52 protein-coding genes, 5 tRNA genes, 1 other RNA gene and 1 pseudogene (1 of these 59 running past the window's edge) are annotated in these 57,671 nt (G+C 41.2%); 34 read left to right on the top strand and 25 right to left on the bottom strand.

The genetic code is table 11. The annotated features are described in order from the left end of the window. Positions 1–839, top strand: partial view of a M15 family metallopeptidase gene (locus HYG89_RS05690; protein WP_004972687.1) — the 3' portion only. The gene continues 112 nt to the left of window position 1, outside the view; the window shows 839 of its 951 coding nt (coding positions 113–951); the start codon falls outside the window, past its left edge; it ends in the stop codon at positions 837–839. A gap of 142 nt (positions 840–981) precedes the next feature. On the opposite strand, the gene HYG89_RS05685 is transcribed toward HYG89_RS05690, so the two are convergent. Both HYG89_RS05685 and HYG89_RS05680 read right to left on the bottom strand, forming a co-directional pair. Further along, a tRNA-Ser gene (locus tag HYG89_RS05685) sits at positions 982–1,071 on the bottom strand. Between the two features lie 129 nt (positions 1,072–1,200). Further along, positions 1,201–3,234, bottom strand: a complete 2,034-nt coding sequence (locus HYG89_RS05680; protein WP_004972684.1) for an NADPH-dependent 2,4-dienoyl-CoA reductase — start codon at positions 3,232–3,234, stop codon at positions 1,201–1,203. Between the two features lie 611 nt (positions 3,235–3,845). Between HYG89_RS05680 and argG the strand changes: the two genes are divergently transcribed. Next, positions 3,846–5,189: an argininosuccinate synthase gene (argG, locus tag HYG89_RS05675; protein ID WP_004972682.1), complete on the top strand. Its 1,344-nt coding sequence runs from the start codon at positions 3,846–3,848 to the stop codon at positions 5,187–5,189. Between the two features lie 116 nt (positions 5,190–5,305). Here the strand turns inward: argG and HYG89_RS05670 are convergent, their stop codons facing one another. Further along, a complete protein-coding gene (locus HYG89_RS05670; protein ID WP_178866563.1) occupies positions 5,306–6,565 on the bottom strand; it encodes a GGDEF domain-containing protein in 1,260 nt (419 codons plus the stop codon). Positions 6,566–6,762: 197 nt separating this feature from the next. Between HYG89_RS05670 and pyrC the strand changes: the two genes are divergently transcribed. The 17 genes from pyrC (at position 6,763) to HYG89_RS05585 (ending at position 18,432) form a co-directional block, all read left to right on the top strand. Beyond that, a complete protein-coding gene (gene pyrC / locus HYG89_RS05665) occupies positions 6,763–7,797 on the top strand; it encodes a dihydroorotase (protein ID WP_004972678.1) in 1,035 nt (344 codons plus the stop codon). After that, positions 7,782–8,444: a ribonuclease T gene (gene rnt / locus HYG89_RS05660; protein WP_096902181.1), complete on the top strand. Its 663-nt coding sequence runs from the start codon at positions 7,782–7,784 to the stop codon at positions 8,442–8,444. Before pyrC ends, rnt begins: the two co-directional genes overlap by 16 nt. Positions 8,445–8,659: 215 nt before the next feature. Beyond that, positions 8,660–8,818, top strand: coding sequence for a hypothetical protein (locus HYG89_RS05655; RefSeq protein ID WP_004972674.1), 159 nt, complete (start codon positions 8,660–8,662; stop codon positions 8,816–8,818). Positions 8,819–8,967: 149 nt separating this feature from the next. Further along, positions 8,968–9,043, top strand: a tRNA-Glu gene (locus HYG89_RS05650). Positions 9,044–9,153: 110 nt separating this feature from the next. Beyond that, positions 9,154–10,572, top strand: coding sequence for an amino acid permease (locus HYG89_RS05645; protein ID WP_026438458.1), 1,419 nt, complete (start codon positions 9,154–9,156; stop codon positions 10,570–10,572). Between the two features lie 288 nt (positions 10,573–10,860). Beyond that, positions 10,861–10,936 (top strand) — tRNA-Glu (locus HYG89_RS05640). 25 nt (positions 10,937–10,961) lie between these two features. Beyond that, a tRNA-Glu gene (locus HYG89_RS05635) sits at positions 10,962–11,037 on the top strand. A gap of 55 nt (positions 11,038–11,092) precedes the next feature. Next, positions 11,093–11,168: transfer RNA gene (locus HYG89_RS05630), tRNA-Glu, on the top strand. Positions 11,169–11,515: 347 nt separating this feature from the next. After that, a complete protein-coding gene (locus tag HYG89_RS05625; protein WP_070076102.1) occupies positions 11,516–11,764 on the top strand; it encodes a hypothetical protein in 249 nt (82 codons plus the stop codon). Between the two features lie 9 nt (positions 11,765–11,773). After that, the gene (locus HYG89_RS05620; RefSeq protein WP_178866561.1) at positions 11,774–12,007 is read left to right on the top strand and encodes a hypothetical protein; all 234 of its coding nucleotides are present in this window, start codon (positions 11,774–11,776) and stop codon (positions 12,005–12,007) included. Beyond that, on the top strand, positions 11,997–13,169 hold the full coding sequence (locus HYG89_RS05615; protein WP_256733938.1) for a replication initiation factor domain-containing protein: 1,173 nt from the start codon (positions 11,997–11,999) through the stop codon (positions 13,167–13,169). Before HYG89_RS05620 ends, HYG89_RS05615 begins: the two co-directional genes overlap by 11 nt. A gap of 38 nt (positions 13,170–13,207) precedes the next feature. Next, positions 13,208–13,489, top strand: a complete 282-nt coding sequence (locus HYG89_RS05610) for a hypothetical protein (RefSeq protein WP_178866559.1) — start codon at positions 13,208–13,210, stop codon at positions 13,487–13,489. A gap of 300 nt (positions 13,490–13,789) precedes the next feature. Beyond that, complete coding sequence (locus tag HYG89_RS05605) at positions 13,790–14,029, top strand: hypothetical protein (RefSeq protein WP_178866557.1); 240 nt, start codon at positions 13,790–13,792, stop codon at positions 14,027–14,029. A gap of 111 nt (positions 14,030–14,140) precedes the next feature. Next, positions 14,141–15,520, top strand: a complete 1,380-nt coding sequence (locus tag HYG89_RS05600; protein WP_178866523.1) for an apolipoprotein A1/A4/E family protein — start codon at positions 14,141–14,143, stop codon at positions 15,518–15,520. Then, the gene (locus HYG89_RS05595; RefSeq protein WP_178866555.1) at positions 15,520–15,798 is read left to right on the top strand and encodes a DUF2523 family protein; all 279 of its coding nucleotides are present in this window, start codon (positions 15,520–15,522) and stop codon (positions 15,796–15,798) included. The genes HYG89_RS05600 and HYG89_RS05595 overlap by 1 nt, the downstream gene beginning before the upstream one ends. A 59-nt stretch (positions 15,799–15,857) precedes the next feature. Then, a complete protein-coding gene (locus tag HYG89_RS05590; RefSeq protein WP_178866553.1) occupies positions 15,858–17,159 on the top strand; it encodes a zonular occludens toxin domain-containing protein in 1,302 nt (433 codons plus the stop codon). Between the two features lie 448 nt (positions 17,160–17,607). Further along, positions 17,608–18,432, top strand: coding sequence for a site-specific integrase (locus HYG89_RS05585; RefSeq protein ID WP_178866551.1), 825 nt, complete (start codon positions 17,608–17,610; stop codon positions 18,430–18,432). A 244-nt stretch (positions 18,433–18,676) separates the two neighbouring features. Here the strand turns inward: HYG89_RS05585 and HYG89_RS05580 are convergent, their stop codons facing one another. From HYG89_RS05580 to HYG89_RS05555, 6 genes are all read right to left on the bottom strand, one after another. Further along, positions 18,677–19,921 (bottom strand): NADH:flavin oxidoreductase/NADH oxidase family protein, encoded by a 1,245-nt coding sequence (locus tag HYG89_RS05580; RefSeq protein ID WP_004972669.1) that lies wholly within the window; start codon positions 19,919–19,921, stop codon positions 18,677–18,679. Positions 19,922–20,063: 142 nt separating this feature from the next. Continuing rightward, a complete protein-coding gene (locus HYG89_RS05575; protein ID WP_178866619.1) occupies positions 20,064–21,665 on the bottom strand; it encodes an ABC transporter ATP-binding protein in 1,602 nt (533 codons plus the stop codon). Continuing rightward, complete coding sequence (locus tag HYG89_RS05570) at positions 21,643–22,653, bottom strand: ABC transporter permease (RefSeq protein ID WP_178866549.1); 1,011 nt, start codon at positions 22,651–22,653, stop codon at positions 21,643–21,645. The genes HYG89_RS05575 and HYG89_RS05570 overlap by 23 nt, the downstream gene beginning before the upstream one ends. Further along, positions 22,653–23,723 carry a microcin C ABC transporter permease YejB gene (locus HYG89_RS05565; protein ID WP_096902176.1) on the bottom strand — a complete coding sequence of 357 codons (1,071 nt, stop codon included), beginning with the start codon at positions 23,721–23,723 and terminating at the stop codon, positions 22,653–22,655. Before HYG89_RS05565 ends, HYG89_RS05570 begins: the two co-directional genes overlap by 1 nt. A gap of 64 nt (positions 23,724–23,787) precedes the next feature. Further along, positions 23,788–25,635 (bottom strand): extracellular solute-binding protein, encoded by a 1,848-nt coding sequence (locus HYG89_RS05560; protein ID WP_178866547.1) that lies wholly within the window; start codon positions 25,633–25,635, stop codon positions 23,788–23,790. A 66-nt stretch (positions 25,636–25,701) separates the two neighbouring features. Further along, positions 25,702–28,971 carry a LysM peptidoglycan-binding domain-containing protein gene (locus HYG89_RS05555; RefSeq protein ID WP_178866545.1) on the bottom strand — a complete coding sequence of 1,090 codons (3,270 nt, stop codon included), beginning with the start codon at positions 28,969–28,971 and terminating at the stop codon, positions 25,702–25,704. Between the two features lie 212 nt (positions 28,972–29,183). Between HYG89_RS05555 and dnaQ the strand changes: the two genes are divergently transcribed. The 3 genes from dnaQ (at position 29,184) to nudC (ending at position 33,225) form a co-directional block, all read left to right on the top strand. After that, positions 29,184–30,680, top strand: coding sequence for a DNA polymerase III subunit epsilon (gene dnaQ / locus HYG89_RS05550; protein ID WP_178866543.1), 1,497 nt, complete (start codon positions 29,184–29,186; stop codon positions 30,678–30,680). 128 nt (positions 30,681–30,808) lie between these two features. Beyond that, positions 30,809–32,452, top strand: a complete 1,644-nt coding sequence (locus tag HYG89_RS05545) for a chemotaxis protein (protein ID WP_178866541.1) — start codon at positions 30,809–30,811, stop codon at positions 32,450–32,452. Next, entirely contained in the window at positions 32,452–33,225 is a 774-nt protein-coding gene (gene nudC / locus HYG89_RS05540; RefSeq protein WP_096902169.1) for an NAD(+) diphosphatase, read from the top strand. The genes HYG89_RS05545 and nudC overlap by 1 nt, the downstream gene beginning before the upstream one ends. 94 nt (positions 33,226–33,319) lie before the next feature. Here nudC and HYG89_RS05535 read toward each other — a convergent pair whose 3' ends face one another. From HYG89_RS05535 to HYG89_RS05525, 3 genes are all read right to left on the bottom strand, one after another. Then, the gene (locus tag HYG89_RS05535; RefSeq protein ID WP_104852296.1) at positions 33,320–34,207 is read right to left on the bottom strand and encodes an alpha/beta hydrolase; all 888 of its coding nucleotides are present in this window, start codon (positions 34,205–34,207) and stop codon (positions 33,320–33,322) included. Next, on the bottom strand, positions 34,197–34,874 hold the full coding sequence (locus HYG89_RS05530; protein ID WP_004972649.1) for a BON domain-containing protein: 678 nt from the start codon (positions 34,872–34,874) through the stop codon (positions 34,197–34,199). Before HYG89_RS05530 ends, HYG89_RS05535 begins: the two co-directional genes overlap by 11 nt. A gap of 110 nt (positions 34,875–34,984) precedes the next feature. After that, complete coding sequence (locus tag HYG89_RS05525) at positions 34,985–35,413, bottom strand: YraN family protein (RefSeq protein ID WP_004972647.1); 429 nt, start codon at positions 35,411–35,413, stop codon at positions 34,985–34,987. A 203-nt stretch (positions 35,414–35,616) separates the two neighbouring features. On the opposite strand from HYG89_RS05525, the gene rsmI reads away from it, so the two are divergent. Beyond that, entirely contained in the window at positions 35,617–36,459 is an 843-nt protein-coding gene (rsmI, locus tag HYG89_RS05520) for a 16S rRNA (cytidine(1402)-2'-O)-methyltransferase (RefSeq protein ID WP_178319212.1), read from the top strand. Between the two features lie 191 nt (positions 36,460–36,650). Here rsmI and HYG89_RS05515 read toward each other — a convergent pair whose 3' ends face one another. From HYG89_RS05515 to ubiH, 3 genes are all read right to left on the bottom strand, one after another. Then, the gene (locus tag HYG89_RS05515) at positions 36,651–36,899 is read right to left on the bottom strand and encodes a hypothetical protein (RefSeq protein ID WP_004972644.1); all 249 of its coding nucleotides are present in this window, start codon (positions 36,897–36,899) and stop codon (positions 36,651–36,653) included. A 176-nt stretch (positions 36,900–37,075) separates the two neighbouring features. Next, positions 37,076–38,326, bottom strand: coding sequence for an FAD-dependent monooxygenase (locus HYG89_RS05510; RefSeq protein WP_178866539.1), 1,251 nt, complete (start codon positions 38,324–38,326; stop codon positions 37,076–37,078). Further along, positions 38,323–39,531 carry a 2-octaprenyl-6-methoxyphenyl hydroxylase gene (gene ubiH / locus HYG89_RS05505; RefSeq protein ID WP_104852300.1) on the bottom strand — a complete coding sequence of 403 codons (1,209 nt, stop codon included), beginning with the start codon at positions 39,529–39,531 and terminating at the stop codon, positions 38,323–38,325. Before ubiH ends, HYG89_RS05510 begins: the two co-directional genes overlap by 4 nt. Positions 39,532–39,903: 372 nt before the next feature. Between ubiH and HYG89_RS05500 the strand changes: the two genes are divergently transcribed. Beyond that, on the top strand, positions 39,904–40,149 hold the full coding sequence (locus HYG89_RS05500; protein WP_104852301.1) for a type II toxin-antitoxin system RelB/DinJ family antitoxin: 246 nt from the start codon (positions 39,904–39,906) through the stop codon (positions 40,147–40,149). Next, a complete protein-coding gene (locus tag HYG89_RS05495) occupies positions 40,139–40,432 on the top strand; it encodes a type II toxin-antitoxin system RelE/ParE family toxin (protein ID WP_004970510.1) in 294 nt (97 codons plus the stop codon). The genes HYG89_RS05500 and HYG89_RS05495 overlap by 11 nt, the downstream gene beginning before the upstream one ends. A gap of 79 nt (positions 40,433–40,511) precedes the next feature. Here HYG89_RS05495 and pepP read toward each other — a convergent pair whose 3' ends face one another. Together pepP and HYG89_RS05485 are read right to left on the bottom strand one after the other, a co-directional pair. After that, positions 40,512–41,846, bottom strand: coding sequence for a Xaa-Pro aminopeptidase (pepP, locus tag HYG89_RS05490; RefSeq protein WP_154320488.1), 1,335 nt, complete (start codon positions 41,844–41,846; stop codon positions 40,512–40,514). A 93-nt stretch (positions 41,847–41,939) separates the two neighbouring features. Then, positions 41,940–42,578: a UPF0149 family protein gene (locus HYG89_RS05485; protein ID WP_004970514.1), complete on the bottom strand. Its 639-nt coding sequence runs from the start codon at positions 42,576–42,578 to the stop codon at positions 41,940–41,942. Between the two features lie 64 nt (positions 42,579–42,642). Between HYG89_RS05485 and HYG89_RS05480 the strand changes: the two genes are divergently transcribed. From HYG89_RS05480 to ssrS, 3 genes are all read left to right on the top strand, one after another. Continuing rightward, entirely contained in the window at positions 42,643–43,194 is a 552-nt protein-coding gene (locus HYG89_RS05480) for a hypothetical protein (RefSeq protein WP_178866537.1), read from the top strand. A 1-nt stretch (position 43,195) separates the two neighbouring features. Then, complete coding sequence (locus HYG89_RS05475; RefSeq protein WP_004970518.1) at positions 43,196–43,480, top strand: cell division protein ZapA; 285 nt, start codon at positions 43,196–43,198, stop codon at positions 43,478–43,480. 110 nt (positions 43,481–43,590) lie between these two features. After that, positions 43,591–43,773: non-coding RNA, 6S RNA (gene ssrS, locus HYG89_RS05470), on the top strand. A 47-nt stretch (positions 43,774–43,820) separates the two neighbouring features. Here ssrS and HYG89_RS05465 read toward each other — a convergent pair. The 6 genes from HYG89_RS05465 to HYG89_RS05440 all read right to left on the bottom strand — a co-directional run bounded on the left by HYG89_RS05465 (position 43,821) and on the right by HYG89_RS05440 (position 47,958). Next, positions 43,821–44,222 carry a type II toxin-antitoxin system HigA family antitoxin gene (locus HYG89_RS05465; RefSeq protein ID WP_004970519.1) on the bottom strand — a complete coding sequence of 134 codons (402 nt, stop codon included), beginning with the start codon at positions 44,220–44,222 and terminating at the stop codon, positions 43,821–43,823. Position 44,223: 1 nt separating this feature from the next. Further along, on the bottom strand, positions 44,224–44,514 hold the full coding sequence (locus tag HYG89_RS05460) for a type II toxin-antitoxin system HigB family toxin (protein WP_178866535.1): 291 nt from the start codon (positions 44,512–44,514) through the stop codon (positions 44,224–44,226). A gap of 71 nt (positions 44,515–44,585) precedes the next feature. Beyond that, positions 44,586–45,080, bottom strand: a complete 495-nt coding sequence (locus tag HYG89_RS05455) for a flavin reductase (protein WP_004970523.1) — start codon at positions 45,078–45,080, stop codon at positions 44,586–44,588. 122 nt (positions 45,081–45,202) lie between these two features. Beyond that, positions 45,203–46,231: a methionine synthase gene (locus HYG89_RS05450; RefSeq protein ID WP_004970525.1), complete on the bottom strand. Its 1,029-nt coding sequence runs from the start codon at positions 46,229–46,231 to the stop codon at positions 45,203–45,205. A 26-nt stretch (positions 46,232–46,257) separates the two neighbouring features. Continuing rightward, positions 46,258–47,259, bottom strand: a complete 1,002-nt coding sequence (locus tag HYG89_RS05445; protein WP_004970527.1) for a putative oxygenase MesX — start codon at positions 47,257–47,259, stop codon at positions 46,258–46,260. A 504-nt stretch (positions 47,260–47,763) separates the two neighbouring features. Then, complete coding sequence (locus tag HYG89_RS05440) at positions 47,764–47,958, bottom strand: heavy-metal-associated domain-containing protein (RefSeq protein WP_004970528.1); 195 nt, start codon at positions 47,956–47,958, stop codon at positions 47,764–47,766. 149 nt (positions 47,959–48,107) lie between these two features. On the opposite strand from HYG89_RS05440, the gene HYG89_RS05435 reads away from it, so the two are divergent. From HYG89_RS05435 to HYG89_RS05410, 6 genes are all read left to right on the top strand, one after another. Continuing rightward, positions 48,108–50,579 (top strand): heavy metal translocating P-type ATPase, encoded by a 2,472-nt coding sequence (locus HYG89_RS05435; protein WP_178866533.1) that lies wholly within the window; start codon positions 48,108–48,110, stop codon positions 50,577–50,579. 59 nt (positions 50,580–50,638) lie between these two features. Next, positions 50,639–51,031, top strand: coding sequence for a Cu(I)-responsive transcriptional regulator (cueR, locus tag HYG89_RS05430; RefSeq protein ID WP_004970532.1), 393 nt, complete (start codon positions 50,639–50,641; stop codon positions 51,029–51,031). A gap of 857 nt (positions 51,032–51,888) precedes the next feature. Beyond that, a complete protein-coding gene (locus HYG89_RS05425; protein WP_096902719.1) occupies positions 51,889–52,590 on the top strand; it encodes a VIT family protein in 702 nt (233 codons plus the stop codon). Between the two features lie 240 nt (positions 52,591–52,830). Beyond that, the gene (locus HYG89_RS05420) at positions 52,831–54,552 is read left to right on the top strand and encodes a phosphoethanolamine transferase (protein ID WP_178866531.1); all 1,722 of its coding nucleotides are present in this window, start codon (positions 52,831–52,833) and stop codon (positions 54,550–54,552) included. Next, a complete protein-coding gene (locus tag HYG89_RS05415; RefSeq protein WP_178866529.1) occupies positions 54,545–55,222 on the top strand; it encodes a response regulator transcription factor in 678 nt (225 codons plus the stop codon). Before HYG89_RS05420 ends, HYG89_RS05415 begins: the two co-directional genes overlap by 8 nt. Beyond that, positions 55,222–56,532 (top strand): HAMP domain-containing sensor histidine kinase, encoded by a 1,311-nt coding sequence (locus HYG89_RS05410; RefSeq protein ID WP_178866527.1) that lies wholly within the window; start codon positions 55,222–55,224, stop codon positions 56,530–56,532. The genes HYG89_RS05415 and HYG89_RS05410 overlap by 1 nt, the downstream gene beginning before the upstream one ends. Here the strand turns inward: HYG89_RS05410 and HYG89_RS05405 are convergent. Together HYG89_RS05405 and HYG89_RS05400 are read right to left on the bottom strand one after the other, a co-directional pair. Next, positions 56,513–57,226 carry a phosphatase PAP2 family protein gene (locus HYG89_RS05405; protein WP_178866525.1) on the bottom strand — a complete coding sequence of 238 codons (714 nt, stop codon included), beginning with the start codon at positions 57,224–57,226 and terminating at the stop codon, positions 56,513–56,515. The two genes, HYG89_RS05410 and HYG89_RS05405, sit on opposite strands and share 20 nt — an antisense overlap. Before the next feature lie 56 nt (positions 57,227–57,282). Further along, positions 57,283–57,543: pseudogene (locus HYG89_RS05400) on the bottom strand (diacylglycerol kinase); the annotation flags it as partial. Positions 57,544–57,671: the final 128 nt, after the last annotated feature.

Here is a 57,671-nt window from a genome sequence, read left to right as displayed (position 1 = left end):
AAAGTAAAACTAAAATAATCAATTTTTTGCACGTTATTCATCATTTATATCAGGCTGCTTCACCCAACAAACTACAATCACATTGGTATGTGCAGCAATGGTGGATTTTAATTGCGGGGCTAATTTTATTGACCAGTGTTCTGACTTTTGCTTTTACCCAACCCATTCATTCCACACGAATTGAAGCTGAATATTTAAAAGAAACTGACCCACAAATTTATGCCTTACTTCAGGGAGAAATGCTCAGTCCTCCCCCAGAAGAAGATGCTATTTTGATTCAAGATGCAATCATAGAAACGACTCAGCTTGAACAAAGCTATCAAGCACAACATTCCGCCGAGGGCAGCGTGGATGCTGCTCGTATTGAAACGCCCGTTTTTCATAGCCATGCACATTTAGATTCTGCTTTACTGGATCGTAAATGGGACAAAATCAACCCACGCTATAAGCAACGTCTGCTGATGGTATTTAAAATTATGCGAGAACAACACGGTTATGAACTGGTCTTACTTGAAGGTTATCGTAGTCCAAGTCGTCAGAATATGTTGTCGACTAATCCAAATACTACACGCGCCAAAGGCTATCAGAGTTATCATCAGTTTGGTTTAGCTGCCGATATTGCTTTTAAACGTAATGGTAAAATTGTTATTTCGGAACGTGATCCTTGGGCAATGCGTGGCTATCAACTGTATGGTGAGGTGGCTGAATCGGTAGGTTTGACTTGGGGTGGTCGCTGGAAATCAATCCAAGATTATGGTCATACTGAATACCGTATGCCTGGTTTAAAAAAGACCAAAGAAATGGCTGAACAGTTAATTGCAGAGGGTCAATTGCGATAGTTGAGGGGTTGTAAAAACAAAAGCAACTCAATTTTCAGCCTCTATACCAAGTTAATCATATTTAACTTTTTCAGATATAGGTCATAAGTGAAATAACAAGACATAAAAAAGACCCTTGAAAATCAAGGGTCTTTTAAAAATTTGGCGGAAGCGGTGAGATTCGAACTCACGGAGGACTCGCGCCCTCGTCGGTTTTCAAGACCGGTGCATTAAACCGCTCTGCCACGCTTCCATGTGGGCCATGATACGAAGCTTTTGATTTGATGACAAGTAAAAAATACCACTCAAGCACTCAAGTGAATATTGTTTCACCAAATCAGCGCTAAAGTTCATCAAAACAACAGCATAGCCACCTCACTTTTTAAAGTTTAGCAGCCAATTCAGCCCCTTCACGAATCGCACGTTTTGCATCTAACTCTGCAGCAAGCTTCGCCCCACCAATAATATGATAGTTAGCCAAAGTATTTTCATCTGCCGCAGGCATTAAATCTTTAACCGATTCCTGCCCTGCACAGACTACAATGCTATCTACACGTAACAATTGGTCTTGACCTGCCATTTCAATCCACAAGCCTTCATTGCTGATGGCTTTATATTGCACACCACGTAGCATACGCACCGCATGTTTTTTCAACTGTGCACGATGTACCCATCCTGAAGTTTTACCCAAACCTGCACCTAAAGCTGTCGTCTTACGTTGCAATAAATAAATTTCACGGACTGGGGGATGAACTTCTGGAGCAAGCATACCACCTTCAGTCACATAGTTAGGATTCGGATCGACTCCCCACTCACGCTGCCAATCTGCCAAAGGCTGCGGTTGTGGCTGATGTTCAGGTTTCAGTAAAAACTCCGACACATCAAAACCGATACCGCCTGCACCAATCACAGCGACTTTTTGTCCAACAGGTGCACCACGTAATACTTCTGCATAAGACAATACTTGCGGTGCATCGCTGCCTTCAATTTTTAAAGCACGTGGTACTACACCTGTTGCAATGACCACTTCATCAAAACCTTCACGTTCGAGTTGCTCGCGGTTGACTTTGGTATTTAAACGCAAATCGACCCCAGTTTTTTCAATTTGCACTTTAAAGTAGCGAATGGTTTCGTGAAATTCTTCTTTGCCCGGCACGACTTTTGCCAAGTTGAATTGACCGCCCACTTCGTTGCTGGCTTCAAATAAAGTCACATGGTGCCCACGACTAGCAGCAACTGTAGCAGCAGACATTCCCGCAACACCACCACCGACAACTGCAATACGCTTCGGTTGCTTGGTTTTTTCATAGACCAATTCAGTTTCATAGGCTGCACGCGGATTGACCAAACAAGTCGCACGCTGATTTTTAAAGGTATGATCTAAACACGCTTGGTTACAGGCAATACAGGTGTTAATTTCATTGACACGATTGGTCGCAGTTTTATTGACCCAAAACGCATCTGCCAACAATGGTCGTGCCATTTGAATCATATCAGCTTTACCCGCTGCCAATATTTCTTCTGCAGTATCAGGCATATTAATACGGTTGGATGCAATTACAGGAATCTCAACGTGTTTTTTCACTTCTGCGGTGTAATCAACAAAAGCTGCGCGTGGCACAGAAGTCACGATGGTTGGAATGCGCGCTTCATGCCAGCCAATCCCTGTATTGAGCAAGTTCACACCCGCATGCTCTAAGGCTTTGGCAACGGTAATCACTTCGTGCATGGTATTGCCATCGTGGACTAAATCCAGCATCGACAAGCGGAAGCAGATAATAAATTTTTCACCCACTTCGGCGCGAATGGCTTTGACTACTTCTAAAGCAAAACGCATACGGTTTTCAATCGTACCGCCCCATTGGTCTTCACGCTGATTCACATGACGGCTTAAAAACTGATTCAGTAAATAGCCTTCCGAACCCATAATTTCGACACCATCGTAGCCTGCCATTTTGGCTAAACTAGCTGTTTTCGCATAATCTTCAATGGTATTTAAAATTTGTCTTTCACTCATTTTACGTGGTTTAAATGGTGAAATTGGAGATTTAATCGGACTTGCAGACACCACAAATGGTTGATAACCATAGCGTCCTGAATGCAGAATTTGCATTAAAATTTTCGCACCATGCTTATGTACGGCATGTGTCACTAATCGATGTGGTGCAACATCGCCCAATGTATTCATAGTACCGCCCGCAGGCAATAACCAGCCTTGACGGTTAGGTGAAATACCACCTGTAATAATTAAACCCACGCCACCTTTGGCACGTTCGCCAAAATAAGCAGCCAGTTTTGGATAATTATAAAAACGATCTTCCAAACCCGTGTGCATTGAACCCATCACGACACGGTTTTTAATGGTGGTAAATCCTAAATGTAATGGTTTTAGAATATTTGCATAGCGAGTTGTCATGATGAGTCCTTATATAATGAGCTTTGCAACTTGTTGCATGAATACTTTAACCGATTTTTATAAACTGTTTATGACTCTAAAGTTCGACTGTGTGGCGCAAACGTCAATTTATAGGGTCTGTTGACACTTCTTCTATGTTTGCGACGTGAGAGATATATCTCGCAAAGTTTTTTAGCTGATATAAGGCATGAGGCAGGAAATTTAGTCATTCTAAATGACTGACTCATAACGCAATAGCAGCAAAAAATATGCTTGTCCCCTTGCGCAGCAAACAAAGCAGTGCTTTGTTCTTGCTCATGTGGCTAAAACTTTCTCAGATTGCGTTATGAAACTTGGCAATAGACCCTAACTATTCTTGATATAAACTTGATATAAAACCGCCCAAAAGTAAAAGTGATTTTATTCTGCACCATCCCAATTGCAGGTTTTGATCTTCAACATCTATACCAAGTTTGCCATTTCTAAATGAAAATTTAAGCCTGAACCTGATTTTTTTATCAAATGCGCTTTTTTAACGAAAACAAGCATTTTAAAGAGTGCTATAATTTGCAGTTTAGAATTCTCCTTGGCCACCAAATGTGGTGCCTATTTTAAAAAAGTTAGGACTAGCAATGACTGATAATGCAACTATCTTGCAGAATGTACCAGTAGGCAAAAAAGTCGGTATCGCCTTTTCTGGTGGTCTAGATACTTCAGCTGCTTTATTGTGGATGAAGCAAAAAGGCGCTGAACCATATGCGTATACCGCAAACTTGGGTCAGCCAGATGAAGATGACTATGATGCCATTCCAAAGAAAGCCGAAGAATACGGTGCGGTAAAAGCAGTCTTGGTTGACTGCCGTATGCAGTTGGCTTTGGAAGGTATTGCTGCCATTCAATGTGGTGCATTCCATATCAGCACAGGCGGTATACCTTACTTTAACACCACCCCGCTTGGTCGTGCAGTAACAGGTACAATGCTAGTGACTGCCATGAAAGAAGATGACGTAAACATCTGGGGTGATGGTTCAACCTATAAAGGTAACGATATTGAGCGTTTCTATCGTTATGGTTTATTGACTAATCCTGCGCTTAAAATTTATAAGCCGTGGTTAGACCAAACCTTTATTGATGAATTAGGCGGTCGTGCGGAAATGTCACAATTCCTTATCGACAATGGTTTTGACTATAAAATGTCAAAAGAAAAAGCTTATTCAACTGACTCAAACATGCTAGGTGCAACACACGAAGCGAAAGACCTTGAGTACCTAGATGCTGGCATCAAAATCGTTGATCCAATCATGGGCGTGGCGTTCTGGAAAGATGACGTTGAAGTTAAAGCCGAAGAAGTGTCGGTTACCTTTGAAGAAGGTATGCCAGTTGCATTAAACGGTCAGCGTTTTGAAAACCCTGTTGAGTTGATTCTTGAAGCGAACCGTATTGGTGGTCGTCATGGTTTGGGGATGTCTGACCAAATCGAAAACCGTATTATTGAAGCAAAATCTCGCGGTATTTATGAAGCACCAGGCATGGCGTTATTGCACATTGCTTATGAGCGTTTGGTTACGGGTATTCACAACGAAGATACGATTGAACAATACCGCATTAACGGTTTACGTTTAGGTCGTTTATTGTATCAAGGTCGTTGGTTCGATTCTCAAGCGTTAATGTTACGTGAAACTGCGCAGCGTTGGGTGGCTAAAGCAATTACTGGTACAGTGACTTTAGAATTACGTCGTGGTAATGACTATACCATTATGAACACTGAATCTCCGAACCTCACTTATGAAGCTGAGCGTTTAACTATGGAGAAAGGTGATTCAATGTTTACGCCAATGGATCGTATTGGTCAGTTAACTATGCGTAACCTAGACATTACCGATACACGCGCTAAATTGGGTCTTTATACCAATTCTGGCTTATTGTCGATTGGTTCAGGTTCTGCAGTGCCACAATTGAAAGACAAAAACAAATAATCACTTGGTGATGATTTTGTGAAATCGAAAGCCGCTCAAATTGAGCGGCTTTTTTATGTTTGTTTAAACATGAGGACTAAACAATTCATACTAAATGAAAGCTGCAATAGAAAAATTTACAGCACTTCTTCCACCTGCAAAGTGTGGTAATAAATTTGATTACGTCCCAACTGTTTCGCACGGTACAAGGCTTGGTCTGCACGTTGTAAGAAATCGCTTTTAAAAATGTCCGCCTCACCTTTATAGACGGTAAAGCCCAAACTGATGGTGACATTACTGTCAACCAAAGATTGACTATGTGGAATCGCTAAACGCTCAACCGCTTTAAAAATATTGGAAGCCACAGCATACGCACCATGCGCATCGGTTTCTGGCAATAACACCACAAATTCTTCACCACCATAACGCGCAACAAAATCCATGTGACGAATTGAGTCTTTAATGGATTTGGCAATCGCTGAAATGACTTCATCTCCCTTTTGATGCCCATAATGATCGTTATATTTTTTAAAAAAATCGACATCGATAAAGAGTAAAGACAATGGCACTTCATCATGCCGTGCCTGTTCGAAATAGCTGTCCAGCATTTCATCAAAAGTACGTCTGTTGGATACTTTAGTCAGCGCGTCATGCTGACTTAAATGCAACAATTCTTCAGCATGAATACGGTTAATTTTTTCACTAAGTCGGGCTTGGTGCATGACCAAAAAAATCATCCGCTCACGGGTACACAGCATTTTACTGATTAAAAAACCCACTACCGTACTGCCAACCAACACCCGCCCCATCACCATCACATCAATTGGAATATACAAGGTTAATAGCATAATCATGGCAACCACAGCCGCCATTAATCCAGTCAGCAGCATGTGAAACGGCTTCACCCCCGTCAGTACAAAACCCATAATATAAATCATGCTGATGATCATCATGGCTTGGTGTCTAAACACTTCGGTATGCACCGTCATGGTCAGCCAGGTCATCGACATAATGGCCCAAAAAATCATAGCCATGGCGGCATAGGCATAATACGGGCGCAAAATTTTATAATGGGCAAAAAAGAACAGGGTCAGTAAGCAAAACGCGCCATTGACCAAGCCTAGTAAAGAGTGGATAAAATCGTGTTTAAAAAAATTACGATCAATAATCCAATAATCCCCAGTAATCATCAGCACGGTGATAATAAAGTAGATGAGTACGCCCGACCAAAAATATTGGTTAATGTTGTGCCGAGCTTGTTCAAGATGCTGTTGCCAAAACTCAACTTCCAGTTGTTTCGGAAAAACCTGCCCCGCACGTTTACGTTGACGTTTAATCAACTCTTCATTTTTTTCTTTGTCGTACTGTAGCTTGGCTAACTTATATTTGTATTCCATGGATGCTTTAAATTCCATTTAATCACGATTGTTGCACAGCAAAACTGTAACAACCTGAATATAATTTTTTTAGTGGTTTAAAAATAACACAATGTCGAAACAATTAATTCAGGCATTTCTATTTTTTATGGCTTTCGACGTTACCATTTTAACATTTATAGATTATCATCTGTTTTATTTTTCAGACTGGCAGCGCCTTGAATACGATTACTCTTATCCAGCCAGATGACTGGCATGCTCATTTACGTGATGGTTTAGCACTACAACGTACTGTTCCCGATCTTGCCAAGCAATTTTCACGCGCAATTTGTATGCCTAACCTTGTTCCACCAGTAAAAACGGTAGAAGAAGCGGAAGCGTATCGTGAACGCATCATGGCACACGTCCCTGAAGGTGTAAATTTTGATCCGCGTATGGTGTTGTATTTTACCGATCAAACCTCTCCCGAAGAAGTCAAGAAAATTAAAGCCTCTGCGCATGTGAATGCCATTAAACTTTACCCTGCTGGCGCGACCACCAATTCAGACAATGGGGTGAGCGACATTCGTAAAGTATATGCGGTGATTGAGCAACTTGAAGAACAACAAGTGCCATTATTACTGCACGGCGAAGTCACGCACAATCATGTCGATATTTTTGACCGTGAAAAACGTTTCTTAGATGAAGTGCTTTCACCATTATTACAACAATTTCCAAACTTAAAATTGGTGCTTGAACACATTACGACCTCTGAAGCAGCGCAATTTGTTTTAGAACAAGGCCGTAATGTCGCAGCAACCATTACCCCACAACATTTATTATTTAACCGTAATGATATGTTAGTAGGTGGCGTAAAACCGCATTTCTATTGTTTGCCTATTTTAAAGCGTCAAACCCATCAACAAACCTTATTAGAAGTCGCAACTAGCGGAAATCCTAAATTTTTCTTAGGGACAGATAGCGCACCGCACTCAAAAAATGCCAAAGAAAATGCATGTGGCTGTGCAGGCTGCTATAGTGCGCCTACGGCAATTGAGCTTTATGCACAAGCTTTTGATCAAGTTGGACGTATTGACCGCTTAGAAGGCTTTGCAAGCTTCTTTGGTGCAGATTTTTATGGTTTGCCGCGTAATACCAACACCATTACTTTGGTGAAAGAAGAGCAAATCATTCCAACCAGTTTAGACTACTTGGATGGTGAACAAATTATTCCGTTATATGCGGGTAAAACCATTCAATGGAGAAAAGTGTGACAGATACAACTTTGCCCGTGATGGGGCAACGTTTTCGTGGTTTTTTGCCTGTGGTGGTTGATGTGGAAACCGCAGGCTTTAATGCCCAAACCGATGCTTTGTTGGAAATTGCTGCCATTCCAATTATTTATGATGCGGATGGCAAATTTGTACCAGGTGAAGCGTATCATGCGCATATCAACCCGTTTGAAGGGGCAAATTTAGACCGTCGTTCGTTGGACTTTATTGGGATTGATCCTTTCAACCCTATGCGTATGGCTATGGCTGAAGATGAAAAAACCGCATTAAAACGGATTTTCAAATCAGTCAATGAAGTGCGTCGCCAACAGAATTGTACCCATGCCATTTTGGTCGGTCACAATGCGCATTTCGATTTAGGCTTTGTACAAGCAGCCATTGCCCGCACAGGCACGAAAAACCAAAACCCATTCCACAGCTTTTCAGTGTTTGATACAGTGACTTTAAGTGCGGTGATGTTTGGTCAAACGGTGCTGGCAAAATCATGCATTCAGGCAGGTATTGAGTTTGATGGCAAAGAAGCTCATTCAGCTTTATACGATACGCAAAAAACTGCAGAGCTGTTTTGTTTTATTCTAAATAAACTTGCGCCGCACATGGTAGAGAACTTACTCAACACAGATCAATAATACGATTTGTACTCGAACATTGAGATGTTTACAGGATGACAGACTGCGTTTGTCGTCCTGTTTTCTTTTTAGTGTTGTGGTTTTGATTCGTGCTTTTCAACCACAAGACTGAGCATCAAAATGATTTTTACTGCGAATCAGCTTTTATGCATGCAGTCTTTTGAGCTGGCTTTGGTTATAATGGCAATATTCCAATTTGTGTTATTGATTCTGCCATGTTGAAAAAAATTGTCTTGGTTTTGGTCATTCTCGCGCCTTCTGCGTTGTATCTTTATATTGTGAATCGTGAGCCTGCTCAACCTAAACCAAGCACTCAACCCGCAGCCACACAAACAACAACCACTGAAAAGCAATATCAAACCCCTGATCATTAAAATGATGCACCGTATTCAAATTTACATGCACTGATTTATTTTTAAAGATGTATTATTTTTTAAGCAAATAACAAATAGTCCGGCAGTTTTTTTAGATTCAGGTTTGACACTGTCGCTAAAAATTCATAATATACGCATCACCTCGCAACGTCCCTATCGTCTAGAGGCCTAGGACATCGCCCTTTCACGGCGGTAACCGGGGTTCGAATCCCCGTAGGGACGCCATTTATCGTGCTATACGATCATTTCTAATCCAAATTTATTATTTCAAGATTGCAGATTTGTAGTTTTTCTCTACAATACTTCGCTTCATTTCATTTTTTCTCCTATCACTTATGCCGTCATCGAATCATCAAAATGATGCTGTGCATCAAGGTAATACTATGCCTTTAAAACGTGCGATGAGCACTCGACATTTGGTTATGATTTCACTGGGCGGTGCTATTGGCACAGGTCTATTTTTAGGCTCAGGTGAAGTCATTGCACAAACAGGCCCCGTTGGCGCCATCATCGCTTATATTTTTGGTGGTTTAATTGCCTATATGGTGATGCTGTGTTTGGGCGAGCTTGCCGTACACATGCCTGTTTCAGGTTCATTTGGGGCATACGCCAAACAATATATTGGACCTGGCACGGGCTATACCATCACTTGGTTATATTGGCTCACGTGGTCGGTCACTTTAGGCACAGAATTTACCGCCGCTGCGTTGCTAATGCAGGAATGGTTCCCGCATATTTCCATGTGGATTTGGACACTGATTTTTGGTGGCGTTGTATTTGGTTTGAATATGATTTCCACGCGCTTGTTTGCAGAATCTGAGTTTTGGCTATCTTTGGTCAAAGTCGTGACTGTCATTGCCTTTATCGTTTTGGGTTTAATGGCAATTTTAGGTGCTGTGTCTTATCAAGGTTATACCTCTGCACCTTTATTTAGCAATTTAACCGCACAAGGTTGGTTTCCTGAAGGGCTATTCCCTATTTTTGCAACCATGTTAATTGTTAATTTCGCCTTTTCAGGTACAGAGTTGATTGGTGTTGCCGCAGGTGAAACCAAAGACCCTGCCAAAAACGTGCCTAAAGCAATCAATACCGCAATTTTCCGTCTGTTGATTTTCTTTGTAGGTACCATTGTGGTGATTAGTGCCTTGCTACCACATCAGGCTGCAGGTTTGGCTGCAGAAGGTGTAAGCAGCAGTCCTTTTGTAACGGTGTTTAATCAGATTGGTATTCCTTATGCGGAAGATATTATTCGTTTTGTGATTATCACAGCGTTACTCTCTGCAGCGAACTCAGGTTTATTTGCAGCTTCACGAATGATGTGGTCGCTCTCACACCAAAAGCAATTACCACAGATTTTTTCTAAGGTGAATGCGCGTGGTATTCCTTATATTGCAGTCATGGTCACCATGCTCGGTGCAATGCCAGGTTTATTGTCTGAACAATTTGCGCCTGAAACCATCTTTAAAAACCTCTTGGGTGTGGCTGCATTTACCATGGTCGTGGTCTGGATGAGCATTTGTTTAAGCCAGTTTAACTTCCGTCGCCAATGGTATAAACAAGGTAAAACCGTGCAGGACTTAGGTTTTGCTGCACCGCTATTTCCAATAGTGCCTATTTTAGGTTTTGTGTTCTGTTTTATTACTTGCTTAAGTATGGTGTTTGACCCTGAAATGCTGGCAGGTTTTATTGGCTGTATGATTTTTATTGTGTTGTGCTATCTCAGTTATTACATGATTTATCACAAAAAATCATAATGCTTTTTTAGCGATGATGTAAAACAATAGGGGCGATCTTCGGATTGCCTTGTTTTTTGAGTTGTGTTGATTAGCAATGAATACTGCAAAATACAAAGAAAATCATGCTGCTCTAATAAATGTGTCCATTTAAAAATAACTTGAAAAGCATGATTTTTACCGCTTCAAACGTATCACGACAGCAGAATAGTTTTAATTTTATTCAGTTGAACATTTTTTTCAGAATTATTGCAGAAAAGCGTTTGACACCCCCCCTTATACGCCCTATTATACGCCCACCTCTGAAACGTCCCTATCGTCTAGAGGCCTAGGACATCGCCCTTTCACGGCGGTAACCGGGGTTCGAATCCCCGTAGGGACGCCAATTTCAGAAGTAGATATTTTTTTAAGTCCCTATCGTCTAGAGGCCTAGGACATCGCCCTTTCACGGCGGTAACCGGGGTTCGAATCCCCGTAGGGACGCCATATTCTCAACAACTGCATTGGTTGTTACATGGTTTAAAAATATAAACTTCTATTTGTCCCTATCGTCTAGAGGCCTAGGACATCGCCCTTTCACGGCGGTAACCGGGGTTCGAATCCCCGTAGGGACGCCATATTTCCCAAGATTTAGCATGTTCTTTGTCTAACTCTTGCATAACAATAAATAGTGTTTCAGCTACATTTAACCTTGCAATTTCAGCCATTTGGCATACGTGGTAAGGCGTTGGCTTTCTTCTTCCTGCTTTCCAATCTGATATAACTGTCGGTGCAATATCTAATCTACTAGATAGATTTTCATAGCTTCCTATTCTGTCTTTACACATTTCGATCAAGTCTTTAAGCATTTATGCCCCCTTGTCTTTTACATATTTGTGAACTAGATTGACTTCACATAATTGTATAGTTTTTTTTGTTCAGAACTTTACAAATTTGTGAAGTACACAAAATAAAGGGGCAACACATGAGCGATTACAACAATAACCCTGCTGGGGCTAAGCAGTACGTTTTAGATCAGATTGCACAGATTGAAAACTACGAAGGCCCGCATTTTGCCATTATTGATTTAATTCAAGATCAAGTTTATGGAGCAATCAAAGCCTATTCTGCTCTCGGTCTTTTCGATTACTTTGAAGTTGATGAACTCGCTGCAAAACTTTCAAAAGCTCATTGGTCTGCTACTTCAAACATTATTAACAATAATTTTAATTGAGTATAAAAAATGACTGAATTAGAAGCATTTGAAACTATCGCTCGCAAAGTCCACTCGGACGGACAAGCTTCAATCATGGATGGGATTCCTTGCCCTCATTCTGTTTCAGTCCTTTTTTATATTGAAAACTTTTTAAATGATCTAGGTCAATGCTCTCCAGTAGTGTCTGCATTAACTCATGACCTAGACATACATAACCGTGAATGCATCGAGTTCAACGGGAGCTATGGCTATGATGACTAATTACAAGGCTAATCAAACACTTAACCCTTTATCCACATCTCCACTGTGGGTATCACTTTTTAGCGATGTTTCCCCCCGTAGTAACACGGGGGAAAAGTCCCGCAGTGAATCCATGCACAGCCTAGAAAAAGCCTATAAAGATTACCCGTTACAGCACACCGTTACGGTACTTACCGAAGATGGCCCAAAACCCGTATTAATCCGTCGTCCTGCTGCTGGAGAAGTTGCCGTTATAGATTGGTTAAACATAACCATGCATAAAGACACGTTCTTAAATTCAGTTACCACAAAATTAACCGAAAACCCTGATACTTATTGTGTATATGCCCTAGAAGCTGTCCTTAAAGATATTTTCGGTTTTGGTATCGAAAAGAAGATGGTTAAGGGCATCAATTACTATGATGAAGCCTATCAACTCGAAAATGAGTGCGGTTTCATCTGTGTAGGCGGTCAAAACAATACAATTATGCTTTCTATCTCTGGTCAAGGTTGTACGGCTGGACGTTACGGTTGGGAAGAAGACTTACATGCTTGGCTCTCGCTTTATGCTCATCGTCCTAAGATTACTCGTATTGACTACGCTTTTGATGATCTTGAAGGAGTTCTTGTTTCGCCTGATTGGGCTGATCAACAAGATTCTATCGGGGGATTTACTTCTGGGGGAAGACCTCCTGCCTTTCGCACTGACGGCTGTTGGAAGCGCCCTGACGGTACTGGTCGTACCGCTTATTTGGGGAAACGAACAAGTTCAAAGTTCTGCCGTGTCTACGAAAAAGGAAAACAACTAGGCGACCCAAACAGCCTTTGGACACGTGTAGAGGTTGAGTTTAAATCTCGCTCTTATCACATCCCTTTAGATGCCTTGCTTAATGCATCTGAACACTTTCTCGCAGCTTATCCGTGCTTTCACGTCTTTGATGATCAATCTAAGGCGATCAAGTTTGAAATGCTCGAGAAAAAAGCCGAAATCACTTGGGAAAAAGCTATCGAAATTACCAAGCATCAATTTGGCAAATACTTAAACGCTTTCCGTAAATTCTATGAAGATGATTCAAAAGTCTTGGATATCTTGATGCCTGAAAAGGATGAGTTTCCTAAACGGCTAAAACCCTTACTCGTAGATTTTACATCGTCACTTCCCCCTACTGCGTTGCCTGCATAGGTTAGGAATATCACTTAGGCTATTTAGGAATATTAACCATGCGCTTTACTACTACTGCCGTTATTACTGGTGCGAAATGCTACAACAATACTGTTGATGGTGTTCTTCATAACTTCACAAAAATTTATGTGATGACTGATCTAGGTGATTCAGGTTTTGGATCTGCCACTGTCGAATACAAGTGGGGCACGGCTGACAACATTAAAAAGATTCAGGATTTGCCTTTCCCTGTTAATGCAAATATTTCAATGGAAATCGTCACGAATGGTAATAAACAAATGACCATTGTTCATGACGTTTCTCCAGTAGCTCAAAAATGATTGTAGCCATTTACGGCTCTTGGGAATGTTCTAAATGCTACTGCATATTTTTCTATGTACAGCAAAAAGATTTACACGAAAAAACCTGTAAAGGCTAAGGATTTATAAGAATGTCATACGAGTGCAAAACGCTAGATGAATCAGGCTCACTGCCCGTATGTACGGAATGGCAAGAAGCTAGCTTTTTGCCTGAATTAACTGGAGCAGATCGGGACATGATTCTCCAGTGGGCGATAGGGATATTTGCGCTGGTCTTTGTCGTTAAAAAAATAATGCGCTTTTTTTAACTGGAGAAATGTCATGAAAAAGACAACTCAAAACCGCTTAGCGGTAATTAACCGTAAAAACATTGCAACGTATGGTTTAGGTGCTGTTGCTTCAACTGCACTTATGTCGGGTAATGCTCATGCTCTTGATGTATCTACTGCCTTAACTGGTGCAGATGCAGAAGCGAATATTGAAACAGGTGCGCTTTGGGCATTGGGTATCGTAGTTGTAATTTACGGTGCTAAAAAAGTTATCGGCTTCTTCGGTCGCTAATTTTGGAGCCAAGAAAATGACAGAATCTGATCTTAACTGGATTATTTTAGCTGTTGTTTTCTTGGCTTTTTATCGTCTGCTTAAATAAGAAATTAAATATTTGGGGGTTTTATGAAAGCGTTTAAATATTTAGTTTTTTTCTTTTTATTTTTTTTTAGTTCTTTTACTTTTGCAGGTTGGTCTGCTATAAACGGTTCACAGACTGCTACAGGTTCAACTAAAGATTCTGCATGTCAAAACTATTTGAATAAGTATTTAACTTTGTGGTCTTATGTTGTTCAAGATTCAACTTGTCGTTTTTATAGAAGTGGATCAACTAATCAATATGCTTCTTTAATTGAAAATTCAGCTTCCTGTACTGCTGGTGAAACTTCATTTTTAGATGGTTATATCACTTCAAGTACTGGATTCGCTCCCACATCTGTTTGCTTTCAAGGTTGTACGTGGACAAATACATCAGGTGGCACAGCTTTTGATACACCTAACGGCAATCTTGATTGGGGATTCGATGCAGAAAATACAGGTAATTCATGCACAACTGAAACACCAAAAGGCGAAGATACGCCTAATGGTGATCCTCAAGATGGCTCTAATGGTAATGATGGTTCATCAGGTTCAAATGGGGGCTGTACAGAGGGAAGCACATCAATAGAATGTCAAGGCGGTACTGGTGGTGATGGTGGTCAAGGCGGTACTGGCGGTGATGGTGGTTCAGGTACAGGCGGACAAGGTGGCAAAGGTGGAAATGGCGGTCAAGGTGGTAAAGGCGGTGATGGTGGCAAGGTAACCGTAGAAATGACGCCAGTAGTTAATGCAATTAATACAATGTCTGCTGCTATTATTAATAAATTAAATACTGTTGCAACTGATATTAAAAACTCAATTTCTCAAATGTCTGCTGCTATTACAGATAAAATTGGTATTACTAATAACAAATTAGATCAAGTCAAAGCAGAGATAGCCAATCAAGCGCAAGCTACTCAAAACGCAATTAATCAAAATACTCAAGCTGTAAACGCACAAGGCAAAGCAACTCAAGATGCTATCAACTCAAATACCGATGCTGTAAACGCACAAGGAAAAGCAACTCAAGACGCTATTAATGCAAACGGTGACAAAATCAAAGGTGCTATTGATGGAAATACTGACGCTATTAATGCAAATGGTGAAATGCTTGGTGAAAAGATAGATAAAACAAACTCATTACTTGATGAGATAAAACAATGGTTATTTGAAGAGCCTGATTTATCAGAATTTGAAGCTGAAACACCACATCGAGAATTAAATCCCCAAAGTTTTTCTACAAATATTTTTGGTTCATCTGCTGCATGCCCTGCTAGTAGAACATTATCAATGACAATGTTTACAGGTCGTTCATTTTCTAAAACTTTTAGTTTTGAAATGTGGTGTGAAAAACTATCTATATTTGGCACTTTAATTTTATTAGTAGCTTATGTTTTCGCTGCTTATATTGTTGTGAGTAAATCCTAATGCCACAAATATTAATAGTTATCTTAACTGCCTTTGCTTCTTCACTTGTTGCAAAATTAATGCTTGGAGCAGGCTTAGCTTTTCTTTCTTATACATTTATTAATGACTTAGTTTTACAAGCTCAAGGTGCAATGTCGGGTTTATTAAATAATATTCCATCTGATATTTTGGGCATTTTAGGAATATTAAAAATCCCGCAAGCATTGTCAATAATCATGTCTGCTATTGGTACAGCAGCATTTATTAAGTCGTCCAAAATTGCGCTTGGAAAAGCCTAATAAACGAGTGAGGAGGAGGAACGACGACCGACACGAGTGTTTAGGCGTTCCAAAGCGATATGGCAATATTAATTACAGCACCTTTAGGCACTGGCAAAACCCTATATACAATCGAGCTGATTTTTGAATATTTAAACCAGGGTCGCCCTGTTTACTCTAATATTGTTGGTTTAAAAATACCTGGTGTCATCAATGTTGAGTCTACTTCTCAAAGTCCTTTCGACTGGCGAGATCTGCCTAATGATGCTGTCTTAGTTTATGATGAAGCGCACGAACACCCTGCATATTCTGAACGTGACTTATTAAAAAATTTAACTATTGAGGAATATGAAAAACGATTAAAAGAAGCAGAAAATTTAGATTTGCCTGACACCAAAAAGAAGTCTTTGATCTCAACTATTGAAAGGGAATATTCCAAAGCACTAAGACGCAAAAAAGAACAAATACTTGATATTGGGCTTTCAATGTCAATGCACAGGCATTTCGGTCAAGAAATATTATTAATTACTCAAAATCCCACTAAATTAAATAAAGATGTTTTAGGCAACGTCACAATTCATTATGTTATGCGTAGAAAATTTGGTTTTGAAGCTGCAAACATTTGGACATTTGGCGAAGCTATGACTACTTGGGGCAAGTCTGTTGCTGATTCTGCTTTAGAAAAAAAGTATTGGCGTTTTCCAAAGCATTTATACAAATTTTATGTTTCATCTGAAAAACATAATATGAAAAAATACTTTCCTAAAAAGTATTACGCTTTTGCTTGTATTCCATTACTGATTTTTTATCTTGGATATTCAAAAGCATCTGATACAGGTTTTTTTGGATTAATACCAAAAAAAGAACAAGAAACGCAATTAACTCATAATGTTGTTAAGCCTGTTGAGGGCAAGACTAAACAAGATTTACATGACGAAATACAGGCTGAAAAGTTGGGTTTAACATTAGATCAATATAGAGATTTAAAAAACCCACAAGCGAACAATGAACAAAATTTAGAACTTACTCAAAATTCATTACATCAGATCACAGCACAATACAAAGCAAGTGACCCATTTGATTATTCATATATGCAAGCTCCTCCAGTGACAGCCTACCAAGTCTTTTCGGGTTGCTTTAATGGTGTCGCATACGATACGCAAGGCACAATTTTACATGATGCGCCAAAAGACCTTTGCAAGCGTGTTATGGCTGGAGATCGCCCATTCAATCCATATAGGAATACCAATAATGCAATGGTTACTCAAGACAGTATTACGCAAGATTATTCACAAGCTGCTGAACAAACTGTTCAACAGGTTCAATTAACGCCCGATGAATTGGCGAAGTTCCAACAAGCTAAAGAGATGGGGCTTATTTAGAGTTTTGGCTCTTTTCTTTCTTGTTTTTCATCTTTCTTTTTCAGAAGCTTAAACATTTCTTTTCCTGCAATTAAGTATTGCACGTATGTCGTTATGCTTGTAAATATGAAACCACCAATAAGGAAACCCATCCAAAAAACATATTTATTTATAGAGCAATCAAACATGCTGAAATCCAAGATTATTTTTTCTCATGATATATCTTATTTTCAAACAATCCCAGTAGTCTATTTTGTACTGTACTGTATCGTATTTTAGTACAGTACAGTACAGTACAGTACATATCAGAGCAGGCGGAGTGCCTGCGAACTGACGCTATTTAAATTTCAAAACCTTCCTTTCCCTGATTACAAGCTCCCTTTTGCCTGCAAACGGGGATAATTAGAGCGTCCCGCATGGGCGCGAACTGATATATTTTAACTCCCGATACAAATAAGTAGTTGTATTTATGAATGTTAGAGAAATAGTTGAGTTTTACGCTCGCAATGGGCTTTTTGATTCTAAATATACTTATTCAGATAAAATCATGCACCTAGAATGGTTTTATCAATTTGATGAAGTCACAATAGAATTGATCAATGAATATTGTGCATATAGAAAATTACAGGGAGTGAAAAACAGCACAATTAACCGTGAATTAAATCTTATTAAGTCTGCTTTTAATTATTACCTGAAACATAAAAACGTCACTTTTAAAAATGTATTTAATGGCTTTCGCTTATTTGAAGAAGATTATATCCCAAAGTTTTTAAATGCGACTGAATGCCAGAAGCTATTATTTGCTGCAAAGCGTTACAACAATTATCTATTACATGATTTTATCTTGCTTGCGCTCAATACTGGTTGCCGTGCTTCTGAATTGACAACACTTACATGGGATAACGTGTCTATCAATGACCGTTTTCTTATTATCCGTAATTCCCTGTCTAAGAATAAAAAGACTGTTTACAAGCCTATCAATGATACTTCTTTCGATGCGCTCATTCGGCTTAAAACACATCGGAAGTTTGTTTTTTACAATCCTAAAACCAACAACCATATAAAAAGTTTCAGGCGTGGTTTTCAATGTGCTGCACAACGTGCTGACTTAGGGCATTTAAGAATCCACGATTTACGTCATACATTTGCAAGTTTTTTGGTAAAGCAAGGCGTTCCGATCTATCACGTTTCAACATTATTGGGTCACTCTGACACCCGCATCACCCAGCGTTACGCCCATTTAGCACCTGAAAATTTACATGAGGTCTTAAAATGTTTACCTTCTTTGGTATAAATTTACAAATATTTACAATTAATTTGATAAATAAGATACTCGCCCTTTCACGGCGGTAACCGGGGTTCGAATCCCCGTAGGGACGCCATATTCGAGATGTTTACATCTCAACAAAAAGCCCAATCAATATGACTTGGGCTTTTTGCTATCTAACGCATTAGTTTTATATTTCAATCTGTGCGGACTGATTCAAAAACCATAGTTTAAGCTTTGAATCCGTCCACTGAGGTTTGAAAAATACGAATCAAGCTGATTTACGTGAGTTGACCTGTCCTTTAATCACCGCAGTTAAATTGCCTTTTAAATATTTGAAAAAGACTTTTAAAGGCGAGAGTTTCGGGTTTGGACGCTTGCCTTGTGCAATTGCTTTGAACTGCGCGGCATACCAAATAATTTCCATAATTGCCATTTTATCAATCATCGGGATACCAGTTTTAATTTTATCGACCCCGTAACGTACATCTTGACCCGCCAACAAACGGTTGGCTAAATCGGTTTCTACCGCAAATGGTCGGGCGATCCCAATAAAGTCACATGCACCACTGTCCAAAGCAGCATTCATGGCAACTACCGTTCTAAAACCACCTGTCACCATTAAGTGGCATTTCACCTGACTGCGAATCAATTCCGCAAAAGATAAAAAATAGGCTTCACGGGCAATGGTACTTGGTTTACGTTTATCAGCTTTAGAGCCTGCCATCGCGGGTGCTTCATAAGTACCACCTGAAATTTCAATCATATCTATACCTGCTTCATCCATGGCTTTAAACACGCTAATCACTTCTTCTTCAGTGATGCCGCCACGTTGAAAATCTGCAGAGTTTAGTTTGACTGATACAATAAAATTGTCTGAGGTCGCTGCACGTACCGCTTGATAAATTTGCATCAAAAAGCGCATACGGTTTTCAATATTGCCGCCCCATTGGTCTTGGCGTTTATTGGTCAGTGGCGATAAAAACTGGCTGATCAAATAGCCATGCGCACCATGCAGTTGAATCCCTTCAAAGCCCGCTTGCTCACAAATCTGTGCAGCTTTGGCAAAACGCTGAATAATATCGAGGATTTCATCTTCATGTAGTTCACGTGGTGTACCAAAACTCAAAGCTAAACTTGGACTAAAAGGCACAGCCGAAGGTGCAACCGTTTCTTTATTCAAACCTTTCGGACATTGCCGCCCAGGATGTGACAACTGTACCAATTGCACCATGCCATAACGTTTACCAACTTCTGCCCACTGTTTGAGCTTTTCTATATCTCGGTCTGATTCAATTCCCACAACACCCGGTTCATTTTTGGCACGTAAATCGACCATTACGTTGCCAGTGATGGCACAGCCCAAACCACCTTTTGCCCATGCTTCATATAGACCTAAATGCAGGCTATTCGGCTGCCCTGCCGTGTTGGCAAGCGCCTCACTCATCGCGCCTTTAATGATGCGATTTTTAAACATGGTATTACGAATCTGAATTGTTTCGGCAAGATGGCTCATACACTGTTCCGTATTGTGTTTTATTGGTCTTTTTTACTCTAAAGATTTTTCGGAACAGGTCAATGCCATTTTGACAAATCTTATTGTCAAAATGGTAAAACAAGTCAGCCAGCCGAAATAGCTGTTTAAAAATATTGAAGGTTTAATACTCACTGGCAGCAATCAATTGACGGGTATATTCTGTTTGCGGATGGCTAAATAACTGTACAGTATCTTGAAATTCCATGACTTTCGCTTGATGCAGCACCAACACTTTTTGACACAGTGCTTTCACCACTTGCAAATCGTGGCTAATAAACAAATAGCTCATCTGTTCTTGCTGCTGCAAACGACGTAACAGCTGCACGACAGCACGTTGCGTGGTACGGTCTAAGGCAGAAGTCGGCTCATCCATAATTAACAGTTTAGGACGCAGCACCAACGCGCGTGCTAATGCAATCCGTTGACGTTGCCCACCCGACAATTCATGCGGATAGCGTTGTTTAAAACTCACAGGCAATTCCACTTTGCTTAGAGCTTCATCAATGCGCTGGATGATTTCAGGCTTGGACAATTGTTGCAATGCCAAACCCTCACCAATGGTTTGCTCCACATTTAAACGTGGATTTAAGCTGCTAAACGGGTCTTGAAATACAATTTGAAACTGCTGACGTAAGGGACGCAATTGGCGTTCATTCAGTTGATTCAGATCTTGCCCAAGTAGTTCAATTTTTCCCTCACTTTCAATCAATCGTGCAATTGCAAGTGCCAATGAACTTTTACCCGAACCACTTTCACCGACAATACCAATAGATTGACCTTGCGGAAGTTGCAAGCTTAACGGCTCAACCGCAACCACATAATCTTTAACCCGATTCAGCAAGCCTTGTTTAATCGGGAATTTCACAGCAACCTGCTCCAACTCCAAAATGGTCGGCAACTCATCAACCTGCAAAGCTTCACCAAAATCATGATTCAACAAGTTTTGGGTATAGGCTTGCTGCGGTCTATTAAAAATATCTGCCACACTGCCCTGTTCTTCGACCCGTCCATGATTCATGACAATGACCTGATCTGCATATTGTTTGACCAAGTTCAAATCGTGGCTGATCAAAATCATGGCCATATTATGACGCACTTGCAGGCTTTTTAATAAATCCAAAATCTGCGCCTGCAAAGTGACATCTAAAGCAGTGGTTGGTTCATCGGCAATTAAAATATCGGGATCAAGTGCCAACGCCATTGCGATCATCACTCGCTGACGTTGCCCCCCAGATAATTCATGTGGGTAACGCTTTAGTTTTTCTTCAGGCTGAGGAATGCCAACATCCTCAAGTAATTGCAATACCCGAGCACGCGTTTTTTCCTTGCTCCAACCTTGGAGCAACAAACTTTCACCAATAATTTTTTCCACGCGATGCAACGGATTTAAAGCCGTCATCGGTTCCTGAAAAATCATGGCAATTTTTTGACCACGAACTTGCCGCAATTGTTGCGGTTTAAGGCGAAGTAAATCCTGTTCTGCAAAGATTGCCTGACCTTGCACCTGTAAATGTTCGGGCAATAAACCTAGCAACGCCAAACTGCTAATAGATTTTCCAGAACCACTTTCACCGACTAACGCAATAGTTTCGCCTGCATGCAGCTCAAAGTTTAAATCGTGCAGCAAAACCTGTTCCTGCTGCCGAATATGCAGATGACTGACTGTTAGCAATACTGCAGGCTGTGACGCATTTGAAGGTTTAACGTCTTGGATCGAATGCATCACGGGTCGCTTCTCCAATATAAATCAACAAGGACAGCACAATCGCTAAGGTAAAAAAGCCTGACAACGCTAACCACGGTGCATTTAAATTATTTTTGCCTTGTAACAGCAACTCACCTAAAGATGCTGCATCGGGCGGTAAGCCATAACCTAAAAAATCCAGTGCAGTTAAAGCTGTAATATTGGCGGTTAGCATAAATGGCAACTGCGACAAACTCGAACTCATGGCATTGGGTAAAATATACCGAAACATAATGGTACGATCGGTTACGCCTAAACTTCGCGCTGCACGGACATAGTCAAAATTTCGGGCGCGTAAAAATTCTGCTCGAACCAAGCCGACCAGTGTCGTCCAGCCAAATAACAGCATAATCACAAATAGCCAATACACACTTGGGGTAAACATGCTGACCAAAATCATCACCATGAACAGCATCGGTAAACCGCCCCACACCTCTAAAACGCGCTGACCAATTAAATCGACCCAGCCGCCATAGTAGCCCTGAATTGCCCCGACCAAAATGCCCAAAGCTGCCGATGCAAAAGTCAATGCAAAGCCAAATAACAGCGATACACGCAAGCCATATAAAATTCGCGCCAACACATCGCGCCCTTGGTCATCTGTACCTAGCCAATTTTGTGCAGTTGGTGCAGAAGGTACAGGAACGGCCAAATCTAAATTCGGGGTCTGGTAAGAAAACTCAATGAGCGGCCAAACTGCCCATCCTCGGTCTGCAATCAGTTGTTGCACCACTGGGTCTTTATAATCTGCTTCGGTTTCAAATACACCGCCAAAGGTCGTTTCAGGATAAGCCTTGAACACTGGCAGATATAAAGATTGCTCATATTTGACCAATAACGGTTTATCATTGGCAATCAGTTCTGCCGCCAAAGACAACACAAAAATAATGATAAAGACAATGAAACAACCAAAACCCAATTTATTCTGTTTAAAACGCTGCACACGCGCCTGCATGATCGGTGACATTATTTTGCCCCTCGCGATTCAAAACTAATACGTGGGTCAATCACCTGATATAACACATCGCTGATTAAGCGCAGAATTAAGCCCAATAAGGTAAAAATAAACAAAGTACCAAAAATTACAGGATAATCACGCTGCACAATCGCCTCAAAACCAAGCAGGCCTAATCCATCCAAATTAAAAATAATTTCGATGAACAAGTTCCCGACAAAGAAAATACCCACCAACGCTTCGGGCAAACCTGCAATTACAATTAGCATGGCATTACGAAACACATGCCCATATAACACACGCGATTCGGTTAGACCTTTAGAACGTGCCGCCAACACATACTGCTTGTTTAATTCTTCCATAAATGAATATTTGGTCAGATAGGTCAGCCCTGCAAAACCACCAATCACCATCGCCAATAAAGGCAAAGTTATGTGCCAAAAATAATCGGTAATTTTTCCCCACAGACTTAATTGTGCAAAGTTCTCAGACACCAAACCCTGTAAGGGGAACCACTGAAAATATGAACCACCCGCAAAAAATACAATCAGCAAAATAGCAAAGGCAAACGCAGGAATGGCATAACCGACTGCCAACAAAATAGAAGTGGCTTTATCAAACAACAAGCCATGCTGACGGGCTTTTTTAATGCCTAAAGGAATAGAAATTAAATAAATCAGCAAGGTGCTCCATAAACCTAAAGATAGCGATACAGGTAATTTTTCCCATAACAATTGGGTCACAGGTTTATCTTTAAAAAAGCTGGTGCCAAAATCGAACTGCACATAGCTGGTGAGCATTTGCCAAAAGCGTTCATGTGCAGGTTTATCGAATCCATATTGCGCTTCGATTTTTGCGACCATTTCATCACTTAAACCTTTAGCACCTTGATAATTGCTGCTATTGGAGGTTGCAGCAGTTTCCCCGCCTGTCGCCCCCATGCCCTGAAAGGCTTCGGCTTGCTGAATCGCCTGTTCGACTGGACCGCCCGGTGCAATTTGAATCACCACAAAGTTAATCAATAAAATGAAAAACAAGGTTGGAATAATCAGGAGCAATCTTTTGAGTATGTATGTGCCCATGTACTTACCTTTTGGCAATGTTCTGGTTTATCGCAAACACTGTCATGCTTGAGTTTTAAAATCGTTATTGTTGACGTAAATAATGTGCAACTTTCTTGGCTTGGGCAGCATCACTCCACCAATAATCAATTCCTGCCGATAGTTTAGGTTTGATGGCGGGCTGACGATACATATTCCAATAGGCATACCAGTTTTCACCTTTGCCATAGGTTGGAATTTGATAATACCCCGCACGCAATAAACGATCCAAAACTTTGGTACGCACAATCAATTGTTCACGATTAGGCGCACGAATCAACTGTTGTACCACTTCATCAATTACTGGGTTTTTAATGCCTGCGTAATTATAGTTTCCTGGTTGATCTGCGGCAGCACTACTCCAAAGCTGTGCTTGCTCATTGCCTGGACTTAAAGATTGCGGCATGACACTGGTGGTCATATCAAAATCGGCACGGCGCATGCGTTCAATATATTGCGGCACATCGACATGCCGAATATTTACCGTAACGCCCAGACGTTTCATATTGCGCACAAAAGGCACTAATGTGCGTTGCAAACCATCCTGATGAATTAAAAATTCAATTTGAATGGCTTTGCCTTTGGCATCGACCAATTTACCTTGCTGAAAACGATAACCCGCTTTCAAAAGCAATTCACGGGCTTTAAGCAAGCCGTTACGGTTAAAGCCACTGGCATCAGTCACAGGATACTGCCAATTTTGCAATACGCCTTGGCGTTGAATAGGATGCAGCTTGGCCAAATAGGGTTTTAAAACAGACAATTCTGCGGCTGAAGGTGTGCCTTTGGCTTCTAATTCACTGTTAGAAAAATAACTTTGCAAACGGCGATATTGCCCATAAAACAAGGCTTTGTTTTGCCATTCAAAATCATAAGCGTAGGTTAAAGCCTGCCTAAAACGAATATCCTGAAACGCATGTCTGCGGGTATTAAAAACAAAACTTTGGGTCGGAATTGGGTTTTGGTGCTGAAATTTATGCTTGACCACCATGCCCGCATTCACAGCAGGAAAACGATATTCAGTGACCCATTTTCGTGCGGTATATTCTTCATGCAACGTGTATTGCCCCGACTTAAACCCTTCGAAGGCAATATCCAGATTGCGATAATAAACATACTTCAGGCGGTCAAAATTATAGCGCCCTTTATTTACGGGTAAATCTTTGCCCCAATAATTTGGATTACGCTTATAAGTAATGCTGCGCCCTGCATCAATCCGCTCAATAAGATACGGCCCTGAACCTAAAATCGGTTCTAGTGTGATGCGGGTAAAGTCACGCTTTTGCCAGTCTTTTTTAGAATAGATTGGCATTTGCGACAAAATCAGCGGCATTTCTGCATTGTTAGTGGATTTAAAACTGACTTTAACCTGATGCTTAGACAAGACCGTGGTTTTATCTAAATCGGATAAATACATTTGCAAACCTGGATTAGACTTGGTCTGAAAAGCATCAAAACTGAATTTCACATCATCTGCTGTAACTGGGCTGCCATCACTAAATTTAGCTTTAGGATTTAAATGAAAAATGACAAATGCAGTTTGCTTGGGGTCATAGCTGACTTTTTCTGCCAATAAGGGATACATCACCCCCGGCTCATCTAAAGAACTGCTCATGAGTGAATCGAATATAAAACTCACCCCATCGGTTGAGCTGCCCTTGCCATTCATGTCATTTAAATTATCAAAAGTGCCATTACTGGCACGAATTAAATCGCCACCTTTGGGCGCTTGCGGGTTGGCATAAGGCATAGCCGAGCGCCCCACATACTGAGGCTGGCTATGTACGGCAATATAGGGCGTGGTGTGTAACGCAGCCCATCCAAACTGCGGCAAGACCACACAACCTAAAATACAGCCCAGATATTGATGTGTCTTTTTTATGGCAAATGACATGCACACAGCTCCTTGTGCAGTATTCCTGAGGATGCCGTCAAAACATGACATCCTCAGGATTAAACTTTACAGATTCGGGACTTTAATCACATCGCCAATACGCAATTGAGTATTTGGCTGCATATCATTTAAATCTGCCAATGCTTTGGTGTCGATGCCATAACGACTGGATAAGCCAATCAGCGTATCCCCACGTTTCACTTTATATTCAGTTACGGTTTTGGGAACTTGAATATTTTGTCCAATGCGTAAACCTGAACGTGGCGTTAAGTTATTTAAACTCGCCAATTCTGCAACCGACACACCCACACGGCTGGCAATCGAATTTAAAGACTCACCACTTTTAACGGTATAAGTTTCGGTGGCTTTACTACTGCTGCTTTTCGCAGCACTTACGACCTCTGTTTTTACTTCATTTTTTGCAGCGCTGGCATCGACTTTTAAGCGTTGTCCAATGCGGACATTGGCAGTACGTGAAAGATCATTCAGCTCTGCCAAATAATTCAATTGCAATTTATATTGGCGCGCAATACTGCTTAAAGTTTCCCCTGCTTTGACCACGTGAATATCATTGGTGGTTTCAACCACCGCTTCAACTTGGGCTTTTTTCTCAGGAACATCCCCCGTGAGTTTAAGAATTTGTCCTGCTCTTAAACCACTGTTACGGCTTAGATTGTTTAAGTCTGCAATATAGTCTTGGCTGAGATTATATTTTGTCGAAATCGCCGATAAGGTATCGCCACGTTGTACCGTATAACGCTCAGGCACATTGACACCTGCAGGCACTTTGAGGGTTTGACCAATGCGCACACCGCTTTGCGTGCTTATATTATTTAAACTGGCGAGCTCTGCCAAAGAAATTTTGGCTTGGTTGGCAATGCTCGATAAAGTATCACCACGCTGTACTTGGTAGTTTTCAGTCGGATAGTTTGGCTCTGCTGCTTTTGTTTCTGACTTACTGGCTTCAGCTTTGCTCGCTTCCGTTTTTTGTGCAGTCACTTCATTTACAGGCACATTAATGCGTTGCCCAACCAATAAGCTACTGTTCGCGTTTAAACCTGGAGTTAAATCAGCCAATTCCTGATTTGACAAGGCATAACGGTCTGCAATCAGTTTTAAGTATTCGCCACGCTTCACTACGTAAGTTTTGGTTGCGATTTTTGCAGCCTGTTCTGCGGCTTTTTTGTCGGCTTCTGCTTTGGCTTTAGATGCAGCCGTTTCTTTTAAACTTAGACGCTGCCCTACAAATAAGCCACTGGTGGTGCTTAAGTTATTAAAATCTGCCAATTGTTTTACAGTTAAACCAAACTGACTGGCGACACCTGTTAAGGTATCATTGGCTTGCACCACGTATTGCTCAGGCATGGTTTTTGGCTTAGCAGGCTCTGCCTGTACTTGTGGCTTGGCGTCGTATAAATAAATACTGGTGCCCACATACAAAGTTGCATCTGGAGCAATTTGGTTCCACTTGGCAATATCACGCCAGTTCAAGCCATTTTTCATGGCAATACTGGCCAAGGTGTCCCCCGCTAACACGGTGTACGTGGTACGTTTGCCTTTTGGTGGTACGACCACCACTTCAGACTCCGTACGCACATAATTCTTACCTTGGTTACGCTTTGCTTCTTCTGAATCTAGGCGCGTATTTTCTGCCACACTTTTCGGGTAAGCAAAACCTTTGGTTAATTCTTTACCTTGCTGCTCTGCAACAGACAGACTGGTCTGAATAGCGGTCAGCTTAATTTTTCCATCGTATGGATCAACAATTTCAGTGCCTTGAGGCGCAATTTGTTTCAACTCAGCCACAAGTTGTTCTTGTTCTGCTTTAGAAGCCACAGGCTGCAACACTTCTTCTACAGTTTTATTGCTACCTTCTGCCTGCACTGCTGCAAGAATTTGCTCACGCTCAGTATTGGAAATTGGTGGTTCAATCCGCACAGGCTGAATATTGGCAGCAGGTGTAACAGCAACAGGAATACGCGGCGCACTTGGAATATCGCTACCCGCAGCAAATGCTGCCAAAGCGTCCGAACCTTGTGGCGTACGTGACAAACGTGTAGGCGTAGTCGTTGCTGGTTTTGAAACACTGGCTGTAGTCGATGCTGTGCTTGGTGTAGTGGTAGTTGTGACTGCCGTAGAGGCAGCAGGCTTGCCTGTAGTCGTTCTGGTTGTTGTACTGGTCGTTAACGCAGGTGGCTCAGATTTAGATGGTGTAATGGTCACACCAGAAGATGAAAACGATGGTGTGTTGCTGCTATTGCTTGCCCATAAACCGCCACCACCTTGTAGTTTTTTCAATCGTGCATCGACTGTTGGGCTTAAATCTGCAGGAATCAAAATACGCATTGGACTTTGGGTGTCAATCCGATCCCCACGATGTCCAGGGTTAAGCGAATACAGTTCGGCACGGCTGAGACCGGTAATATTGGCCACATCATTTAAATTCACCGCGCCCACATTAATTTCACGGAAGTGTGGACGGTTGGCAATTGGGGGTAAAGACACGCCATAAGCATGCGGGCTTTTAATAATTTGTGCTACCGCCAAGAAACGCGGCACATAGTTCATGGTTTCTTGCGGCAGTTTTAAAGACCAATAATCGGTTGGTAAACCTGCAGCTTTATTGCGGTTAATGGCTTGTTGAATACGACCCGGGCCTGCGTTATAAGCCGCCAATGCCAATTCCCAAGAACCAAACTGATTATACAAACTGCCCAAAAACTCATAGGCAGCACGAGTCGACTCCACGACATCTCGGCGACCATCGTACATCGAAGTTTGTTTTAAGCCGTAAATACGCCCTGTACTTGGAATGAACTGCCATAAACCTGCGGCAGCTGCGCTACTGGTTGCTGCAGGGTCATAGGAACTTTCAATCACAGGTAACAACGCCAATTCAGTTGGCATACCACGACGTTCAGCTTCTTTAACCGTGTGATACAAATAACGTGACGCACGCGCACTTAAACGATCCAAATACGGTTGACGTGAAATAAACCAGCCTCGCTGCGCTTCAATACGTGGGTTCCAATGGTTTAAATCCATTTTGAAACCAACGGTCATACGCTTCCAGACATCACCGTGTTTTAAAATTAATAAACGGTCACCTTCTACCGCGCGCATATCGGTTGCAGAGAGTAAATCTTCCAGACCATCTAAAGTACTGGCATCTAAATAACCCGAACCGACCTGACTTGAAGTGAGTGGCTTGCTCGCACCCTGCGTCGAGCTACAGCCCGTCATCAAGCCAAGGGCAGCCAATGCTGAACCTAAAACTGTAATTTTTAAAAATGAAGGTAAAGTCGGCTGCCACATGCGCGTGGTTGGTTTATACATAAAAAAATCCAAACAACTCGTATATAAATTATTTTTTAGACTTGCCATTGTAGTAGAGCTAGACAACGACACAAGGCATTAATTTAGCGCGTTTCGTCTATAAATGTTACAAGAAATTAAAAAATAGACAGGATTTACACGTCTAAACCGAATTTGCGATATACAATAGCTTTTCATTTTGATTTATTTTGCACAACCTGCGGATCTGATTTATGTCTCAAACAATCACTTTATATGTTGATGGTGCTTGTCGTGGTAATCCTGGCTTGGGTGGCTGGGGTGCGTATATTGTTACCGAACAAGAAGAACATAAATTATATGGTGGCGAAGCTCAAACCACCAATAACCGTATGGAATTGACTGCAGCGATTGAAGGCATTTTATTTTGCCCAATGGATGCCAAGCTGATTATTTGGACTGACTCCAATTACGTCAAACAAGGCATTACCGAGTGGATTCACGGTTGGAAAAAGAAAAACTGGAAAGATGTCAAAAACCCTGACCTTTGGCAAAAATTAGATGCGGTCTGTCAAGGTCGTGAAATTGAATGGCACTGGATTAAAGGTCACGCAGGACATGCAGGTAATGAAATGGCAGATCAGCTTGCCAATTTAGGTGCAGATCAAATTCAGAAAACCTTAACTACAAATACGGCTCAACACATTCGCCCTGCGCTCGAGCTTACCCCAAATGATAAAAAAAAAGCGGAATCTGATTGGTTGCTCGACGATCCTTTCGGTTTTGACTTGATCGAAGAAGATGTAGAAATTGAAACAAGTACGCTGCATCGTCCTGTAGAAATCGACGTACACAACAATCATCAGGTCAAGGTCGATCTTGAAATAATGCAGACGCCAACCACACGCCTAGCCACAGAAACAGAAACAGAAACAGAAACAGAAACAGAAACAACAATTGAAACTGCAATCAATGCCGTTGAAGCCGATACAGCAGCAGTAAATGATCTTTCCAATCATCCACACATTGTGATTACCCCTGCCACGCTAAGCTTACATGGTCCACGCCAATTGATTCTAGATACTGAAACCACAGGTTTTTACTATCAAGATGGTGACCGAATTATTGAAGTCGGTGCGCTGGAAATGATTAACCGTAAACTCACGGGCAGTTCCATCCACATTTATATTCAGCCTGAAAAACTGGTCGGTGAATCAGAAAACATTCACGGTATTTCAGATGAGTTCTTAAAAGACAAACCCAAGTTTGCCGAAATTGCCGATGTGCTGTATCAATATCTTAAAGGTGCAGAAATTATTGCGCATAACGCCACCTTCGATATGAACTTCTTAGATATGGAGTTCAGTCGTGCGGGGTTGGGCAATTTGTCCGAAGTATGCGAAGTGACCGACTCACTGCTCATGGCAAAAAGTAAGCATCCTGGGCAAAAAAACTCACTCGATGCGCTCGTCAGACGCTATGAAATTCCTGCGCGTGACCGTACGTTCCACGGCGCATTACTAGATGCTGAAATTCTAGCCGATGTTTACTTGGCAATGACTGGCGGACAAGTCGCCTTTGATATGGATGCTCTGTCTGCAAGCGAAGAACAGCAACGTCAAAGTGATCGTTTAAGCATTGATATTGATCTTGCTGTGATTCTGCCATCAGAAGAAGAATTGGCTGCACATGAGAATTGGGTCAAACAATTTGAAGAAAAACACGGTAAACCTTGCTTTTTTGCCAAATAAAATCTACGAGTTTTGTAATTTTATGTATTTAAAGATTTGCCAGTTCAGTTATAGTTAAAGCAAATAGGACTTTGTGTATTTTGCAAAGAACCAACAAACAGATAAAACACTAGGAAAGGTGCAGATCCATGTCTTACCAAACCTCTATACATTTTGATCCAACTGCCTTACTGATAATAAAAAATGAGGTTGATAATTCTATCAAACTGGTTGAATCCGCAGTAAGCACCTTAGCAGAAGATCAAACTTTGCCTTTTGGGATTGATGATGCACTGAATCAGTTTGAACAGTGTGCTCAGGTTTTAGCCTTAATTGATATGGAAAGCTTGGCAAAAATTGCGCAATACTCAGCAGAGCTGATGCGTAAAATTATGGGGAATCCAAGCAATATCAACACGCTGGAAGTCATTGCACTTAGCGAAGGCACCACCATGCTCAAGCGTTATATTGAGTTTATTTGCCTACGTGAAGTTAAAATTCCACAATTCCTACTCGACACTTTAAACCGTTTAGAATTGGCATTGGGTAAACCATTGACTCAGGAAGGTCAGCATATTGAAACTTTATTGGACTGCATCACTCCAAGTTTCCAATTGCCGCAAGTGCCTTCTTTAGAAAAGTCGGCTTATGTGCATCGCTTATATAAACTGTCATTACATAAGCTGCTCAAGCAAGAAGAATCTGCCATGGATCTTCAAGCGATTAAACTGGTAGGAACGTATTTGGCAGGTTTGGCAGAACAACATCCGAGTCAGCAATATTGGGGCTTAGTACACGTTGCCTTTAACCATATTGATAACTTGTTGTTGAATGAGCCACGTTTGCGTACTTTTATTAGTATTGAGCACAATATGCGTCAATACTTTGCTACGCCAGAAAGCTTTACCGCCAGCTTGTCTGATCTTGCGAATGTGTTGAGCCTGTGTATTAGTCAAGAAGATGAAATTTCTCAACATATTCGCAGTCAAATGAATATTGGTGAAGACTTACTCACCGACATGCAGCTCCAAGTATTCAGCCGTCATTTATATGGTCCAGATTTTGACACCATGCATACCATTAGCGATTTGGTCACCACAGAAATGACACAAATTCGCAATGATATTGAATACAACTATCAAAACATGAGTCCTGAAAAAACGCTGGAATTACAAGGCAAATTAACAGAGTTAGCAAACTTGTTTAAAGTCTTGAACTTAAATGAAGCGCATTTGGATTTACAACGCCAAGCTGAATCATTAAGCCGTCCTGAATTACTCAAAGATGAAAACTTTGCCCAGCAATTAATGAACGTGATTTTATCGGCCATGAACTCAATCGGTGTGCTTGAACGTCACCACACCTCTAGCCGTTTGCAGTTACGTGTGAATAACATGAACATTTCGCTAGATCGTTTAGATGAAGCACACGAAGCCTTGCTGACTGAAACCAAGTTACTGATTGACTTAATCACGCAAACACTGACACAGCACCTACAAACTCAAAGTGTTGCAGATTTAGAGCATACTTCAGCGCAAATTCGTGAAGTTGCAGGGGCAATGTTGTTCTTGAATGCTGAAAGTGGTCAAAAAGCACTGAAAGTATCTGCAGATTTTGTGCATGCACAAGTTGAAGCAGGGCAAAACTTAACAGCTGAACAGGTCAACAATATCTTAGATACGCTTGCCAGTGCAGATATGCTGATTGACAATTTAAAGAACAAACAACCTGTTCTGCAAAGCATGTTTAAGGTAGCATTGGACAATAGTGAAAAATTGAAAACTGTAGCCTAATGACTGAACTCTCACTTGCATATATTTTTCAGCAACAACAACTTTTGGTCGATGAAAACTTCCAATTACCACGTGTGGAAAAGTTGGCAAGTGATTTAAGTTTTAGCTCGGGTGATCAAGTGATTGCCCGAGATCTACTTGAAGATGAATCTATCCCTGAAGGCTTTCAACTGGTTCCAATCCGACAACTTTTACAAGTCTGGAACACCCAACAGTTTGAACAAGCTAGCCGTGCCATTCAGTTACTCGAATGGCGTCGCAATCATAAATTCTGCAGCCATTGCGGTCATAAAACCGAAGTCCATGCGACTCAATATGCCATGGTCTGCCCTGCTTGTGGCTATCACCAATATCCGCGCGTAAATCCATGTGTCATTACCGTGATTACTCGTGGTGAAGATGAAGTCTTATTGGCGCGTAATGCACGCAATAAACTGCCCATTTACGGTTTAATCGCAGGCTTTGTTGAAGTGGGTGAAACACTCGAAGAAGCAGTACGTCGTGAAACTTTTGAAGAAGTTGGCGTACAACTTAAAAATATTCAGTATCTTGCCAGCCAGCCGTGGCCTTTTCCAAGTAACTTAATGATCGCCTTTAAAGCTGAATATGCAGGCGGTGAAATTCAGTTACAGGAAGAAGAAATTCGTGATGCACAGTTCTTTAAGTTTGATCAACTGCCTGATATTCCATTTAAAGGCAGTATCGCCCATGCCATGATTATGCATGTGACCCAAGGCACGCCTGTGGCAGATGACACCAAAGCTTGGCTATAAGTCTAATTCGCAATCTTGCATTTAAAAAACCGTTGCACCCCATAAGCTGCAACGGTTTTTTTAATTATCATTTTCCACAGAAGATCAATCAACATCACGCATCTTTAAGTGCCTGATCTAAAGCACGCATAATTTGGCGTTTGGTCGCAAAGAAACGACTAAACAAACTCGACACCGAAGCCATAACACTGACATGCCCTGTTTTTGGAATGACAATAATTTCACTATGATTGCCATATTTCTTTAATACGTGGTCGAAGTCTGTGGCATTACTTGCCCCCACAATTTGATCTTTTTCTGCCACCAATAAATAGTGTTTGACTGAATTCGGCTCCACAAAATAATACGGCATCACATCCTGATACGGCACCTCTTGATCAAAGGCATCGGCACATAGCGGATCATCCTTATAATCAAAATGATAAGGCCCTGCCAAACCAATAATCGCACGAATGTGATCTTTACAGCTTAAAGCATAGGGCTGGGGATGGTACAACAAGGACATCACATTAAATGCCCCAGCCGAATGTCCCATCAATACCACCTGTGCCGTAGAAATACCCAGTTTGTGTTGCTGCTGAGTCAAGTAATTCAGTGCAAGAGTTAAATCATCAATATAGGTGGGAAAAATATGCTGTGGCGCGAGTTGATAGTTCATCACCGCAACATCAAAGCCTTCTTTTGCAAAAGCTTCGCCCACAAAACGATAATCCTGCTTATCGCCACGTGACCATGCCCCACCATGCACAAACACCATGAGTGGACACTGCGGGCGTGGTGTTGTAGTGCGGTACAAATCCAGACGATGTCGCGCACGTAAACCATAAGCAATATTGCTTTGAACGGTATAACCCTGACGTGGGGTTAAACGGTTCAGCGCATAGCTGCCCAAACTATACAGGCGAAATTCTTCATAAATACGTTTCGCCTGTTCTAAAGTTTTATTCAGTTGTTTAAACCAGTGTTCCACATTATTGAACATGTGTCGGTTCAACCTGATCTGGGTCAATCGCGACTGGCGTTTGTGTTTCTGGAGCAACCATTGGGCTGACAAAGTTCGCATTGTTGCTCGGTTGTAGCTCAATATTATCAATCAGGGTAATAATTTTAGTGACATTGCCCACTTGTTGTAGCACTTGGTTTAAATCCTGCAATTCTGCATTGTTTAAACGTCCCATCACATACAACACACCATCTTCGGTATGAATACGCACTTTGCTGTCTGACACCACAGGTGCTTTCATAATCAAACCACGGGTATTTGCAGTAACCGTGGTGTCCTGCATAATGGTGCTATAGCTGATTTGATTACCCACTGTAATATAATTGTGGATGGTTTTTACATCACTCATGGCACGCACATTGTCTTCTGCCAACTGTTTTAAATGCGCGTCAGGCACTTGCCCTGTCAACAACACATTGCCATGAAAACTTTCTATATTGACACGTGATTGTTTAAAACGTGAATCCAGTTTATATAAATTAATTTTTGCAGTACGTTCAATAGAGTTATCTATAAACACTTGCCCAAGTGAGCGTGCACCACTTTCTGTACCCACTGGCGCAGTGCCTGTGCCACTTGAAATAAAACTTGCACAACCCGATAAACTTGCTACACACAGCAAGGTCACTGCAATACGCTTGAACACTCAGCAAGACTCCTATTATTTTCTTTCAATTCTGGCTTGTGCTGTGCATTTCATCCTTAGATTTGCACGATCAACAATACACCGACTGATGCTTTTGCTTTAAATTTCACTCAAAGATTAATCAAGTCTGCATCAAAAGTAAAAGCATTTTCAATCCATTGCAAATCATACGGGAATTTGGAAAAGTCTTGCTGTACTGTTTTTGCAAATTGCTGAGAAAAATCAAAGCAAATCACATCAAAACGACAATAATATTCTGAATAGTGTGGATATTCTGTTAAAAACTGCATGGCGGTTTTCATAATTTTACGCTGCTTAGATGCAGACACCACTTCGTAGGCTTTGCCATAGCCAGTTTGCGAACGCGCTTTAACTTCTACAAAAATCAGTTGTTCTGCTTGAATAAAAATACCATCTATTTCACCAAAAACACTGTGATAATTCTGCTCCAGCATACGCCAACCGTGTTGATGTAAATATTGCCAAGCCGTCTGCTCTGCCCATGTGCCGATACTTTGCTGCAGTGTTTTTTGATTCATGCTATATCCAATTTTTTATTTTGTTATGGTGCGCAATCGTAGTATTCGCTGAAGTGCGATGACGCGAGTTTCACACGTCAGACTGCAATTCAGGTAGAATAAGCGCTTGGTCTGTAACTTGTATCAGACGCAAGCCAATACTGCTGTTGTTTCGTGTTCCATCATTTTTATTTTAGTTTGCTATTTCCCACGGAGAAAACTCAATGAGTGCCCAGTTATTTGTTGTTGCTACCCCAATTGGTCACTTAGATGATATGAGCTACCGTGCAATTGATGTGCTCAAATCGGTCAGCCTAATTGCCGCTGAAGATACCCGCACCTCTGCACAATTAATGAAACATTTTAATATTTCAACTCCGCTTACAGCCTGCCATGAACACAACGAAAGCAACAAGATTGATATTTTAGTCCAAAAATTACTCAATGGCGAAGACATGGCGCTCATTAGCGATGCAGGTACACCACTGATTAGCGACCCAGGTTTTAAACTGGTTCGTGCAGCACAAGCCAATGGTATTCGTGTGATTCCTGTGCCGGGTGCATGTGCAGCCATTGCAGCGCTCAGTGCGGTTGGCTTACCAAGTGATCGCTTTAGTTTTCAGGGATTTCTCGCTTCTAAACAGTCACAGCGATTACAACAACTTGAAAAGCTAAAAGATGAAACCCAAACCCTGATTTTTTATGAAGCACCACATCGAATTTTAGATTCAGTCAAAGATATGGCTGCCGTGTTTGGTGCAGATCGCCCTGTTGGCTTTGCCCGTGAAATCACCAAAACCTTTGAAACCATTAAAAAAATGACTTTAGGTGAATTGGCTGAATTTATCGCAGCAGATCATCATCAACAAAAAGGTGAAATTGTATTGGTGGTGGGGGGAGCGAGCGAAGAAAAAGACATGGAACAAGAAAAATTAGATCAATTATTGCAGCGTTTGTTGCAAGATTTATCGGTAAAAGCAGCATCACAATTGGCGGCTGATCTAACAGGGATTAAAAAGAAAATTGCCTATCAACGTGCGTTGGAATTAAGCCAAGCAGCTGAATAAGCCGATTGAGCAATAACAGTGATGACGATCATCGCGCATAAAAAAAGCATCACCCTTTATACAAGGTGATGCTTTTTTATCTTGAGGTGATGAACATTAGAGCAGCCTGCATAGTAAGCATCCCGCCCTAACTCACTCAACAGTTCAACGAATAAATTCAATCAACAAGTTCAGCAAGCACGTTCAACAGATTAGTCGCGCGCAGACTCATCTGGTGGCACTTCGGTAATTTTTCCGCCACGCGCCAAGAATGCAGCCACTTCATCTTCCAATGCCTGACGCTGTTTTAGTTTGGCAGTTACAGTGAGAGTTTCTGCTTCTGCAAGATCACCATCTACAGCACCTTCTTCTGATTCTGCTGCACCTTTTTCAGCCGCTTTCGCTTCATCTTCGTCTACAGTTGAATCTTCTACATCATCGTAATCGTTCATGTCCGTCATCTTAATCTCCCCACAAATGACTTCAATTTAGTCCAAGTGAAAACTGGTTATGAATTACGATGAAATTTAGCAATCTCTTGGCCTTTCGCATAGAGTCTAGATTAAAAAAAACGTATCTTTTTTAACCAAATTCGTAATCAGGTATGTATGACCGTACAAAAAACGACTGTTTTGCTTTAAACCGCGTAGCGTGTGTCTTTAAGCAGGCTTAATCCACTGGCTTGTGACATAAAGGCATCTTTTAACGCAGGCAGCTGCTCCACCTGTTTTAAACCAAAGTTACGTGCCCACACCACAGGGAATAAAGTGGTGGTTTCCATCCAGCCAATCGCAGACATACTATGCATCATGGCATCATTTTGTCCTTTACGACGATGCTCGTAACGCTTTAAAGTTTGCTCATGCGCCCAAACACCACGTTTGAAATCATGCAACAACACATCGCACAGTACGGCTGCATCCAGACAACCAATATTCACGCCCTGCCCTGCAAGCGGATGAATTACATGCGCGGCATCACCAATAAGTGCCAAACCATCTTGCACATAACGCTGCGCTGCACGTGCTTTCAGTGGGAAAATAGCACGTGGGGTTGCCTCTAAGACTTCCCCGAGCATGTGATGACTTTCACGAGTCAAAAGTTGGGTAAAGTCTTCATCATTCAGTTTGGCATATTCTTCGGCATAATCATCAGGCAAAGTCCAAACAATCGACTGCCAATGCCCTTCCTGCTCGGCGTGTAAACTTGCCATCGGTAAATAGGCCAAAGGACCAGTTTCTAAGAAAATTTGACGTGCAACATGCTGATGCGGCTGCGCAGTACGAATTGCACAGGTTAGACCTGCCTGACGATAATCCAACACATCAAAATCAATAAAGGCTTGTTCGCGCACAAAGGAGTTAGCACCATCTGCGCCAATGACTAGCTTAGTCTGTAATTGTGTACCATCGGCCAAATAAATGTGCCAAACGCCAACACCACGCTCTAAACGGGTCACTTTGACTTGCGTTCGATAATCTTGCACTTGTTGCAACATTTGCTGCTGAATCGCTAGATTTAAAATGCTTGGCTCGACCATTGAACCCAGAGCCTGCTCAATAGCGGGTGTACGTTCGTTACTTGCCCCAAAGTTAATTTCGCCATAGCCATTTTTATTCCAAACCTGCATGCCGCTATACGGCATATGTCGCGCCAGTTTAGACCAGACATTGACTGTTTTTAACAGGTGGATGGTGGCCTGACTTAAAGCCAATACACGCGGATTGGCAACTGCAAGGGTTTTCTCTGCATCTAAAATAGGTGCGGCATCTAAAACTGTAGCCTGCACACCCCCTTGTGCCAATAAAAGTGCAGTTAAGCCTCCCACCAAGCCGCCACCAATAATGACGACATCTAACACTTGCGTTTGTTGATTTGCTGTGATCATGCTTTTAACCCCATGGCATAATTGGCGACCAAAGGTTTAATGCCTGGAATGGTATCAAACGCGACTAAGCCTGTATTACGCATAAATTTCAGGATTGGGTTTTGATTGCTAAATCCACGTACCACGCTGTCACAGAATTTAATGACTCGCTGTTGATCTTTCAAACGCGATTGTTCATAGTCACGCAGCATTGCAGCATCGCCTAAATCTGCTGACTGTGCCGCCTGTTCGGTGAGATAACGCAATAATACGTAAGCATCTCGCATACACAAGTTAAAGCCCTGCCCTGCGACTGGGTGAATGGTATGCGCTGCATTACCCATCAGTACAACGCGACCAACCGCCTGTTTTTCTGCCAGAACTTGTGACAATGGAAAACTAAAACGACGTCCTGTTTTTTCAAACTTCCCTGCACGGTCACCATAGGCTTGTTGCAAGGCATTTAAAAAGTGTTGATCATTTTCATCACCAATCCATTCATGTTCTGTACCTTTTGGCACAGGCCACACCACAGAACGGCGATATTCACCTGGCAGGGGCAGCAACGCCAAAGGCCCTAAGTGACTAAAACGCTCAAAACCCACATGCGCATGCGGCTTGGAGGTTTGCACTGTGGTCACAATCGCTACTTGGTCATAATCATGTTCCGATGCACCAATGCCCAAGGCTTTACGGCAGAAAGAATCACGACCATCGGCAGCAATCAGTAGTTTGGCAGCAAGCTGTAATTGTTCCTGACCACGTACCGCTTCAATATAGGCAAAATCTGCATCTTGTTTAAGACTGGTGACCTGCACACCATCAATCAATTCAATCAAAGGTTGTTTACGCACTTCGGTCAGTAACACCCGACCTAACCATGCATTTTCAATCACCTGACCAAAGCTTTCGACTTTTTCTTGTTCGGCCAATAAACGTGCCTTGCCAAAACTACCTTGTTCGGTAATTTGAACTTCTAAAATAGGCGTAGCATGTTCTTGCAAGGCATCCCATAAACCTAGCTCTTGGTAAATTTGTACGCTGCGACGCGACAAGGCACTATTACGTGCATCAAAACTGGAATGATACGGCGCAAGGTTAGCATCGTCATAATTGGGGTATTGAATCGCTTCTAGCAACTTTACTGCAATGTTTGACTTAGCCAACATCAAGGCTAAGCTTAGCCCGACCATACCACCGCCTACAATGATCACTTCTTGTTGCATGCCTTGATCCTTTTTATGAGGTATTCGACTTCAAAAGATTCAATCGAAATACGTATAATCTGTAATGGATTTTATCTTACCGCAAAGTCATTTATTTTTATAATGAATTAGTGTTGAAGCTATGGAAGATGATTAGACTTCTTGCAAATGTCCAATTCAAACTATAATTATTAGTCCCTCATCTTCTTGCTCCGAGCCATGTATGACACAAGAGAAGATAAATTCAATACTTAGTATTATTGATGGCTGATGATTGACTTTAGAATAAGCTCAACGATAAAAATGATCTCACATAATGGTTATTATACAAACTATCTTTGTAATGCATATTGCATTACAATATTTCCATACATTCAATAACTGAGAGAAGTGATGGCTACTGTTAATTTCAGGGTCGATGAAGCCCTTAAAGAAAAATCTTATTCAATCCTTAAAGAACAAGGTATCTCACCTACCGATTTCTTTACCAATATTCTTGAATATGTGGCAACGACTGGAAAGCTTCCAGTACACAAAGCGCTGCTTTCAGAAGAAGATGCTGAACTATTGGCACTTGTCCGTAAACGCATGAATGATCCTAAAGAGATGTTCGAGGAAGTCACATTAGATGACTTATAATCTTTTACGTCACAAGGACTTCACTGCAGAATGGGAAAAGCTTCCGAGTGCTATCCGCGACCAATTCAAGAAAAAATTAGCCAAAGTCATTGAGCAGCCACATATTCCAAAGAACATGCTTAAAGGTGATCTTGCTGGCTGCTATAAAATCAAATTATTAAAAGCGGGTGTCCGACTTATTTATCAGGTCAAAGATGATCAGGTCGTTATTTTGCTCATTACCGTTGGAAAGCGTGCTGATAACATTGTTTATGATGAAGCAAAAAAGCGGATCAAAGACTAAAAATTATTTACATACTCAAAATTTACACGCGCTTTCTAATAAAAAAGCTGATCACTTGACCAGCTTTGATTAGACCCAATTAAGCAGATTTAGCTTTTGCCATCAATGCTTCAATCTCTTCTACGGTTTTCACCACTTTTGAAGTCAGATTCAATGGCCCGTTCGCAGTCGCAACAATATCATCTTCAATACGGATACCTATACCACGCCATTTAGCATCTACCGTTTCATCATCGGGTGCAATGTATAGACCCGGTTCAACGGTCACCACCATACCTTCTTCATAAACACGCCAGTCTTCACCGTGTTTATAGCTGCCGACATCATGCACATCCATGCCCAACCAATGCCCTGTACCGTGCATATAAAACTGGCGATAACTTTCCGAAGCAATAATTTCTTCTAAATTGCCCTGCATAATGCCTAGATCAAGCAAACCTTGCACCAAAATACGCACCGCAACATGGTGTGGTTCTTTATAGGAGTTACCAATTTGTACAGCTTCAATTGCTGCAATTTGCGCATCCAATACAATGTTATACAGTGCTTTTTGTTCTGGACTGAATTGACCATTCACGGGAAAAGTACGGGTAATATCTGAGGCATAGCACTGATATTCACAGGCTGCATCAATCAGGACTAAATCGCCATCTTTAAGCACTTTGTCATTTTCGACATAATGCAAAATGCAGGCATTTTCACCACCACCGACAATACTGTTATAGGCAGGTACGCAGCCATTTTTACCAAAAATATAATTCAGTTCAGCTTCTAGCTCATATTCCATCATGCCTGCTTTTACTGTTTGCATGGCACGAGTATGTGCTTCTGCACTAATATTTGAAGCAATTTGCATCAGTTCCAATTCAGACTCAGTTTTATGCAAACGCATTTCATCCAGCAAACGATCTAACTGAACAATTTTGGCAGGTGCAGTATTGCCTTGACGATGTTGTGCATCAGCTTGTTGGTTCCATGCCGCAACACGTACATCAAATTCAGTCTGATGCCCCAAGCGATAGTACAACGTGTCTTTATTGACAATTTTGGCGATGATTTCTGCATCTAATTGCGCAATTGCAAAAGACTCATCTGCCTCAAACAGCTCAATTGCACCTTCTAAACCTGCGCGATAACCATTCCAGATTTCCATTTCACGGTTACGTTCACGGCAGAACAACGTGTAGGTATAACCTTCATCAATTGATTCATAGGTTTCAATCACCGCAACTGCTTCAGGTTCAGCAAAACCTGTTAAATAGAAAAAACTGCTGTCGGCACGATATTTATAATCTGCATCACGATTACGCATTGCCACAGGACTGGTTGCAATAATTGCGACACTATTGGGCCCCATCAGTTCTGCAAGTTGATCACGACGTTCTTTAAATTCGACTTGAGTCAGTTTTTTCATAAATACGGTCTACATATATAAAATGATGAAAATATGATTGTTGTAATGACTTAAAGCACCTTACACCGACATACTTAGGCACACAACGCCCGATTAACTCGGACGGTGTGGCGTAAACATTTCAACAACAGCACTTGCGTTTTGTGTGGTTTGTGCAGTTTGTTGACGCGACTTAGCATGTAAGTTTTGCAATAAAGAGCTTTCTTCTACTGGTACTTTTTTACGCCCAACAGATAAACTCACAGGAATCAAACGTACAAATTCATACAATTCCTGATAGCTTTCTTCGCCTTCTTCGTCATTGTCTGAATCTTCAAATTCAACCGCAGCAACATCTTGTAAATGCTCAATCAGTTCGATTTCATCTGAACGAATATGCCCAGAAGCCAAACCAAAACCAAGCACAACGCCTGCACACCAATCTGCCAAAGCTTGCACACGTTCTTGTAAAAGATGTTCATCATCTGGCAATAACGGCAGATAATCTAACTCATCTTCAGACAAAGCATGTGCGACATCTTCCGATTCATCGGTTAAAAGTGACAGTGCGGCTGGCTCTAATTCTGGCACATTGAGGGTTTCTAAAATCTGCTGCCACTCGGTTTCAGTTGGTGCATTTGTCACACAAACTATACCTGTCAGCAAGCCATGTAACTCACTTGGGCTTGAAATTTCTTCAATGTTAGAAAAATTGCGGAACCATTCCGACCAACCTGAAATATCGTCTTGCATTCGTTTATCCAATCTCTATACTTCGTATATATTACCTTTGTTTGCAATACTGTGCGACCACGATATGTTAGAAGAATTACAGCGTCTACAAGCGTATATTGGTGTTTTAAAAACACGAATTAATCATTATGAAAGTGAAAATGCCGCCCTCAGCACAGCCAAGCAAACTGCTGAGGAACAGCATCATGCTCAAATTGTTCAAAGAAACGGCATCATTACTGCCAAGCAAGATGAAATTGAGAATCTGACTGAGCAATTAAGCAGCACGCAAGCGCAATTACAGCAGTTAAATCAAGATGCGACAGCATTGGCAGATCGTTACAGTCGTTTGGAAAAAAGCTGTACTGATTTGAAAAACCGCTTTCAGGAAATTTTGGCTGAGCGCAATGAATTACGCATTCTGAAAGAAAAAATGCTGAATGATCAGCGTATGAATCAGCATGAAATTCAGACACTCAAACAAGAACGTGAAAGATTGTTACAAAAAAATGAGCATGCCAAAGCCAAAGTTGAAGCTATTATTCAGCGTCTTGCAATTTTAGGTACAGCTCAAGATCATCATGCGCAAGAAATTCAACAACTTGCCCATCCTGCCGAAGTGAGCGAGGAAGGTTAATATGTCAGTTCAAATTCCAATTGATTTACGTGTTTTAGGACATAGTTTCCGTTTAGCCACAACTGAAGAAAAAAGAGAAGATTTAGAGCGTGCAGCACAATTATTGAATGAACGCTATGATGAGTTTCGTCGTAAAGCGCCCAATATGGAACCGAGCAAACTGATTATTGTGGTGGCTTTAGAGTTGATGCAAGAGGTTCTTTCTATGAATAAATCTTTGCAGCATTATGAGCATTGTGAGCGTTTACTCAGCACCATTTTGCAAGAAGTTGAAGCCCTTACTTAAGTGTCGTTTTTTTGACTTAAGTTTGCATAAAGGCTATGCAAACAAGCTCTATCTTTACAGTTAATTCGTGAACATGAGTTGCCAAGCAACTGAGATGGGTTATACTAATTCTAACTCTGAGGTGTTCGCCAGCGAGTCTATATCCCTGCCGATACTTAAATCTTAGGATTGTGTTCTGCATATTTAGAGCGTATGCCCATCTCGTATGGGAAACCCAGCAAGTATGCGTCGCGTCCGCCTTGAACTTTTTCGGGTTCAGGGTAACGACATGCAGCGGCATCTTCGGAGCTATTTATTTTTAAATATCTAAAAATAAAATGTCTAAAAAATATAAAATCGTTTAGAAAAATGTATCAGCAGAAACCTTAAACCGCTCAGACAGCGCTTTAATATGACGAATATTCAACTGGCGTTTGCCGCTTAAAATCTCCGAAATCACAGATTGAGTTGCAACCTCTGCCAAGTCAGATTGACCTAATCCATGTTGCGCCATCAAAAAAGCTAAAGCAGCACGACCATCTCCATGAGGAATAGGCAGGTGTTCATTTTCATAAACAGAAACCAAGTCACCGAGTTGATGAATCAGCCCCATTAAAGGATGCGTTTCATCATCACCAACAATATCTAAAAGCTCATCTAAAGCCTCGACAAGTGCATGAAAATCTTTTTCATTTTCTGGTTTACTCAGCAAAGGAGCAACGTAGTGCCAGTGATCTACAGCCTGTTTAATCATTGCGTTCATACTAATCCTCCTTCCAATGACCTTTGTTATATTCTTTATGGGATAACACATGACGAATATACACACGCTTTGCCTGATACATCACAACAGCAATAAGTCGAATCTTATTCCCACCAATATCGAATACATGAAACTTTCCAACTTTATCAACTGCTGGAAATAACTGCTTCATTTCGGCAAAGTCTTTCGGATCATTTGCCTTAATAATTCGATACCAACCATCGAGTGCTGTTTCAGCCTGTGGCCACTTGTGCATTGCCTCTATAATTCTAGCGTGGGTGATCACATGCATAATATTTTATCGCATTTTGCTATAAATCAAGTATAAACTGATTATCGCATATTGCAATATTTTATAGCGAATTAAACAAACTCAGTTTCACCAACTTGATGATAGTGACGATTAAAATAAACCAACGCCTGATCTTGTTGATTTTTTTGAATGGCAACTATTGGGCAAATAAAAATAGTATGCGTCCCCACTTCTTGAATTTGCGAAATTTCACAATCAAAGCTGACCAATGCATTTTTTAATATAGGAGCGCCCGTTTCTAAAGCAGCCCATTCAGCCTGCTTAAAACGCTCATCGGAACTCAATTTTGATGAGGCAAATGCATTGGAAAGATGTTCTTGTTCTGCATTTAGCACATTCACACACAGCACTTTATTCTCTAAAAAACTGAGATGTGAACGCGATGATTTATTCATACACACCAATAATGTTGGCGGTGTATCTGTCACGCTACATACCGCAGATGCAGTAAAACCATGACGTCCTGCATCTCCCATTGTCGTCACTACATTGACTGCACTTGATAAGAAAGACATTGCATTTTTGAAGTCTGTTGCTTTAACCATCACCGTATTCCAACACTCAACTTTTTTAGAAAGTTCAAAGGATGCTTTTTGCCTGAAAAAGCATCCCTGATTCACTTAACTTAAATTCACTTGGCTTGAATTCACTTCGCCTGATCGAACGCTTAACTAGATAATTCTTGGCGAATAATCTTCGTACCAGCAGCCAAAGCCTGTAACTTGCCTCGTGCAACCTGACGACTCAATGGTGCCATTCCACAGTTAGTCGATGGGTACAACTTGTCAGCATCGACAAATTGCAATGCTTTGCGCAATGTATCTGCAACTTCATCGGCTGTTTCAATCGTATTCGTTGCGACATCAATCGCACCCACCATCACCTTTTTACCACGGATAAGTTCAAGCAAATCCATCGGAACACGTGAGTTGTGACATTCCAGTGAGATAATATCCAAATTAGACTGCTGTAGTTTTGGGAAAACTGCTTCGTATTGACGCCATTCTGAGCCGAGTGTTTTTTTCCAATCGGTATTGGCTTTAATGCCATAGCCATAGCAAATATGCACGGCTGTTTCACATTTCAAACCTTCTAACGCGCGCTCTAATGTTGCCACGCCCCAGTCATTCACCTCATCAAAAAACACATTAAACGCAGGTTCATCAAACTGGATGATATCCACGCCTGCTGCTTCAAGTTCACGCGCTTCCTGATTCAGGATTTTGGCAAATTCCCACGCCAGTTTTTCACGGCTCTTGTAGTGCGCATCGTATAAAGTATCAATCATGGTCATAGGACCAGGCAACGCCCATTTGATGGGTTGATCTGTCAGTGAACGCAGGAATTTGGCATCTTCAACAAAGACTGGTTTTTGCCTAGAAACTGCACCCACCACAGAAGGGACACTGGCATCATAACGATCACGAATTTTGACTGTTTCACGTTTTTCAAAATCGACACCTTCAAGGTGTTCAATAAAGGTGGTGACAAAATGCTGACGGGTTTGCTCCCCATCACTCACAATATCAATCTCTGCTTGCTGTTGTTCATGCAGTGATAGACGCAGCGCATCTTGTTTTGCGTCCAGTAATTCTTGCCCTGTTAATTTCCACGCTGACCAAAGCTTTTCAGGTTCTGCGAGCCACGAAGGTTTAGGTAAGCTGCCAGCCGTTGAGGTCGGTAATAAAATAGCCATTTTGAATCTTCTATCTGTATTTTAAGTTAAGCAACACGTTCTTGATTGGCAGCATGCAGCGGCACGAACTTGGCAGCCCATTGTTCAAGAATATCTTGATAAGGCTTGATAAAGTTTTCTTCAGTCCATTTGCCCTGCTTGACTGCCAACTGACCTCGCTCAACACGGTCATATACAACTTGGGTTAATGAATAATCCTGATAATTCAAACTTGGCTGATAGACCTCGCCTGCAGGTGAGTTGGTGTTATAAATTTCAGGACGATAAATTTTCTGGAAACTTTCCATAGTACTGATGGCACTGATCAACTCAAAATCTGTGTAATCACGCAGTAAATCACCAGAAAAATAGAACGCAAGCGGTGCATTGCTATTTTCAGGTTTGAAGTAACGCACAGTTAAACCCATTTTTTCAAAGTAGTCATCGGTACGTGAATATTCATCATTTTTATATTCTGTGCCTAAGACAGGATGCACATTGGTCGTACGATAATAAGTTTTTGTGGTTGATACGCTCAGGCAAATCACAGGTTGTTTTTGAAACTCAGCTTGGAACACTGCTGAACTGACCAAATGCTGATAAAGCTTGCCATGTAAATCACCAAAACTTTCAGGCTTTTCATTTACTTTGCAGCCTAATGCTGGCAAGACCACACTAAAATCATAATCACGAACATACGATGAAAAACTGTTGCCAATCATGCCTTCAATACGTTCATTTGTTTGATGATCTGTGATCGTACTTTTTAGCATTTCAATGAATGGAAAAGTTTTGCCATTTCCTTCAATATCAATTTCTGCAGAAATAATGTCGATTTCAAGCGAATAACGATCACCTTTTGGGTTATCGCAAGATGCCAGCGAGTTAAAACGATTATTGATCATCGCTAAAGTTCTGCGTAAATTTTCCTGACGGCTTTCACCACGCGCCAAATTTGCAAAATTGGTGGTTAAACGCGTGTTGTTAGCAGGTTCATAGTTTTCGTCAAAACGAATACGTTTAATTGAACAGGTGAATGGCTTTGTCATGATGATCTACTACCCAAATTTAAAAAGTTAAAATTTCTGAATGAGGGTATTTATACTGGAACGACAAAGTGAATAAAAATGATTTAACCTCAGTCCAAAGTGAATTTTATTCACCTTAATTTAAAATATGCAGCAAAATATCTAAAAATGATGGTTTTTCTGTTATCCCTTAAATTTAAAAATTAAAATAAATATTTCAATAACAACAAGTTAAAACCAAAAAATATTTTTATTCCGATAAATATTGAAGAGTATATTTTAGAGGACAGCACATAGTTCATTCAGTAGATTTCAGCCCTGAATGAATGAAACTCAGCTTGAAGTTAGAAAATCTCAGCTTCTGATTGGCTTGGTTTAGCATCTTCGTGATCAAAATGTATTCAGTTGGTCACATCAAAAAACAACGAGAAAAAAATCGGCAGGCAAAAAAATAGGTCAATTCGTCAGTTGACCAATTGACCTTACGATAAGCTCACACATTGGAGCTTCTTAGATGATGCAGTTTTATTGAACTTGTGCAGGAAAATCATCTTCTGCCAATGCAGCGGTAATTTGATCTACTGTTGCAGTGCTTTCCACAGTCACAATTTTAGTCGCTAAATCGACTTCAACTTTTGCAGCAGGATCAACATCTTGAATGGTTGCCGTGACACCACGTGCACAACCGCCACAAGTCATATTTTCAATCAATAGTTTCATTGCGAACTCCACACTTCTGCCTTTGTTGAACTGTAGTTTAAAGCTTACTATGCTGGCAAGGTCAAGCCTATTTTGGGCTAAAATTTACTTGACCTTACCATCGTGTCAATCTATATGCTAAACACATCCTCCAAATTATAGAGACGACCATGGACGCAAAACACCCAAATGCCTCTCCCTATCAGGAAACTTTGTCTATAGAAGGCATGACCTGTGCCTCATGTGTCGGGCGTGTCGAAAAAGCCTTAAAAAAAGTCGATGGTGTAGAAAAAGCTGAAGTGAATCTTGCAACAGAAAAAGCACTGATTCACGCATCGCAACCTTTAGACCGTGCACTGCTCATTAAGGCAGTGCAACGTGCAGGTTTTGATGTAGCTGCCATTCAACCAATAGAACTGTCTATTGATGGCATGACCTGTGCCTCGTGTGTAGCACGTGTCGAAAAAGCCTTAAAGAAAGTGTCTGGTGTAGAACAAGCCAATGTCAATTTGGCGACTGAACGCGCATGGATTCAACCGAATGCCACAGTTTCTAGCCAAGACCTGATTCGAGCGATTCAAAAAGCAGGTTATGACGCCAAACTGCTGCAACACGACTCTAACGAACAACACGATAAAAAGAATCTGGAACAGCAACAACTGAAACGTGATTTAGTAATTTCACTGATTTTAGCCTTGCCTGTATTTATTCTGGAAATGGGCTCACACATGATTCCCGCCTTTCACATGTGGGTGATGCACAATATTGGGCAACAACAAAGTTGGTTGATTCAATTTGCTTTAACCACATTGGTGCTGCTGTTACCAGGACGTCGTTTTTATCAAAAAGGGATTCCAGCGCTGTTACGTTTTGCGCCTGATATGAACTCTTTGGTGGCTGTGGGAACTTTGGCTGCATACAGTTTTTCATTGGTAGCGACATTTATGCCACAGCTTTTACCAGAAGGCACAGTGCATGTTTATTATGAAGCTGCGGCAGTGATTGTCAGTTTAATTTTGCTAGGGCGCTATTTCGAAGCCAAAGCCAAAGGTCGCACTTCACAAGCCATTCAGCATTTAATTGGTATGCAAGCCAAAACTGCGCGTATTCATCGAGATGGTCAAATCATTGAAGTACCTGTGGCAGAAGTCATTTCCAATACCATTGTCGAAATCCGCCCGGGTGAACGTATTCCTGTAGATGGTGAAGTAGTCGAAGGTCATAGTTATATAGATGAATCGATGATTACAGGTGAACCTGTTCCTGTGGCAAAACAAGTGGGCAATCAAGTTGTAGGCGGTACCATCAACCAAAATGGCACACTAAATATTCGTGCTACTGCCATTGGTGAAGCTTCGGTGTTGGCGCAAATTATTCGTATGGTCGAACAAGCGCAAGGCTCTAAATTACCTATTCAAGCCTTGGTGGATAAAGTGACCATGTGGTTTGTACCTGCCGTGATGTTATTGGCTGCACTTACTTTTATTGTGTGGTTTATTTTTGGCCCAGAACCTACCCTAACCTTTGGTTTAGTCAATGCAGTCGCTGTTCTAATTATTGCCTGCCCATGTGCGATGGGTTTAGCCACACCGACTTCAATTATGGTGGGAACAGGTCGTGGCGCAGAAATGGGCGTGCTGTTTCGTAAAGGCGAAGCTTTGCAGCTTTTGCAAGATGTTAAAGTGGTCGCGGTGGATAAAACAGGAACGCTCACCGAAGGCAAACCAACATTAACCGATTTTCATGTGCAATCGGGTTTTGATGCAGATCAGGTCTTTGCACTTTTGGCATCGGTAGAAGCGAAATCTGAGCATCCCATTGCATTGGCGATTGTGCAAGCTGCAACAGAAAAGCAAGTCAGTTTACTGCCTGTTACCGAATTTGACAGCATTACAGGTTCAGGTATTGAAGCACTGGTGAATGGTCAACGTATTCAGATTGGTGCAGACCGTTATATGCAACAAATTGGGCTAGATGTTAGCGCTTTTAATGCAGAAGCTGCACGTTTAGGACAAGAAGGCAAAACACCAATTTATATGGCGATTGATCAACAACTGGCAGCCATTGTTGCCGTTGCAGACCCAATTAAAGACACGACTTTTGCTGCTATTGCAGCGTTGCATCAACTGGGTTTAAAAGTGGCGATGATTACGGGAGATAACCGACATACGGCTCAGGCAATTGCTGCACGTTTACAGATTGATCATGTGGTGGCCGAGGTTTTACCTGAAGGCAAGGTCGATGTTGTACGTGAATTACAACAGCAATTTGGACGTGTGGCTTTTGTGGGTGATGGTATTAATGATGCCCCTGCTTTGGCACAAGCCGATGTTGGAATTGCGATTGGTACAGGTACAGATGTTGCGATTGAAGCAGCCGAAGTTGTATTGATGTCGGGCAATTTACAAGGTGTGCCCAATGCAATTGCTTTGAGTAAAGCCACTATCCGCAATATTCGTCAAAATCTGTTTTGGGCATTTATTTATAATATTGCCTTGATTCCAATTGCTGCAGGCGTGCTATACCCGTTTGCAGGTATTTTGCTCTCGCCTATTTTTGCTGCGGGCGCGATGGCATTATCTTCAGTGTTTGTATTGGGTAATGCGCTCCGTTTAAAATATTTCCAAGCAGCACAGATTTAAATGCAACATACAAAAGGGTTTAGAAGATTGCTCTACGCCCTTTTTATGAGAGAAGTCACATGAATATTGGTCAAGCCTCTAAGCTATCGGGTATTTCCAGCAAAATGATTCGTTATTATGAGCAAATTGGTTTACTGGATACCGCCAAACGCTCTGCTTCGGGTTATCGGATTTATTCTGAGCAAGATTTAAAAACTTTGTCTTTTATTAAGCATGCACGGGATTTGGGGTTTTCTTCTGAGCAAATGAAAGAATTGCTAGGTTTATGGAAAAATGCTGACCGACAAAGTGCAGAAGTGAAGCAACTCACGCTTAAACATATTGAAACCTTAAAACAGAAGATTACGCAATTACAGGAAATGGCGAACTGGTTGCAAAGCTCTGCAGATCATTGCTCTGGCGATGAACAGGCAGATTGTGTGATTTTGAAAGATATTGAATTGGGGAAGTGATTTGGAATTAAGCTTCCCCCATTCAAACAAGACCTGACAGTTATCCACTTGTTAGAAACCATTGTTGTATCTGTCAGCTTAAATTTAACTTAGGAAATCTACATCCCTATCTTTTTAATACATAGCATAAAAAAACTCACACTTTGGGGAAGTGTGGGGGGAAACTTGGAATATCTGTTACTTTATGGGAGCGTATTATATATAAACACAATTTGAATTAGTGAGCATTCTATATAATTTACGAGATAAATTTAACACTTTTTAAGAATCTCTCCGATAAACTGCACAACAATCAAGTTTTAGCACTATTCATTACGCATATTTTAGCGCGGTAATTCATACCCTTTTTCATTAATTAAACGAACCGCAGCATCACAGACTTCTGCATCATAAATTGTACCGTGTCCACGTATGACTTCTGCAAGTGCGACATCTACCCCTAATGCGAGGAGAAATAAATGACTTTAAGTCAAATACGTCTGGCGATACTAAGTCACGAGATAATTTAGGCATACTTTACCCTGCACCCAACCGATGAATGGTTTTTAGACTGACTTCGCTCACTACAGGTACGACAATATTCTGAAAAGACATCACGATATTTCCTATTTACTTGCAAGCCTGATTGAATCAATCTCTTTTATCATCTTACAAGCTATTGATCATTTTTTAAGGCATTTAAAGGTTGAAATTTAAGGAAATTTTATAAAAAACTCCAAGCTCAAACTCAAAAACCACATTACGACTTCATCTATTTTGTGAAATACCTCTCATTTTTAAACGATAAATTTTTTAGAATGATTTATGCTATATCACACATCAATAAACGAAAATTGAATAACAAGAGAGTTTGATCTATGCCACATTCTTACCACCTCGAAAAACACTATATTGAACGGTCTGGATGGTTACGTGCTGCAGTATTGGGTGCGAACGATGGGATCATTTCTGTGACCAGTTTGGTCGTGGGGATGGCAGCCAGTGGTGCATCTTCTCAAACATTGTTAATTACCTGTATTGCAGGCTTAATTTCGGGCGCTGCTTCTATGGCAGCAGGTGAATATATTTCGGTGAAATCTCAACAAGACATTGAACAAAATGACCTTGCGATGGAAGCACGCGAATTAAAACTCAATCCAGAGCATGAACTAAAAGAACTCACCAATATTTATATGATTCGTGGTTTAGATGCCGAATTGGCAGAACAAGTTGCCATACAACTGACTGCTCACAATGCTCTAGATGCCCATGCCCGTGACGAAATTGGTATTTTAGAACACACCTCAGCGCAGCCATTTATGGCAGCTTTTTCATCGGCATTGGCATTTACTGTAGGTTCATTATTCCCGTTGGTGTCTATTTTACTCTTACCTGAACATCTGTTAGACAAAGGCGTGATGTTGGTCGGTGTAATCAGTCTAGGGGTTATGGGTGCGCTTGCCAGCTATGTCGGTGGCGCAAGTATGTGGAAAGGTGCATTGCGTGTCATGATCTGGGGTATTGTCGCCATGGTATTCAGTGCGTGGATTGGTTCAATGTTCCATGTCGCTGTGGCTTAAAATCTAGAAAACTCAGTATAAAAATCTGCTCTATCTTTGGATAAAAATATGTTCAGAGATAGGGCAAGCTTCAGAAATAACATGAATGAACAGCTTATCCATGCAAAGTTTATATCTCTAAAACTTCTATCTTCAAAGTTAATCAAATAAAACTACAACAGATTCAGCCCACAATTTTAAGTCAGTTTTAAGTTTCAAATTTTAAACTAAAGCATCTTAAAGTCTTTTGAATCATTGACAATGTCTAAGCAGCCCGAATCACCACTTGCTCCATCTATCTTTGCCCGACTACGCTTTTGGCAAAAACCGATTTCTTTATTCTATTTCAATCTACTGCTTGCCCTATGGTTAGGCTTGGTATTGAACTATGGATTTTATGAGAAAATTCAACAATTCACACCTTATCAGGGCATTAAAGCCATAGGCTTATTGATTGCAACTGTGATCGTCATCGTATCGGCGTATCATCTGTTGCTGCAATGGCTAAACTGGCGTTGGAATGCCAAAATATTAGCCAGTATTTTGATTGTAGTCGGTGGATTCAGCGCTTATTTTGTTAATAGCTTGGGCGTAGTGATTACCGCAGACCAAATTCAAAATATGCTGCAAACCGATGTACGTGAAGTACGTGATCTTTTGTCTGTACGCTTAGTGGTTTGGAGTGTGCTGTTTGTACTATTGCCATTGGTCTTGGTGTGGTCTGTTAAAATTCAGCCGACTCATTTTGCCCGTCAATTACTGCAAAAGACTTTAGGCAGTGTAGTTTCGATTGTGCTGATTTTGGGTTTATTGTTCTGTTTTTATGTGGATTATGCTGCAATCTTCCGCGAGCATCGTGATTTAAAAGGCATGCTTTCTCCACAAAATGCGATTGCCTCTAGTCTATCGTATTATAAAAAGAAAGCACCCAAACAGAATTTGCCGCTGCTGCGCTATGGTGAAGATGCACATTTAATTCAACGTGCGCAAACAGGCATAGCACCCAAAATTATGCTGTTGGTGGTTGGTGAAACTGCACGTGCCGAAAGCTTCTCACTGAATGGCTACGCAAAAAACACCAATCCTGAACTGTCCAAACTGCCTGTGATTAATTTCACTCAAGTCAGCTCATGTGGTACAGCCACGGCTGTTTCTGTGCCGTGCATGTTCTCGGGGATGCCACGCCAAAACTATGATGAACAACTGGCAAATCACCGTGAAGGATTACTGGATATTGCCCAGCATGCTGGTTATCAAGTCACTTGGATTGATAACAATTCAGGCTGTAAAGGTGCTTGTGATCGGGTGCAGCAATATCAAATTCCTGCAGCGCTAAAACAAAAATGGTGTGATGCTAGCGGTGAATGTTTAGATGAAATTTTAGTGGACAGTTTACAGGCTTATCTTGCTCAGCTTGACCCGAAAGACAGACGTTCACATTTAATTATCTTGCACCAAATGGGCAGTCATGGACCTGCTTATTTCAAACGCTCAACCGTAGCTTATCAACCCTTCCAACCGACGTGTAACAGCAATGCGATTCAGGGTTGCAGTGCCGATGCCTTACGCAATACCTATGACAACTCGATTGTCTATACCGACCATGTTTTAAGTCAGTTGATTCAAACTTTAGAGCAACAAAAACACTATCAAACTGGTTTTTGGTATTTATCTGATCATGGTGAATCGACAGGCGAGCATGGTTTATATTTACACGGCGCACCGTATTCTATGGCACCGACTCAACAAACTCATGTACCGATGCTGATGTGGTTTTCAGAAGCTTGGCAACAACAAAATTCCGCGCAAGTGAATTGCTTAAAAGCACAACGCCAAGCAGCATTGAGTCAGGACAATCTTTTCCCAAGTTTATTGAGCTTACTAGATGTAAAAAGCCAAGTGATTGATCCGAAAAATGATATGCTGAATCAATGTTCTGCCCCATCTACCACTCAACCGCAGCACGAGTCATCACATGCCTAAAATATTAATCATTGAAGATGATTTTATGATTGCCGAATCGACCCAAACCTTGCTCAAGTTACAGCAATTTGATGTTACTTGGGTGAACAACGGGATTGATGGCTTAAAGCAATTACAGCAGCAAGATATCCAGTTGGTGTTGCTGGACTTAGGCTTACCCATGATGGACGGCATGCAGGTATTAAAAAACATTCGCCAGTTACATCCACAATTGCCCGTGCTGATTATTTCTGCGCGTGATCAATTGCAACAACGGGTGGATGGTTTAAATCAGGGTGCAGATGATTATTTAATTAAACCCTATGAATTTGATGAATTACTGGCGCGAATTTATGCCCTGCTCAGACGTAGCGGCGCACAAAATCCTGTAAACGATACCGCACATATTTTAAGTTATGGCGATTTAGTCTTAGATACCGAACAACATTTGGCAAAATTCAAAGGTGAATATATCGAATTGTCGAATCGTGAATGGGCAATTTTAATGGCTTTGGTCAGCCACCCTAATAAAATTTTCTCTAAAAGTAATTTAGAAGATAAATTATATGATTTTGACAGTGAAGTCAGCAGCAACACCATTGAAGTCTATATTCACCATTTACGCGCCAAACTTGGCAAGGACTTTATTCGTACCATTCGTGGTTTGGGCTACCGTTTAGGGCAAATTTAATGCAATCCTACTCTTTGCAAAAACGTCTGATTGTTTATGTTTCTATCTTTAGTGTCATGTTGGGCTGCGTTTTGGTATTTGCAGCGTATCGAATTGCCCTAGAAGAAATGAATGAAATTTTAGATGCACAAATGCAAAGTTTGGCGGAACGCATTGCAGCAAACCATCCAGAACCTACACAAAGCCAAATCAATTTAAATCAGAGATATAGTGAAGAAGACTTATTTGTCGATATTTGGTCTTATACCGATGCAACACCACAATTACACCCTCAAGGTGTGTTGCTACAACCCGTAGAAAAACCAGGGTTTTATAATCATCAAACTGAATCTGGACTGTGGCATACCTATATTTTGCCGCAGGAAAATCTACAAATTCAAATTAGCCAGCAAAACTCTGTGCGCCAATATTTAGCTTTAGAGTTAGCGGCAAATATGTTTATTCCTTACGCACTATTTTTACCCTTTGCCCTTTTGGCTTTGGGTTGGCTCATTCGTCATAATTTCCAACCGCTCAATGACTTTAAAAGCGAATTGGCACGTCGTAAAGCGCAGGATCTCAGCCCGATTCACATGTTGGATTATCCTGTCGAGCTTGCACCCACGATTCAGGAAATGAATCAGTTATTTACGCGAATTTCTGCCGCACAGCAGGAACAGCGCCAGTTCGTTGCCGATGCTGCACATGAGTTACGTACCCCGCTCACCGCACTTAATTTACAAGTACAAATTTTATTGCAGCAATTTCCACATAGTGATGCTCTCAATAATTTAAGCCAAGGGGTTTTGCGTTTACAGCATTTGGTCAATCAGTTATTAAGCTTAGCCAAGCAAGATGCCTCAGATAGTCTAATTGAAAACGATCAAACCCTATCTTTAAATCAAATGACCATTGCCTGTGTGGAACAACTTATTCAATTGGCATTGCAAAAAGATATTGATTTAGGTGTCGAACAACGCCAAGAGTTGAATATTCATGGGCAAAGTTCTGCTTTGCATTCCATTATTTATAATTTAATTGATAATGCGATTAAATATACGCCCAAACAAGGCGTGATCAATGTGACTATTTTTCAGCAAGAACAACATGCAATTTTGCAAATTGAAGACAGTGGTGCAGGCATTGACCCCGCACTATTCAATCAAATTCGACAGCGTTTTTACCGTATTCACAACCATGCAGAAATTGGCAGCGGTTTAGGTTTATCTATTGTAGATAAAGCCACCCAACGCTTAGGTGCAAGTTTAGAGTTTTCTAAAAGTGCCAGTTTAGGTGGTTTATGTGTGCAGGTTAAATTTCCGATGCGTTAAGATCGGGTTTTAATTTAGATTTTGATTGTGGCAATTTATGCGCCAAGAACGCATAAGCGACTACGTTCAAACACCAAGTAATCCAGCCTGTCCAAAGATTATGACTAAAAAAATGTGCCCCGCGCATCATTTGCGCCCAGCCCATCCCCATGCCTAAAATGCAAGCCGCAATCAAGAAAAAATAAGCACGTTTAGGTTGAGCAACCCGATAAACAAAATATCCTACCAATAAAGCAAAACCACTTGAGGCATGCCCCCCTGGAAAACAATGCCCTGCCGTTGCACTTAAATCCCGCCGAACACCATGCGCTGTGGCAATGCTCATATCCCACGGGCAAGCATGTGCCGACTGTGATTTAAGTATTGCAATCACACTGGTCGAAATCACCACCATCCAAAAGAAATAGCCATACTCCCAACGACGAGCACGTAATTTTTGAAATTTGAAAGACAGCAACCAAGCCAGTAAATAACTCAGATATACCGCAATCAGGATATATTTGACATACCGATGATTTAATACAGCCAATGCCCAATTTTGTCGCAGTGGAAATTCTGCATGTGCATCTATAAAAGGTTGAATTAGGTGTAAATCTAGCGTGCCTGCAACGCTAAAAAAATTGAGCAATATCAGCAAACTCAGAAGGAGTAAAATTGCTTGAAGAAGTAAAAATTTTGAATGCTGATGCCGCATGAGGATTACTCAACTCACTATCTATTTTAAAGTCTGTCTTATGCTTTTTTGAAGGATTAAGCAGGAATCAGGCATGCGCCCCAAGTCAATGTGATAATTGCCAAAGCAACAAATTGCGCTGCACTGCCCATATCTTTGGCATTTTTAGACAAGGGGTGTTGCTCCATCGAAACACGATCGACCACGGCTTCAATAGCAGAGTTAATCAGTTCGACAATGATGGCAAGTAAACACACCACAATCATGAGCACTTGTTCAACACGACTGACAGGCATGAAAAAACTGAGCGGGATCAGCAGTAAATTAATCAGAATGATTGTAAGCGTCCGCTGAACACACCTTCTGAATTCATCCTATAAGCCTTAATTTAGTCCCCACTTAGAAACAAGTGGGGACTTAAATTTATGACTACAAATAATCAGACATCCATCGCATCTCTTGCGAA

It is taken from the genome of Acinetobacter sp. SwsAc5 (assembly GCF_013391485.1).
GTDB classification, from domain to species: Bacteria; Pseudomonadota; Gammaproteobacteria; order Pseudomonadales; family Moraxellaceae; genus Acinetobacter; species Acinetobacter towneri.
The sequence above is the reverse complement of the archived record's forward strand: the minus strand, read 5'-3'. Positions and strand labels throughout refer to the sequence as shown.

What these genes read in the sequence shown, in the direction of transcription:
- HYG89_RS05580 (WP_004972669.1), bottom strand. Translation starts at nt 19,921, where the DNA reads ATGAGCCATCTTGCCGAAACAATTCAGATTCGTAATACCATGTTTAAA.
- nudC (WP_096902169.1), top strand. Translation starts at nt 32,452, where the DNA reads ATGACTGAACTCTCACTTGCATATATTTTTCAGCAACAACAACTTTTG.
- HYG89_RS05405 (WP_178866525.1), bottom strand. Translation starts at nt 57,226, where the DNA reads ATGCGGCATCAGCATTCAAAATTTTTACTTCTTCAAGCAATTTTACTC.
- HYG89_RS05555 (WP_178866545.1), bottom strand. Translation starts at nt 28,971, where the DNA reads ATGTATAAACCAACCACGCGCATGTGGCAGCCGACTTTACCTTCATTT.
- HYG89_RS05670 (WP_178866563.1), bottom strand. Translation starts at nt 6,565, where the DNA reads ATGGAATACAAATATAAGTTAGCCAAGCTACAGTACGACAAAGAAAAA.
- HYG89_RS05425 (WP_096902719.1), top strand. Translation starts at nt 51,889, where the DNA reads ATGCCACATTCTTACCACCTCGAAAAACACTATATTGAACGGTCTGGA.
- HYG89_RS05475 (WP_004970518.1), top strand. Translation starts at nt 43,196, where the DNA reads ATGTCAGTTCAAATTCCAATTGATTTACGTGTTTTAGGACATAGTTTC.
- HYG89_RS05415 (WP_178866529.1), top strand. Translation starts at nt 54,545, where the DNA reads ATGCCTAAAATATTAATCATTGAAGATGATTTTATGATTGCCGAATCG.
- pepP (WP_154320488.1), bottom strand. Translation starts at nt 41,846, where the DNA reads ATGAAAAAACTGACTCAAGTCGAATTTAAAGAACGTCGTGATCAACTT.
- HYG89_RS05565 (WP_096902176.1), bottom strand. Translation starts at nt 23,723, where the DNA reads ATGGGCACATACATACTCAAAAGATTGCTCCTGATTATTCCAACCTTG.
- HYG89_RS05455 (WP_004970523.1), bottom strand. Translation starts at nt 45,080, where the DNA reads ATGGTTAAAGCAACAGACTTCAAAAATGCAATGTCTTTCTTATCAAGT.
- HYG89_RS05515 (WP_004972644.1), bottom strand. Translation starts at nt 36,899, where the DNA reads ATGACGGACATGAACGATTACGATGATGTAGAAGATTCAACTGTAGAC.
- HYG89_RS05525 (WP_004972647.1), bottom strand. Translation starts at nt 35,413, where the DNA reads ATGAATCAAAAAACACTGCAGCAAAGTATCGGCACATGGGCAGAGCAG.
- dnaQ (WP_178866543.1), top strand. Translation starts at nt 29,184, where the DNA reads ATGTCTCAAACAATCACTTTATATGTTGATGGTGCTTGTCGTGGTAAT.
- HYG89_RS05545 (WP_178866541.1), top strand. Translation starts at nt 30,809, where the DNA reads ATGTCTTACCAAACCTCTATACATTTTGATCCAACTGCCTTACTGATA.
- HYG89_RS05435 (WP_178866533.1), top strand. Translation starts at nt 48,108, where the DNA reads ATGGACGCAAAACACCCAAATGCCTCTCCCTATCAGGAAACTTTGTCT.
- HYG89_RS05600 (WP_178866523.1), top strand. Translation starts at nt 14,141, where the DNA reads ATGAAAGCGTTTAAATATTTAGTTTTTTTCTTTTTATTTTTTTTTAGT.
- HYG89_RS05645 (WP_026438458.1), top strand. Translation starts at nt 9,154, where the DNA reads ATGCCGTCATCGAATCATCAAAATGATGCTGTGCATCAAGGTAATACT.
- HYG89_RS05570 (WP_178866549.1), bottom strand. Translation starts at nt 22,653, where the DNA reads ATGTCACCGATCATGCAGGCGCGTGTGCAGCGTTTTAAACAGAATAAA.
- argG (WP_004972682.1), top strand. Translation starts at nt 3,846, where the DNA reads ATGACTGATAATGCAACTATCTTGCAGAATGTACCAGTAGGCAAAAAA.
- HYG89_RS05610 (WP_178866559.1), top strand. Translation starts at nt 13,208, where the DNA reads ATGCGCTTTACTACTACTGCCGTTATTACTGGTGCGAAATGCTACAAC.
- HYG89_RS05465 (WP_004970519.1), bottom strand. Translation starts at nt 44,222, where the DNA reads ATGAACGCAATGATTAAACAGGCTGTAGATCACTGGCACTACGTTGCT.
- HYG89_RS05440 (WP_004970528.1), bottom strand. Translation starts at nt 47,958, where the DNA reads ATGAAACTATTGATTGAAAATATGACTTGTGGCGGTTGTGCACGTGGT.
- HYG89_RS05585 (WP_178866551.1), top strand. Translation starts at nt 17,608, where the DNA reads ATGAATGTTAGAGAAATAGTTGAGTTTTACGCTCGCAATGGGCTTTTT.
- HYG89_RS05625 (WP_070076102.1), top strand. Translation starts at nt 11,516, where the DNA reads ATGAGCGATTACAACAATAACCCTGCTGGGGCTAAGCAGTACGTTTTA.
- HYG89_RS05615 (WP_256733938.1), top strand. Translation starts at nt 11,997, where the DNA reads ATGATGACTAATTACAAGGCTAATCAAACACTTAACCCTTTATCCACA.
- HYG89_RS05680 (WP_004972684.1), bottom strand. Translation starts at nt 3,234, where the DNA reads ATGACAACTCGCTATGCAAATATTCTAAAACCATTACATTTAGGATTT.
- HYG89_RS05480 (WP_178866537.1), top strand. Translation starts at nt 42,643, where the DNA reads ATGTTAGAAGAATTACAGCGTCTACAAGCGTATATTGGTGTTTTAAAA.
- rnt (WP_096902181.1), top strand. Translation starts at nt 7,782, where the DNA reads ATGGAGAAAAGTGTGACAGATACAACTTTGCCCGTGATGGGGCAACGT.
- HYG89_RS05460 (WP_178866535.1), bottom strand. Translation starts at nt 44,514, where the DNA reads ATGCATGTGATCACCCACGCTAGAATTATAGAGGCAATGCACAAGTGG.
- HYG89_RS05535 (WP_104852296.1), bottom strand. Translation starts at nt 34,207, where the DNA reads ATGTTCAATAATGTGGAACACTGGTTTAAACAACTGAATAAAACTTTA.
- HYG89_RS05445 (WP_004970527.1), bottom strand. Translation starts at nt 47,259, where the DNA reads ATGACAAAGCCATTCACCTGTTCAATTAAACGTATTCGTTTTGACGAA.
- HYG89_RS05655 (WP_004972674.1), top strand. Translation starts at nt 8,660, where the DNA reads ATGTTGAAAAAAATTGTCTTGGTTTTGGTCATTCTCGCGCCTTCTGCG.
- HYG89_RS05590 (WP_178866553.1), top strand. Translation starts at nt 15,858, where the DNA reads ATGGCAATATTAATTACAGCACCTTTAGGCACTGGCAAAACCCTATAT.
- HYG89_RS05495 (WP_004970510.1), top strand. Translation starts at nt 40,139, where the DNA reads ATGACTTATAATCTTTTACGTCACAAGGACTTCACTGCAGAATGGGAA.
- HYG89_RS05575 (WP_178866619.1), bottom strand. Translation starts at nt 21,665, where the DNA reads ATGCATTCGATCCAAGACGTTAAACCTTCAAATGCGTCACAGCCTGCA.
- HYG89_RS05410 (WP_178866527.1), top strand. Translation starts at nt 55,222, where the DNA reads ATGCAATCCTACTCTTTGCAAAAACGTCTGATTGTTTATGTTTCTATC.
- HYG89_RS05560 (WP_178866547.1), bottom strand. Translation starts at nt 25,635, where the DNA reads ATGTCATTTGCCATAAAAAAGACACATCAATATCTGGGCTGTATTTTA.
- cueR (WP_004970532.1), top strand. Translation starts at nt 50,639, where the DNA reads ATGAATATTGGTCAAGCCTCTAAGCTATCGGGTATTTCCAGCAAAATG.
- HYG89_RS05485 (WP_004970514.1), bottom strand. Translation starts at nt 42,578, where the DNA reads ATGCAAGACGATATTTCAGGTTGGTCGGAATGGTTCCGCAATTTTTCT.
- HYG89_RS05420 (WP_178866531.1), top strand. Translation starts at nt 52,831, where the DNA reads ATGTCTAAGCAGCCCGAATCACCACTTGCTCCATCTATCTTTGCCCGA.
- HYG89_RS05595 (WP_178866555.1), top strand. Translation starts at nt 15,520, where the DNA reads ATGCCACAAATATTAATAGTTATCTTAACTGCCTTTGCTTCTTCACTT.
- rsmI (WP_178319212.1), top strand. Translation starts at nt 35,617, where the DNA reads ATGAGTGCCCAGTTATTTGTTGTTGCTACCCCAATTGGTCACTTAGAT.
- HYG89_RS05620 (WP_178866561.1), top strand. Translation starts at nt 11,774, where the DNA reads ATGACTGAATTAGAAGCATTTGAAACTATCGCTCGCAAAGTCCACTCG.
- HYG89_RS05450 (WP_004970525.1), bottom strand. Translation starts at nt 46,231, where the DNA reads ATGGCTATTTTATTACCGACCTCAACGGCTGGCAGCTTACCTAAACCT.
- HYG89_RS05510 (WP_178866539.1), bottom strand. Translation starts at nt 38,326, where the DNA reads ATGATCACAGCAAATCAACAAACGCAAGTGTTAGATGTCGTCATTATT.
- HYG89_RS05500 (WP_104852301.1), top strand. Translation starts at nt 39,904, where the DNA reads ATGGCTACTGTTAATTTCAGGGTCGATGAAGCCCTTAAAGAAAAATCT.
- HYG89_RS05605 (WP_178866557.1), top strand. Translation starts at nt 13,790, where the DNA reads ATGAAAAAGACAACTCAAAACCGCTTAGCGGTAATTAACCGTAAAAAC.
- ubiH (WP_104852300.1), bottom strand. Translation starts at nt 39,531, where the DNA reads ATGCAACAAGAAGTGATCATTGTAGGCGGTGGTATGGTCGGGCTAAGC.